The sequence below is a fragment of the Rhizobium sp. NLR22b genome (assembly GCF_019685295.1).
Lineage (GTDB): Bacteria > Pseudomonadota > Alphaproteobacteria > Rhizobiales > Rhizobiaceae > Rhizobium.
The window spans coordinates 113496-171166 of record NZ_JABDWM010000016.1; the positions used below are offsets into that span (position 1 = coordinate 113496).

The 57671-nt window shown below is 60.7% G+C and carries 51 protein-coding genes (2 of these 51 cut by a window edge); 37 read left to right on the top strand and 14 right to left on the bottom strand.

The features are described from left to right. Positions 1 to 679: the 5' portion of a LacI family DNA-binding transcriptional regulator gene (locus tag HJC00_RS24175; RefSeq protein WP_168297274.1), read on the bottom strand. Its footprint begins 341 nt before the window's first position; 679 of the gene's 1020 nt are visible here — the first part of the coding sequence; its start codon is at positions 677 to 679; the stop codon falls past the left edge of the window. A gap of 178 nt (positions 680 to 857) precedes the next feature. Here HJC00_RS24175 and HJC00_RS24180 point away from each other — a divergent pair, with 178 nt between their 5' ends. The 8 genes from HJC00_RS24180 to HJC00_RS24215 all read left to right on the top strand — a co-directional run bounded on the left by HJC00_RS24180 (position 858) and on the right by HJC00_RS24215 (position 12990). Further along, positions 858 to 2783, top strand: a complete 1926-nt coding sequence (locus HJC00_RS24180) for an ABC transporter substrate-binding protein (protein WP_168297273.1) — start codon at positions 858 to 860, stop codon at positions 2781 to 2783. A 182-nt stretch (positions 2784 to 2965) separates the two neighbouring features. After that, positions 2966 to 5074: a family 10 glycosylhydrolase gene (locus HJC00_RS24185; RefSeq protein WP_168297360.1), complete on the top strand. Its 2109-nt coding sequence runs from the start codon at positions 2966 to 2968 to the stop codon at positions 5072 to 5074. 104 nt (positions 5075 to 5178) lie between these two features. Beyond that, positions 5179 to 6165 carry an ABC transporter permease gene (locus HJC00_RS24190; protein ID WP_210630037.1) on the top strand — a complete coding sequence of 329 codons (987 nt, stop codon included), beginning with the start codon at positions 5179 to 5181 and terminating at the stop codon, positions 6163 to 6165. Between the two features lie 11 nt (positions 6166 to 6176). After that, positions 6177 to 7367, top strand: a complete 1191-nt coding sequence (locus HJC00_RS24195; protein ID WP_210630035.1) for an ABC transporter permease — start codon at positions 6177 to 6179, stop codon at positions 7365 to 7367. Between the two features lie 10 nt (positions 7368 to 7377). Then, positions 7378 to 9105: an ABC transporter ATP-binding protein gene (locus HJC00_RS24200; RefSeq protein WP_210630034.1), complete on the top strand. Its 1728-nt coding sequence runs from the start codon at positions 7378 to 7380 to the stop codon at positions 9103 to 9105. A gap of 10 nt (positions 9106 to 9115) precedes the next feature. After that, positions 9116 to 9910, top strand: coding sequence for a 2-oxo-tetronate isomerase (gene otnI / locus HJC00_RS24205; RefSeq protein ID WP_168297269.1), 795 nt, complete (start codon positions 9116 to 9118; stop codon positions 9908 to 9910). Next, the gene (locus HJC00_RS24210) at positions 9907 to 10782 is read left to right on the top strand and encodes a 2-hydroxy-3-oxopropionate reductase (RefSeq protein WP_168297268.1); all 876 of its coding nucleotides are present in this window, start codon (positions 9907 to 9909) and stop codon (positions 10780 to 10782) included. Before otnI ends, HJC00_RS24210 begins: the two co-directional genes overlap by 4 nt. A 105-nt stretch (positions 10783 to 10887) precedes the next feature. Then, positions 10888 to 12990 carry a beta-galactosidase gene (locus HJC00_RS24215; RefSeq protein ID WP_210630032.1) on the top strand — a complete coding sequence of 701 codons (2103 nt, stop codon included), beginning with the start codon at positions 10888 to 10890 and terminating at the stop codon, positions 12988 to 12990. A gap of 116 nt (positions 12991 to 13106) precedes the next feature. On the opposite strand, the gene HJC00_RS24220 is transcribed toward HJC00_RS24215, so the two are convergent. Beyond that, positions 13107 to 13649, bottom strand: coding sequence for a hypothetical protein (locus HJC00_RS24220; protein ID WP_210630031.1), 543 nt, complete (start codon positions 13647 to 13649; stop codon positions 13107 to 13109). Between the two features lie 129 nt (positions 13650 to 13778). Between HJC00_RS24220 and HJC00_RS24225 the strand changes: the two genes are divergently transcribed. Then, entirely contained in the window at positions 13779 to 14252 is a 474-nt protein-coding gene (locus HJC00_RS24225; protein WP_210630030.1) for a cupin domain-containing protein, read from the top strand. A 6-nt stretch (positions 14253 to 14258) separates the two neighbouring features. Here HJC00_RS24225 and HJC00_RS24230 read toward each other — a convergent pair whose 3' ends face one another. The 5 genes from HJC00_RS24230 to HJC00_RS24250 all read right to left on the bottom strand — a co-directional run bounded on the left by HJC00_RS24230 (position 14259) and on the right by HJC00_RS24250 (position 20238). Then, on the bottom strand, positions 14259 to 15368 hold the full coding sequence (locus tag HJC00_RS24230; RefSeq protein WP_221156068.1) for a sn-glycerol-3-phosphate import ATP-binding protein UgpC: 1110 nt from the start codon (positions 15366 to 15368) through the stop codon (positions 14259 to 14261). Positions 15369 to 15380: 12 nt separating this feature from the next. Continuing rightward, positions 15381 to 16295: an ABC transporter permease subunit gene (locus HJC00_RS24235; protein ID WP_221156069.1), complete on the bottom strand. Its 915-nt coding sequence runs from the start codon at positions 16293 to 16295 to the stop codon at positions 15381 to 15383. A 10-nt stretch (positions 16296 to 16305) separates the two neighbouring features. Then, complete coding sequence (locus HJC00_RS24240) at positions 16306 to 17190, bottom strand: carbohydrate ABC transporter permease (protein ID WP_210630027.1); 885 nt, start codon at positions 17188 to 17190, stop codon at positions 16306 to 16308. 124 nt (positions 17191 to 17314) lie between these two features. After that, a complete protein-coding gene (locus HJC00_RS24245) occupies positions 17315 to 18670 on the bottom strand; it encodes an extracellular solute-binding protein (RefSeq protein ID WP_210630026.1) in 1356 nt (451 codons plus the stop codon). Between the two features lie 362 nt (positions 18671 to 19032). Continuing rightward, a complete protein-coding gene (locus HJC00_RS24250) occupies positions 19033 to 20238 on the bottom strand; it encodes an ROK family transcriptional regulator (protein WP_210630025.1) in 1206 nt (401 codons plus the stop codon). 229 nt (positions 20239 to 20467) lie between these two features. Here HJC00_RS24250 and HJC00_RS24255 point away from each other — a divergent pair, with 229 nt between their 5' ends. The 6 genes from HJC00_RS24255 (at position 20468) to HJC00_RS24280 (ending at position 26532) form a co-directional block, all read left to right on the top strand. Continuing rightward, positions 20468 to 21706, top strand: a complete 1239-nt coding sequence (locus HJC00_RS24255; RefSeq protein ID WP_210630024.1) for an extracellular solute-binding protein — start codon at positions 20468 to 20470, stop codon at positions 21704 to 21706. A gap of 71 nt (positions 21707 to 21777) precedes the next feature. Next, complete coding sequence (locus tag HJC00_RS24260; protein WP_221156070.1) at positions 21778 to 22662, top strand: carbohydrate ABC transporter permease; 885 nt, start codon at positions 21778 to 21780, stop codon at positions 22660 to 22662. Beyond that, positions 22662 to 23507, top strand: a complete 846-nt coding sequence (locus HJC00_RS24265; protein ID WP_210630023.1) for a carbohydrate ABC transporter permease — start codon at positions 22662 to 22664, stop codon at positions 23505 to 23507. Before HJC00_RS24260 ends, HJC00_RS24265 begins: the two co-directional genes overlap by 1 nt. Then, positions 23504 to 24526, top strand: coding sequence for an SIS domain-containing protein (locus HJC00_RS24270; RefSeq protein WP_221156071.1), 1023 nt, complete (start codon positions 23504 to 23506; stop codon positions 24524 to 24526). Before HJC00_RS24265 ends, HJC00_RS24270 begins: the two co-directional genes overlap by 4 nt. Continuing rightward, a complete protein-coding gene (locus HJC00_RS24275; RefSeq protein ID WP_221156072.1) occupies positions 24527 to 25456 on the top strand; it encodes a PfkB family carbohydrate kinase in 930 nt (309 codons plus the stop codon). It abuts the gene before it with no gap. Then, the gene (locus HJC00_RS24280; RefSeq protein WP_210630020.1) at positions 25453 to 26532 is read left to right on the top strand and encodes an ABC transporter ATP-binding protein; all 1080 of its coding nucleotides are present in this window, start codon (positions 25453 to 25455) and stop codon (positions 26530 to 26532) included. The genes HJC00_RS24275 and HJC00_RS24280 overlap by 4 nt, the downstream gene beginning before the upstream one ends. Positions 26533 to 26553: 21 nt before the next feature. Here the strand turns inward: HJC00_RS24280 and HJC00_RS24285 are convergent, their stop codons facing one another. The 5 genes from HJC00_RS24285 to HJC00_RS24305 form a co-directional block, all read right to left on the bottom strand. Then, positions 26554 to 27381, bottom strand: a complete 828-nt coding sequence (locus HJC00_RS24285) for a glycoside hydrolase family 16 protein (protein WP_221156073.1) — start codon at positions 27379 to 27381, stop codon at positions 26554 to 26556. A 50-nt stretch (positions 27382 to 27431) separates the two neighbouring features. Next, a complete protein-coding gene (locus HJC00_RS24290) occupies positions 27432 to 28913 on the bottom strand; it encodes an oligosaccharide flippase family protein (protein ID WP_221156074.1) in 1482 nt (493 codons plus the stop codon). Positions 28914 to 28988: 75 nt separating this feature from the next. Continuing rightward, entirely contained in the window at positions 28989 to 30233 is a 1245-nt protein-coding gene (locus HJC00_RS24295; protein WP_210630017.1) for a glycosyltransferase family 4 protein, read from the bottom strand. Continuing rightward, entirely contained in the window at positions 30230 to 31579 is a 1350-nt protein-coding gene (locus HJC00_RS24300) for a glycosyltransferase family 4 protein (protein ID WP_221164719.1), read from the bottom strand. The genes HJC00_RS24295 and HJC00_RS24300 overlap by 4 nt, the downstream gene beginning before the upstream one ends. Continuing rightward, positions 31576 to 32313: a Crp/Fnr family transcriptional regulator gene (locus HJC00_RS24305; RefSeq protein WP_210630015.1), complete on the bottom strand. Its 738-nt coding sequence runs from the start codon at positions 32311 to 32313 to the stop codon at positions 31576 to 31578. Before HJC00_RS24305 ends, HJC00_RS24300 begins: the two co-directional genes overlap by 4 nt. Before the next feature lie 469 nt (positions 32314 to 32782). Between HJC00_RS24305 and HJC00_RS24310 the strand changes: the two genes are divergently transcribed. The 5 genes from HJC00_RS24310 (at position 32783) to HJC00_RS24330 (ending at position 39347) form a co-directional block, all read left to right on the top strand. Further along, positions 32783 to 33484 (top strand): sugar transferase, encoded by a 702-nt coding sequence (locus HJC00_RS24310; protein WP_210630014.1) that lies wholly within the window; start codon positions 32783 to 32785, stop codon positions 33482 to 33484. Positions 33485 to 33601: 117 nt separating this feature from the next. After that, positions 33602 to 35362 (top strand): polysaccharide biosynthesis tyrosine autokinase, encoded by a 1761-nt coding sequence (locus HJC00_RS24315; protein WP_221144582.1) that lies wholly within the window; start codon positions 33602 to 33604, stop codon positions 35360 to 35362. Next, entirely contained in the window at positions 35359 to 36378 is a 1020-nt protein-coding gene (locus HJC00_RS24320) for a glycosyltransferase family 2 protein (RefSeq protein ID WP_221144579.1), read from the top strand. The genes HJC00_RS24315 and HJC00_RS24320 overlap by 4 nt, the downstream gene beginning before the upstream one ends. A 4-nt stretch (positions 36379 to 36382) precedes the next feature. Continuing rightward, positions 36383 to 37759, top strand: coding sequence for a polysaccharide biosynthesis/export family protein (locus HJC00_RS24325; protein ID WP_210630011.1), 1377 nt, complete (start codon positions 36383 to 36385; stop codon positions 37757 to 37759). Positions 37760 to 37880: 121 nt separating this feature from the next. Next, positions 37881 to 39347 carry a hypothetical protein gene (locus tag HJC00_RS24330; RefSeq protein WP_221164720.1) on the top strand — a complete coding sequence of 489 codons (1467 nt, stop codon included), beginning with the start codon at positions 37881 to 37883 and terminating at the stop codon, positions 39345 to 39347. 134 nt (positions 39348 to 39481) lie between these two features. Here the strand turns inward: HJC00_RS24330 and HJC00_RS24335 are convergent, their stop codons facing one another. Next, positions 39482 to 39781, bottom strand: coding sequence for a hypothetical protein (locus HJC00_RS24335; RefSeq protein ID WP_221164721.1), 300 nt, complete (start codon positions 39779 to 39781; stop codon positions 39482 to 39484). 308 nt (positions 39782 to 40089) lie between these two features. On the opposite strand from HJC00_RS24335, the gene HJC00_RS24340 reads away from it, so the two are divergent. Further along, entirely contained in the window at positions 40090 to 41001 is a 912-nt protein-coding gene (locus tag HJC00_RS24340; RefSeq protein ID WP_221144575.1) for a glycosyltransferase, read from the top strand. A 106-nt stretch (positions 41002 to 41107) separates the two neighbouring features. Continuing rightward, positions 41108 to 42130, top strand: coding sequence for a glycosyltransferase family 2 protein (locus HJC00_RS24345; protein ID WP_221164722.1), 1023 nt, complete (start codon positions 41108 to 41110; stop codon positions 42128 to 42130). A gap of 179 nt (positions 42131 to 42309) precedes the next feature. Here the strand turns inward: HJC00_RS24345 and HJC00_RS24350 are convergent, their stop codons facing one another. Beyond that, on the bottom strand, positions 42310 to 43419 hold the full coding sequence (locus tag HJC00_RS24350; protein ID WP_221164724.1) for an acyltransferase: 1110 nt from the start codon (positions 43417 to 43419) through the stop codon (positions 42310 to 42312). A gap of 217 nt (positions 43420 to 43636) precedes the next feature. Here HJC00_RS24350 and HJC00_RS24355 point away from each other — a divergent pair, with 217 nt between their 5' ends. The 15 genes from HJC00_RS24355 to nuoE form a co-directional block, all read left to right on the top strand. Further along, positions 43637 to 45955 carry a membrane-bound PQQ-dependent dehydrogenase, glucose/quinate/shikimate family gene (locus tag HJC00_RS24355; protein WP_221164723.1) on the top strand — a complete coding sequence of 773 codons (2319 nt, stop codon included), beginning with the start codon at positions 43637 to 43639 and terminating at the stop codon, positions 45953 to 45955. A 22-nt stretch (positions 45956 to 45977) separates the two neighbouring features. Further along, complete coding sequence (locus HJC00_RS24360; RefSeq protein ID WP_259669948.1) at positions 45978 to 46064, top strand: multicopper oxidase domain-containing protein; 87 nt, start codon at positions 45978 to 45980, stop codon at positions 46062 to 46064. Between the two features lie 277 nt (positions 46065 to 46341). Further along, the gene (locus HJC00_RS24365) at positions 46342 to 46836 is read left to right on the top strand and encodes a DUF305 domain-containing protein (protein WP_210630005.1); all 495 of its coding nucleotides are present in this window, start codon (positions 46342 to 46344) and stop codon (positions 46834 to 46836) included. A gap of 425 nt (positions 46837 to 47261) precedes the next feature. Next, positions 47262 to 47762: an NADH-quinone oxidoreductase subunit J gene (locus HJC00_RS24370; RefSeq protein ID WP_210630004.1), complete on the top strand. Its 501-nt coding sequence runs from the start codon at positions 47262 to 47264 to the stop codon at positions 47760 to 47762. Beyond that, positions 47762 to 48064 carry an NADH-quinone oxidoreductase subunit NuoK gene (nuoK, locus tag HJC00_RS24375; protein ID WP_221144734.1) on the top strand — a complete coding sequence of 101 codons (303 nt, stop codon included), beginning with the start codon at positions 47762 to 47764 and terminating at the stop codon, positions 48062 to 48064. Before HJC00_RS24370 ends, nuoK begins: the two co-directional genes overlap by 1 nt. Before the next feature lie 5 nt (positions 48065 to 48069). Then, positions 48070 to 49533 (top strand): monovalent cation/H+ antiporter subunit D family protein, encoded by a 1464-nt coding sequence (locus tag HJC00_RS24380; protein WP_210630002.1) that lies wholly within the window; start codon positions 48070 to 48072, stop codon positions 49531 to 49533. Further along, positions 49530 to 49784, top strand: a complete 255-nt coding sequence (locus HJC00_RS24385) for a hypothetical protein (RefSeq protein WP_210630001.1) — start codon at positions 49530 to 49532, stop codon at positions 49782 to 49784. The genes HJC00_RS24380 and HJC00_RS24385 overlap by 4 nt, the downstream gene beginning before the upstream one ends. Beyond that, the gene (locus tag HJC00_RS24390; RefSeq protein ID WP_221144568.1) at positions 49777 to 51552 is read left to right on the top strand and encodes a Na(+)/H(+) antiporter subunit D; all 1776 of its coding nucleotides are present in this window, start codon (positions 49777 to 49779) and stop codon (positions 51550 to 51552) included. The genes HJC00_RS24385 and HJC00_RS24390 overlap by 8 nt, the downstream gene beginning before the upstream one ends. 8 nt (positions 51553 to 51560) lie before the next feature. Continuing rightward, complete coding sequence (locus HJC00_RS24395) at positions 51561 to 53036, top strand: NADH-quinone oxidoreductase subunit M (protein WP_210629999.1); 1476 nt, start codon at positions 51561 to 51563, stop codon at positions 53034 to 53036. Then, positions 53033 to 54472, top strand: coding sequence for an NADH-quinone oxidoreductase subunit N (locus HJC00_RS24400; protein ID WP_221144566.1), 1440 nt, complete (start codon positions 53033 to 53035; stop codon positions 54470 to 54472). Before HJC00_RS24395 ends, HJC00_RS24400 begins: the two co-directional genes overlap by 4 nt. A 129-nt stretch (positions 54473 to 54601) precedes the next feature. Beyond that, complete coding sequence (locus HJC00_RS24405) at positions 54602 to 54967, top strand: NADH-quinone oxidoreductase subunit A (RefSeq protein ID WP_210629997.1); 366 nt, start codon at positions 54602 to 54604, stop codon at positions 54965 to 54967. Beyond that, positions 54955 to 55458: an NADH-quinone oxidoreductase subunit B family protein gene (locus HJC00_RS24410; protein WP_003582024.1), complete on the top strand. Its 504-nt coding sequence runs from the start codon at positions 54955 to 54957 to the stop codon at positions 55456 to 55458. Before HJC00_RS24405 ends, HJC00_RS24410 begins: the two co-directional genes overlap by 13 nt. After that, positions 55455 to 55991, top strand: coding sequence for an NADH-quinone oxidoreductase subunit C (locus HJC00_RS24415; protein WP_210629996.1), 537 nt, complete (start codon positions 55455 to 55457; stop codon positions 55989 to 55991). Before HJC00_RS24410 ends, HJC00_RS24415 begins: the two co-directional genes overlap by 4 nt. Before the next feature lie 29 nt (positions 55992 to 56020). Further along, positions 56021 to 57235: an NADH dehydrogenase (quinone) subunit D gene (gene nuoD, locus HJC00_RS24420; RefSeq protein ID WP_221144564.1), complete on the top strand. Its 1215-nt coding sequence runs from the start codon at positions 56021 to 56023 to the stop codon at positions 57233 to 57235. A 16-nt stretch (positions 57236 to 57251) separates the two neighbouring features. Continuing rightward, a protein-coding gene (gene nuoE, locus HJC00_RS24425; RefSeq protein ID WP_221144562.1) for an NADH-quinone oxidoreductase subunit NuoE crosses the window boundary here: on the top strand, positions 57252 to 57671 show its 5' portion. It continues 90 nt past the right edge of the window; the window shows 420 of its 510 coding nt (coding positions 1–420); it begins with the start codon at positions 57252 to 57254; its stop codon lies off the right edge, out of view.

Genomic DNA, 57671 nt, shown 5'->3' on the forward strand with positions numbered 1-57671 from the left:
TGTCCACGAGCGCCCGGAACGCCGTGCCGAAGCCATTCTCTTCGTCGAATTGCATAACATGGAGCGCAACATCAGGATAACGTTCGGCGATTTCGCGAGCGCCGTAATGGCGCTCCTGACGTCCCCGCAGGCCCGGCATGCCATAGACGTACACGATGGACCGGTGGCCGAGTCCGACTAGATACTCCACCACCGCCTGCCCTGCCTCATGGTCGGTGCCGCCGACATGGTCGACCTGCTCGAGCGCATCGACCCAGCCGAAACGCACGATCGGAACGCCGGTGGCGCTCGCCGCTGCCACGGCCTCACGGGCATGCGGACCAACGAGCATCAGGCCATCACAGCTGCGCGCCAACTCTTCCAACTGGCCGACATCATGGGTCCAGCGCACGCGCAGCGTCATGCCAAGCCGATGAGCCTCTCGCTGCACACCGTTCTGCACCTGCATATAGAGCTCGCTGTTGACGGCATCGAGATCGTGAAAGACCACCGCAACCTCGCCGGCAGCACCATGCCCGGCGGGCTTGGTGTAGCCTAGGCGCTGCGCCGTGTCGCGGATCAGCGCGCGCGTTTCCTCGCTGACACCGCTCTTGCCGGCGAGCGACCGCGAGACCGCAAATTTCGACAGCCCGACCTCTCGCGCGATCGTCTGCAAAGTAACCCGGCCCCTGCTTCCCACGTGGCACCTCGCCCTTCGATTGATAGGCGCTGGTTATACCAACTGCGCCTGTATGCCAAATTTTCTCACTAACGTGAACATAACGCTTTACCTAACAATATCCAAATGTAATCTTTCCCTCATCCCGGCCCCACAGCAAAAATAATGATAATGGCACGGGTTTTTGGAGGAGATCCCTATGATCAAGCTGAAACGACGTGCGTTTCTGGCCGGGACGTCGGCCGCCCTGATAATGCCGGCCCTGCCGGTTTTCGCCGCTGACTTCAAGGAAGCGGATGTCCTGAAAGCGAAAGTGTCGAGCGGCGCCCTGCCGGGTCTCCAGGAGAGGCTTCCCGAAAATCCGCTCGTCGTCAAACCGGTTGAAAGCATCGGCAAATACGGCGGCGACTGGAACATGGCGCTAGTCGGCGGCGGGTCGCTGTCGATGCTGTTCCGCTACCAGGCCTATGAGCCGCTGCTACGCTATACGCGCGATTGGTCTGGCGTGACGCTGAATGTCGCCGAGTCCTTTGAGGGCGATGCCGACTCCAAGGTCTATACGATCCGCCTGCGCAAGGGCATGAAATGGTCGGATGGCCATCCCTACACCACCGCCGACATCAAGTTCTGGTACGATACTGTTTTCACCGACAAGCGCGTCGCCTTTGTCGGTCAGGATCATTGGAAATCCGGCGGTAAGCCGGCCAAGCTGGAGATCGTGGACGAGCAGACCTTCAAGGTCATCTTCGACAAGCCGAACGGCCTGTTCCCGCTGCAGGTCGCCTGGGCAAACAACGATCAGACGACGCGCACGCCGAAGCATTATCTCGAGCAATTCCACATCGATTACAATCCGAAGGCCGATGAACTCGCCAAGCAACGCGGCTTCGAAAGTTGGATCGCGTCGTTCCAGGCGGCCGCCGGCTTCCAGGACGACAACGCCTTCTTCCTCAACTCCTCGAAGAAGCCCTGCGTGCATGCCTGGGTGTTCACGATCGCGCCAGGCGAAAACACCGAACGGGCTGTTGCCGAGCGCAATCCATACTATTGGAAGGTTGATAGCGAGGGCAACCAGCTGCCCTATATGGACCGCATCGTTTACCAGATGGTCGCCGACCCGCAGGTTCTGCTGCTGAAGGCCATGCAGGGCGAGGTCGACCTGATGGACCAGTACATTGCCACGCCGAACAACAAATCGGTTCTCTACGATGCGCGTGAGCAGGGCGGCTATGATTTCTACACGCTGACTTCGACCGAAGCCAATGTCATGAATTTCATCTTCAACCTGAACCACAATGACGAGACCAAGCGGAAGCTCTTCCGGAACAAGGATTTCCGTGCCGCACTCTCGACCGCACTCGACCGGCAGTCGCTGATCGATGCGGTGCTCGTCGGCCAGGGGGCGCCTGCCCAGCCGTCGATCAAGAAGGAAGATCCGCTTTACAACGAGCAACTCGCCACGCAGTTCACGGCCTATGACGTCGACAAGGCGAATGCCATGCTCGATCAGATCGTGCCGAAGCGCGACGACCAGAACTTCCGCCTCGACGAAAAGGGCCGCCGCCTGACGATCATCTTCGAGATCGACCAGGCGCGCGCCGTCTTCCTCGATCTCTTCCAGCTGGTGATCCCGATGTTCCAGGCGGTCGGCATCGATGCGCAGATGCGCACGATGGACCGTTCGCTCTGGGAGACGCGCGTCCGCCAGGGCCGTGATTTCGATGCGACCGCCCATCAGTTCGGCGCAAATGGCGGCGTCGCCGCCATGCTCGACCCGCGCTACTACGTGCCGACCGATGCCAACGCCATGTACGCCCCGGCCTGGCAACTCTGGTATCGCGACCGCACCAATGCCAATGCCGAGGAACCGCCGGAAAGCACGAAGAACCAGCTTGCGCTCTACGACAAGCTGAAGACGACTTCCGACCCATCGGGCCAGCGCGAGGTCATGAAGCAGATCCTTCAAGGCGCCGCCGACAATTTCTATGTCTTCGGCATCTCGCTGCCGCCCGACGGCTACGGCATCGTCAAAAACAACATGAAGAACATCACGAAAACCATGCCGAACTCCTTCGGCTGGCCGACGCCCGCTCCGACCATGCCGGAGCAGTTCTACAAGGTCTAGAGCAGTTCCAGGAAAATGCGAAGCGGTTTTCCTGGAACTGCGTTAAGACAAAAACTCAGAGCGATTGCACGACTGGTAAGATTGAACCGCTCTGATGACCTTTTTCCATGATGCCTTCTCAGGCGCCGGCCCCTCCGGTTGGCGCTGAGGCGCTCTCTTTTGCCAATGATTGGATGAAGACGATGCTCGACGCCAGGAGACAGAACACCCACACGCTGAGGACGCCGGACTGGTTTAAGACCGCGACCCGCTGGACCCAGCTGACCTTCGTGGAAGACGACCCGGAGAAATACGACCCGGCCTTCTGGATCGATGTCTTCAAACGCACGAAATCGAACGCGGTCTGCCTCAGTGCCGGCGGCTATATCGCCTATTATCCGAGCGAAGTGCCTTACCACTATGTCAGCAAATATCTCGGCGACAAGGATATCTTCGGCGCGCTCGTCGATGCCGCCCGCAAGCTCGACATGCACGTCATGGCCCGCGTCGACCCGCATGCGGTCCATGACGATGCCGCCAAAGCCAATCCGGAATGGGTGATGATCAATGCCGACGGCACGCCGCGCCGCCACTGGGCCTATCCCGATGTCTGGGTCACCAATGCTTATGGCGACTACAACACCGTCTTCATGCCTGAGGTGGTCAAGGAGATCGTCCGCAAATACGATATCGACGCGGTCTTCGCCAATCGCTGGCAGGGCCACGGCGTCGATTACAGCGAAGACAGCGCCCGCCGCTTCAAGGACATGTTCGGCTATGCCCTTCCTGCAAGACCCGATGCCGAGGATCCCGCCTGGCAGGCCTGGGTGCAGTGGCGCCGCCGCGTGCTCACCGACATGATCGCGCAGTGGGACGATGCCGTCAAAGCGATCCGCCCGCATGCGAGCTTCATTCCGAACATGGGTGGCGCTTCGCTGATGGAATTCGATCTCTCGGTCATCGCCAAACACTGCCCCTTCCTCGTCGTCGACCATCAGGGCCGCAAGGGCCTTGAGCTCGGCTGGTCGGCAGGCCGCAATGGCAAGCGCATCCGAGCCACCTTCCCCGACCGCCCGGTCGTGCTGATCACCTCGATCGGCCCCGAGGAGGAATATCGCTGGAAGGATGCCGTCACCTCGGGCGAGGAGATGCAGCTCTGGATCAATGACGGCACCGCCCACGGCCTCTACGCCTGGTTCACCAAGTTCAACGGCGTCGTGCCTGACAAACGCTGGGTCGAGCCGGTGGCCGACGCATTCGCCCTGCAGGCAGCCATCGAGCCGGTGCTGGAAAGCATGAAGCCGACCGCCGAAATCGCCGTCATCGATCCCTCGACGACGCTGCGCCACTGGGCGCCGGAAGAACGGCATTCCGCCGAGAAGCACGACCTCGGTTTCTACCATGCCCTCGTCGAGGCCCGCCTGCCCTTCGAGCTGCTTTCGGACCAGGTGCTGACCGACGAGAGCCTCGATCGGTTCAAGCTCATCATCCTTGCCAACGCTTCCTGCCTTTCGGATGCGCAGAACGCGGCGATCCGCGCCTATGTCGATCGCGGTGGCAGCATGATTGCCTCTTACGAGACGTCGCTGCGCGACGAATTCGGCAAGAAGCGCCCCGACTTCGGCCTCGCCGACGTGCTGGGTGCCAGCTACGTCTCCGGCCCGCGCGGCATCGTCAAGAACACCTATGTCGCACTTTCCGGCGATCACCCGATCAACCGGGGCTTCGACGGCGCCGAGCGCATCATGGGCGGCACTCGCCTGATCCACGCCGTACCGTCGGCCGATGCGAAGGCGCCCTTCCTCTACGTTCCCGACTTTCCCGATCTGCCGATGGAAGAGGTCTATCCGCGAGAAGAACCAAAAGGTGCTGCCGTCATCGCCCGCGAGACTGGCAAGGGTGGCCGCACAGTCTATATTCCCTGGAATATCGGTGAGATCTTCTGGGAGGTCTATGCCGTCGATCATGCGCGGCTCCTCGCCAACGCCGTCCATTGGGCACTCGGCAAGACACCACGCGTCACCATCGAGGGCAAGGGCGTCATCGATCTGGCGCTACGCGAAAACGGTGAGGGCATGGCAGTCAGCCTCTTCAACCTCACCAACCCGATGATGATGAAAGGCCCGATCCGCGACAATTACCCTCTGGCAGCGCAGACCATTTCGGTGGAGATTCCGGAGGGCCGATCGGTGGCGAAGGCATGGCTCGTCGTTGCCGACCGCGCCGCAAGCTTCAGCCTTGCGAACGGCCGTGCGCAGGTGGAGGTGCCCGGTATCGACCGGCTGGAAGTCCTGCATCTCACCTGGAAATGAAGTGACAGGCGACGGAGGAGCGCTTTCGGCCTGAAGGGCCGACGGCGCGTGAAGATCCGGGGGAGGCGCGTCACAGCGTTCCCGACGGGAGGAGAAACGTTTCGATGCTTGGCTATATCTTCAAGCGCGTACTCTACATGATCCCGACCTTGTTCGGCATGTCGCTGATCTCATTCCTGATCATCCAGCTGCCGCCAGGTGATTACCTGACCTCGATGATCGCCACCATGAGCGACAGCGGCCAAACCGTCGATCCCGCTCAGATCGAGCGGCTGAAGGAAATCTACGGCTTCGATGACCCCTTCTATGTCCAATACCTCAAATGGATCTGGGGCATCGTCAGCCGCGGCGACTTCGGCTACTCCTTCGAGTGGGGTCAGCCAGTCTCCGGGCTGATCTGGGCGCGTATGGGCTCGACGCTGGTTATCTCGCTCTTGAGCCTGCTCTTCGTCTGGATCGTGGCTTTGCCGATCGGCGTCTATTCCGCCGTCCGCCGCCACTCCGTCGGCGACCATGTCTTCACCTTTCTCGGCTTCATCGGCCTTGCGGTGCCGAACTTCATCCTGGCGCTGACGTTGATGTACATCGCCTATAAATTTCTTGGCCAGAGCGTCGGCGGGCTGGTCTCGCCGGCATATGCCGAAGCGCCCTGGAGCTTTGCCAAGGTCGGCGATTTCCTCGCCCATCTCTGGATCCCGATCATCATCATTGGCGCGTCTGGAACGGCAGCGATGATCCGGATCCTGCGCGCCAACCTGACCGACGAACTGCACAAGCCCTATGTCGTTACGGCCCGCGCCAAGGGACTGCCGGAATACAAGGTGATCCTCAAGTATCCGGTCAGAATCGCGCTCAATCCCTTCGTCTCGGCGATCGGCTGGGTGCTGCCGCATCTCGTTTCGGGCGTGACGATCACTGCCATCGTGCTGAACCTGCCGACCGCTGGTCCCCTGCTTTTCCGCGCGCTGATCTCGCAGGACATGTACCTCGCCGGCAGCTTCATTCTGCTTTTGAGCGCGCTGACCCTTGTCGGCATGCTGCTGTCGGATCTGCTGCTGGCCCTGCTCGATCCACGCATCCGGTTCAATTGAGGGCGAACGCGATGAGCACGCACGAGACCTTCGGAAATCATGCTGGTCCGCTTCACACTGTTGCCGATGGCCCCTCGATCAGCCCATTGAAACAGGGCAAGACCGTCTCGACCGCAGCGATCGGTCCCTGGCGGCTGGTCGCTGGCAAGCTGATCCGCCAGAAGGTGGCGATGGTGGCCGGCGTCATTATCCTCTGCCTCTATCTGGTCGGTCTGTTCGCCGAATTCCTGGCGCCCGCTTTGCCGATGACCTCGCGGCCGCAATACACCTATGCCCCGCCGCAGGGCTTCAGCTTCTTCGTCGAAAAGCCGGACGGCAGCTCTGAGTTCAATATCCATGTGAAGGGCTACAAGGTCGAGATCGACAAGGTGGCGCTACGCCGCACCTTCGTCGTCGACGACACCAAGGTCGTCCCGATCGGCTTCTTCGTCAAAGGCGCGGCCTACGATCTCTGGGGCGTGATCCCGATGAACCGGCACCTGATCGGCCCGCTCAACCAAAACGACCCGATGTACCTGCTCGGCGCCGACCGGCTCGGCCGCGATGTCTTCTCTCGGCTCGTCTACGGCACCCGCGTATCCATGTCGATCGGCCTCGTCGGCGTCGCCATGTCGCTGATCCTCGGCGTCGTGCTCGGCTCGATCTCCGGTTTCTACGGCGGCTGGGTCGATACGCTGATCCAGCGCGTCATCGAGGTCGTCAGTGCAATGCCGACCATCCCGCTGTGGCTCGGCCTGGCGGCGGCGATCCCGCTGACATGGTCGCCGGTCAATGTCTATTTCGTCATAACGATCATCGTCTCGCTGCTCGGCTGGACCAGCCTGGCGCGTGAAGTGCGCGGCCGGTTCCTGGCGCTGCGCAGTGAGGATTTCGTCGTTGCCGCCAGGCTCGACGGATCCAGCGAGACCAGGCTGATCTTTCGGCATATCCTGCCGTCACTGACAAGCCATATCCTTGCGGTCGTCACACTGGCCGTACCGACCATGATCGTCGCCGAGACCTCTCTTTCCTTCCTCGGCATCGGCCTTAAGCCGCCGGTCGTCAGTTGGGGCGTGCTGCTGCAGGACGCCCAGAACATCCGCACCGTCGCCACCGCGCCGTGGCTCTTGATCTGGCCGTCGCTCGCAGTCGTCATCGCCGTCCTGTCCTTCAATTTCTTCGGCGACGGCCTGCGCGATGCCGCCGACCCCTACGACAATTGAGGAGGAAACCATGGCCGACCTTTCAAAAGACGTCGTTCTCTCCGTCGAAAACCTCTCGATCGATTTCAGGCTGCGCACCCACATCCTGCACGCCGTCGAAAATGTCAGTTTCGAGCTGAAACGCGGGCAAACGCTGTGCCTCGTCGGTGAAAGCGGCTCCGGCAAGAGCGTCACCGCCCGTTCGCTGCTGCAGATCGTCGACAGCCCCGGCAGTATTGTTTCCGGCCGCATCCTGCTCAGGGACGGCGACGGGGCCACCGGAAGTAACGGCATCACCGATATTGCCGTCTTGAAGCCGTCCGATCGGGCGATGCGGGCCATCCGCGGTCGCCGCATCGGCCTGATCTTCCAGGAGCCGATGAGTTCGCTGTCGCCGGTTCACACCATCGGTTCGCAGATCATTGAGGCGGTGCGCCTGCACAGTGATCTCGATCATCGCGCCGCCCGCGAAAGGACCGTCGAACTGCTGCGACAGGTCGAGATCCCGAACCCGGACAAGATGGCTGACCGCTACACCTTCGAATTCTCCGGCGGCATGCGCCAACGCGCCATGATCGCCATGGCGCTTGCCGGCAATCCCGACATTCTCATCGCCGACGAGCCGACGACAGCCCTCGACGTCACCACCCAGGCCGAAATCCTCGATCTGATCAAGCGCCTGCAGGTCGAACGCGGCATGGCCATGCTGCTCATCACCCATGACATGGGGATCGTCGCCGAAGTGGCCGACGATGTCGCCGTCATGCGCTTCGGCCGCATCGTCGAGCGCGGACCCGTCGATGCAATCTACCATGCCGCCGAACATCCCTATACCCGCCAACTGCTTGCCTCGACAGTCAAGCTCACGCATCATGTCGATGGCAAGCTGCCCGCCATAGCACTGTCGCCGGCGGCACCGCAGCCGATCCTGTCCGTCCGCCACCTCAGCAAGATCTATGGTTGGCACGGCAAGGCCAACACGTTGCGCGCCGTCGACGACGCCAGCTTCGATCTCTATCCCGGCGAAAACCTCGGTATTGTCGGCGAAAGCGGCTCCGGCAAGACGACACTCGGCCGGCTCATCCTGCGCACCGTCGAGCCGACCTCGGGCAGCATCAGCTATTGCGGCAAGGACGGCGGCGAGATCGACGTCACCAAACTCACCAAGCGCGAACTCCGCACATTCCATCGCGAAGTCCGCTTGGTTTTTCAGGATCCCTTCGCCTCGCTCAATCCGCGCATGACTGTCAAGGAGGTGATCGGCGATCCGCTTGTTGTCAACGGGCTGGCAAGGGGCAAGGCGCTGGCGGACCGTGTCGCCGAACTGATGCGCCTTGTCGGCCTCGACCCGATGGGGATGGAGCGTTATCCACATGCCTTCTCCGGCGGCCAGCGCCAGCGCATCGGCATCGCTCGCGCGCTTGCGCTCGACCCACGCATCATCATCGCCGATGAGGCGACGTCCGCTCTCGATGTCTCGATCCGCAGCCAGATTCTCGACCTGCTGCTCGATATCCGTCAACGGCTGAACCTAAGCTTCATCTTCATTTCGCACGACATTTCGGTGGTGCGTTATTTCTGCGATCGTGTCGCCGTCATGCATCGCGGCAAGATCGTCGAACTCGGCGAGGCCGAACAGATCTGCACCGCTCCTGAGGGGGCCTATACGAAGAGCCTCATCTCCGCCGTTCCCAATCCCGACCCTCGCGACAAGCGCATGCTGCACCGGCATCGTTTCGTCGCGTCTGCCGATATCTAAGGACGATCCCGTGCAGAAATTTTCCGCCAACCTTTCCTTCCTCTACCAAGACCTGCCCTTTCTCGACCGCTTCGCCGCTGCTGCAAAGGACGGCTTCGGTGCCCTCGAATATCTGGGCCCCTATGCCGAACCCAGGGAGAAGGTTGCCGAGGCGCTGAAGGCAAGCGGCCTGAAACAGGCGCTCTTCAACGTGCCGTCCGGCGACTGGGCCGGCGGCGAGCGCGGCATCGCCTGCCTGCCGGAGCGTGCAGAGGAGTTCCGCGATGGACTCGAGCAGGCGCTCGACTATGCCGCAGCGCTCGATTGCCGGCAGGTGAATGTCATCTCCGGCCTGGTGCCAAAAGGTGCGGACCTTCAAACGCTGGAAACGGTGCTGGTCGGCAATCTGAAATATGCTGCGAAACGTTGTGCCGACGCCGGCGTCACCCTGCTGATCGAGCCGATCAACCTGCGGGATATTCCGGGTTTCTTTCTGTCGACCACCACCCATGCGGAGCGCATCCTCGACAGGGTCGGTTCCGACAACCTCTATATCCAGTATGATTTCTACCACATGCAGGTCATGCAGGGCGATCTGATCCCCACCTTCACCCGACTTAAGGAGAAAATCGCCCATGTGCAGATCGCCGACCATCCTGGGCGCAACGAGCCCGGCACCGGCGAGATCAACTACAATTTCATCCTCTCCGAACTCGACCGCCTCGGCTACGACGGCTGGGTCGGCTGCGAGTACAAGCCGAAATCCGGCACCAAGGATGGCCTCGGCTGGATGAGATCCTATCTGAAGTCAGCGAGGGCAGCATGAGCATCGGATTTATCGGACTGGGCGTCATGGGCCGCCCGATGGCGGAGCATCTGATCGATGCCGGCCACACGCTGCATCTGAACCGGGTGAAAGAGACCTCGCAGCATCTTGTCGACAAGGGCGCCATAGCCGCCGCGAGCGCCAGGGTGGTGGCGCATGCTTCGGACATCGTCATCCTGATGCTGCCGGATACATCAGATGTCGAGGCGGTCCTCTTCGGCGAACACGGCGTTGCCTCCGGCCTTTCTCAGAGCAAGCTCGTTATCGACATGAGCTCGATCTCCCCGGTCGCCACCAAAACTTTCGCCAAACGCATCGAGGCCCTCGGCTGCGATTATCTCGATGCTCCCGTTTCCGGCGGAGAGGTGGGTGCCAAGGCTGCCTCTTTGACGATTATGGTCGGTGGCAAGGAGCAAGCATTCGAACGTGCCCGGTCGATTTTCGAAAAGTTGGGCAAGAACATCACCCATGTCGGAGGTAACGGCGACGGGCAGACGGCCAAGGTCGCCAACCAGATCATCGTCGGCCTGACGATAGAGGCAGTTGCCGAAGCGCTGCTCTTTGCCAGGAAGGCCGGCGCCGACCCGGCCAAGGTGCGCTCGGCGCTGATGGGTGGCTTTGCCGCTTCCCGCATCCTCGAAATGCATGGGGAGCGCATGATCAATCAGACCTTCGAGCCCGGCTTCCGTATCCGCCTGCACCGCAAGGACATGACGCTTGCCGTCGATGCCGCCCGCGCACTCGATCTGTCGCTGCCGAACACTGCCGCCACGCAACAACTGATGAACGCCGCGGTCGCCAATGGCGACGGCGAACGCGATCATTCCGCCCTCATCCGCACCCTGGAACTCCTCGCCGGAGGACCGCGCTAGATCAACGCTTTTTAGTATAGCCGGCCATCTTCGACTGCCTACTGCCGGAGCCTTCTTTCCGGACGGCGAAGCCATGTCCGGACATCGATAGAGAAGGACAGGACAATGCTGAACAAAGATATCCAACTGCCCTACGGCGCCGTCTACTTCCGCAAATCCAATCCGCCCCGTGAAGATTGGGAGCGCGACTACGCCACGGCCGGGCAAGACGGCCTCAACATCTTCCGCCACTGGTTCATGTGGAGCGCAATCGAAACCGCCCCCGGCGTCTACGACTGGGAAGAATATGACCGTCAGATGGACCTTGCGGCGGCACACGGCATCAAGACCGTTATCGCCGAGTTGATTCATGCCGTGCCCGACTGGGCGGTGCGCAAATACGCTCATGCATTGCAGGTCAATGCCGACGGCACCAAACTCGGTTCCTATATGGGTGTGTCGTCGGCGACCGGCGGCTTCTCCAACAATGGTGGCGGCGCCGGCGCCCTGACGCTGAACTGCCCGGAAGTGAGGGAAGCAGCGGGCAGATTCCTGACCGCGCTCGCCACCCGCTACAAGGATCATCCGGCGATCTATGGTTACGACGTCTGGAACGAGTGCAACTATTCCGCGGACGTCGATTACAGCCCCTATGCAAAGGCTGTTTTTCGCAAATGGCTCGAAAAGAAATACGGCAGCCTGAAGGTCCTGGCCAAGGCCTGGTACCGCTACAGCTATGCCGAATGGGATGACATCGAGCCGCCGGCGCACATGGCACCCTATCCTGAATGTATCGACTGGCTGCAGTTCAAACGCGACAACTTCTACGATCAGATGCAATGGCGCATCGACACGATCCGCGCCGTCGACCAGAAGAACACCGTCCTTGCCCACGGCATATCCGGCGCAATTCCCAACATGGCTGCCAACGGCTGCGACGACTGGCTTGCAGCCTCCAAGGTCGAGGTCTACGGCTTTACCTGGATCCAGGCGCGCAAGGGGTCGGAAGCCTGGAAGAACTGGTACGGCGTCGACATCAACCGCGCCGCCGCGCGCGGCAAACCCTTTTGGCACGCCGAGCGCCAGGGCGGCCCGCTCTGGCTGCAGCCGCAGGTGATCGGCCGTGACAAGGAGGATGGCCGCGTCGCCGAGCCCGAGGATATTCGCCTCTGGAGCATGACCTCACTTGCCGGCGGCGCCCGCGGCGTGATCAATCTGCGCTGGCGCCCGCTGCTCGACGGTCCGCTCTTCGGCGCTTTCGGCTCCTACGGCATGGACGGCTCGCGCACGCCGCGCTCCGACATGGCAAGCGCCATGGCGAGATGGGCCAATGACAAGGCGCAGGCTCCCCTCTGGGAGGCAAAGCCCGTGCGCGGAGAGGTCGGCATCCTCGTCGTGCGCGAAACGCAGGAGTTCGATTACCTCCTGAACCACGACCGCACGGAAAAGCCCTATCCCGAAGCGATGTGGGGCGCTTATCGCGCCTTCCTCGAAACCGGTACGCAACCGGATTGGGTGCATATCGACGACCTCGCGGACTATGATTTCCTCTATTTCCCTTATCCGATCATGTTCACTTCAGAGCAGGCGAAACGCCTGAAAGCTTGGGTCGAAAACGGCGGCACACTGATTGCCGAGGCATGCCCCGGCTATTTCGGCGATCGCGGCCATGTCGGCACCGTGCAACCGAACATGGGCCTCGACGAGGTCTTCGGCGCACGCGAGGAGGAGGTCGAATTCATGCCCGATATCGGAGACCGCACCCATTTCGATCTCGACGGCGCGGCGGTCCACGGTGGCGGCTTCCTACAGTCTTATCGGCTGACCGGCGGAACGGGACGTGGCCACTTCACCGACGGTCGTCTTGCCGTCGTGGAAAATGCTTATGGCAAGGGTCGCACGCTGCTGATCGGCACCAATCCTTCCGTTGCCTATTACCGCACACAGGGGAAGGCGAACGGCGCTTTCTTCGCTGAGCTATTGAGATGGAGTGGGAAGAAGCGCCACGTGACGCTGTCGAATGCCGCACTCTTCGCCCGTATCCACGAGGGTGAAAAAGGCAGCTTCCTCTGGCTCGTCAATCCGACGAGAACCACGCAGAAGACGGAGTTGACGCTCGCCCGAGGGACCCTTGCGCAAGGCCGGGCCGTCTGGCCCGTCGGCCATATCGGCCACGGTGGCATCGATGTGCCGGCACGCGATGTGCTGATCCTTCCGCTCGATGGTTAGAACCGGACCATTTTAGGCACGCTCGGCCTACAAACCTCAATCCTGTTCTAAATTAATAGTCAGAGCGTGATGTCGTCGGAAACCGCTTACCCTTTTCGGCATCATTCTCTGAGATTTCAGGATGCGGATGAACTGGCTCCCTCGGCAAAGGCTTCAAGCTCGGGGTCCAAGTCGACCTCGACGATATTGTTGAAGACGGCGGTGGCCAGCATGATGCCGGCAAAGGCGACGAGATCGACGAGCACCTTGGTCTCGTAGCGCAATTTCAGCTTCGCCCAAAGTTCGGTCGGAACGGCATTGGAATCGGTGACAATCGCCTTGCCGAAATCGTCGAGGAGTGCCTCTTCGTCGGAAAACTCCAGCGCGTCGGGGTTGAAGCCCTTGTTGATCAGTGCCCTGCGGAAGAAGGTGACGGCAATCTTCGATCTGGCTGCCTTCGAGATCGCATGCGAGAAAATCCAGATCGCCCGGTCGCTGATCGCAGGATCGAGTTCGGCGCGCAGCGTGAACCACTCGGCATAGATGCGATGAGCCGCTGGCGAATGCAGCAGCGTCCGCTTCATGTTGGTCATGCGCCCGCGCAGCCTGACTTCCTCGTCATGCGCCGCACGAACCTCTGGTGAAGCGGTGTCGTAGTCGATCTGCGGGAGGTGGCTCATCGGGTCCGTTCTTTCCTTGTGCACAGAAGCTACAGAGTGCAGAAGATATCTGCGGCGGTACCGCGGCGATCCACTTGGCCGCCGCCGGGCTCCCGCCTAGACTGGCGAAATCGAAAGTGGAGGCAAGGCGTGAGCGACGACCACGAGCATCATCATGTCAACTGGCGCGAACACGGCGTCAAGGTCATTCCCGGCAATTCGCTCGACCCGAACACCGCGCAGACGCCGGGCATGAACCGTGCGACCGCAATCAACCATGCGCGCGCCGGCGCCGAGAAGATCTGGGCGGGCACGGTGACAATCCATGCCAATGCCAAGACCGGCGCCCACCATCACGGCGATCTCGAAAGCATCATTTACGTCGTCAAGGGCAAGGCCCGCATGCGCTGGGGCGAGCATCTCGAATACACCGCCGAGGCCGGCCCGGGCGACTTTATCTATGTCCCGCCCTATGTGCCGCACCAGGAGATCAACGCCAGCCGCGACGAGACGCTGGAATGCGTGCTCGTCCGCTCAGGCCAGGAACCGGTCGTCGTCAATCTGGATATCGAACCGGTCGAGAGACCGGAAGACGTTCGCTGGATTGATCCCATTCACCGCTGACGCCGGTCAGGCGTGAACGGCGCCGGCGCTGTTCATGGCAGGGTTCTCGATAATCCGGCCGGTATCGGCGGCATAGAGATGGATCGCATTGTGGTCGATCGCGATGCCGATCGGATCACCCGATTTCACCGTCACGGCCTCGGTCAGCGCCACAGCAAAGGGCAGCCCGTCGAAATCGGCATGAACGACGCGGCTTGCGCCGAGCTCTTCGATGAAATCGGCCGTTGCCACCAATGCGCCGGGCGCATCCGGGGCTACCAACCGGGCCGCCTCGGCGCGCATGCCGAGCACGACGCGCTTGCCTTTCAGCAGCGCGGCCCGTTCGCGTGGCAGCGCGATTCTGCGGCTCTGTTCGTAGACGAAGACGCTATCATCGTTGATCGTGCCTTCGAGCAGGTTCATCGCCGGCGTGCCGACAAAACCGGCGACGAAGCGCGACACCGGATGATGATAGACCTCTTCCGGCGTGCCGACCTGCTCCACCCTGCCGCCGTTCATCACCACCAGCCGGTCAGCCAGCGTCATCGCCTCGGTCTGGTCGTGCGTGACGAAGATCGAGGTGGCACCGAGGCGCCGGTGCAGGCGGCGGATTTCGGCACGCATGGCGATGCGCAGCTTGGCGTCGAGGTTCGACAAGGGTTCGTCGAAGAGGAACACCTTCGGCTCGCGGATCATCGCACGGCCCATGGCGACGCGCTGGCGCTGGCCGCCGGAAAGGGCGGCAGGGCGGCGGTCGAGGAAGGGTTCGAGGCTGAGCGCCTTGGCGACCTCGGCAATGCGACGGCTGCGCTCCGCCTTCGCAACACCGGCCACCTTCAAGGCGTAGCCGATGTTCTCGGCGACCGTCATGTGCGGATAGAGCGCATAGTTCTGGAACACCATGGCGCAGCCGCGCTCGCGCGGCTCCAGCTGGTTGACGACGCGGCCGTCGATGGCGATTTCGCCGCCGCTGATTTCCTCAAGCCCGGCGATCATGCGCAAGAGCGTGGACTTGCCGCAGCCGGAGGGGCCGAGAATGACGATGAATTCGCCGGACTGGATCTCCAGATCGACGCCATGAACGACGGGATGCTTGCCGTAGCTCTTCTTCACATCACGGATTGAGATCGGTGCCACAGGACTGTTCCTTCACTTCTCGGTGGAGATGAGGCCACGCACGAACCAGCGCTGCATCAGGATGACGAGCACCAGCGGCGGCGACATGATGATAAGTGTGCCTGCCATGGCGACGTTCCAGTCGGGCAGGCCGAATTCGGACGGGATGAGGGTCTTGAGCTGCGTCACCGCAATGCCGAAATTCGGATCGGTGGTGACAAGCAGCGGCCAGAGATACTGGTTCCAGGCCCAGACGAACATGATGGTGAACAGCGCTATCATGTTCGACCGCGACAGCGGCAGCAGTATGTCGACGAAAAAGCGGACGGCACCGGCGCCGTCCATCTTCGTGGCCTCGGCGAGCTCGTCGGGGACGGTCAGATAGAACTGGCGATAGAGGAAGGTGCCGGTCGCGGTGGCCACCAGCGGCGCCACCAGTCCCGTATAGGAATTCAGCAGGCCCCATTCGAGCTTGATCTGGATGCCAGACACCCAGGCGACGAGCCCGGTAATTCCCGTGATGTCGAGGATCGCCTGGAACGGCGCCAATGCATTCGCCGCAATCGAATAGGTCGGCACGATGCGGACTTCGAGCGGCAGCATCAGCGTGATGAAGATGATCCAGAAAATCAGATACCGGCCACGGAAACGGAAATAGACGATCGAAAAGGCAGCCAGCGCGGAAAGGATGACCTTGCCGGCGGCGACCGACGTGGCGAAGATGATGCTGTGAAGCAGCTTGTTGCCGAGATCGGCGCGCACCCAGGCTTCGTGCGCGTTTTCCCAGAAATGCGAGCTCGGCATCAGCGGCAACGGCACATGATTGACCGTCTCCAGATCGAGTGTCGATGCGATGATGACGATGGCGAAAGGCAGAAGCGCGATCACCATGCCGAGCGCCAGAACCGTGTAGCAGACGAAGTTGAATATCGGCGTGCGTTCGATCATGTCAGCGACCTCACTTGTAGTGCACGCGCCGCTCGATGAAGCGGAACTGGAAAATGGTGAGAAGGACGACGAGCGCCATGAGGATGATCGACTGGGCGGCGGCCCCCGAATAATCGAGCCCCCTGAAGCCGTCGAAATAGATCTTGTAGACCATCAGTTCCGTCGCCCGCGCCGGACCGCCCTGAGTCATGACGTCGACGATACCGAAGGAATCCTGGAAGCTTTCGGTGATGTTGATGACGAGCAGGAAAAACAGGGTCGGCGTGAGCAGCGGCAGCTGGAGATCCCACATGCGGCGCAGCGGCCCGGAGCCATCCATGGCCGCGGCCTCGATCAGCGAACGCGGAATGCCCTGAAGCGCCGAAAGGAAGAAGATGAAATTATAGCCGATATATTTCCACGAAAAGGCGACGATGACGGCGATCATCGCGTCTTTGCCGTCGAGCGCCGGGTTCCAGAGACCGGGCCACACTTGGTTGATAACAGACAGGAGGCCTGCCTCCGGCGCCAGAATGAAGCGGAAGGCGAGCCCGAGAGCGGGAGCAGCGATCGCATAAGGCCAGATGAAGACCGACCGATAGATTTTGTGGCCGCGCAGTTCACGATCCGTCAAAAGCGCCAGGATGAGCGCAAACCCCATTGCAATGATCGTCGAGCTAAAGGCGAAAACCATGCTGCGGCTGATCGATTCCCAGTAGATCGGGTCGCTGAGCAATTGCTTGAAATTGTCGAAACCGACCCAGGCATTGCCGCCGCCCCATGGCTGCTCGAGCGTGAACGCCCAATAAAGCGCCTGCGCGCTCGGCCAATAGAAGAAGACGAAGATCAGCAGCAGCATCGGAAACGCGAAGAGCAGTCCGATCGTCGTCGAGGAGAAGGTGACGCGCTTTTCCATGGGGTGGTCGTTTTCGGCCTGGTTTGGTTTAGGCGCGGGCGGCGACTTCGCCTCCGCAGCCGGTATGAATGTATAAGGACGCCCCCAGTCCGCAAGTGGACCGGGGGCGGCTCATATCGGTTGATCAGGGAAGCTGAACGTTCTTGTAGGTCTGCTGGAAGCGGCGCAGCAGTTGATTCCCGCGATCGGCAGCGCCGTCGAGCGAAGCCTGGATATCGGCGTTGTTGACGAAGATTGCCTGCAGACCGTTGGCGATCTCGGTGCGGACCTGCAGCAGGCCGCCGAGGCGGATGCCATGCGGAACCGTATCGTCAGCAGGCGATGCGGTCAGGCTCTGAATGGCGAGCTCGCGGCCGGCATAAGGAGCCTTGTCGTAGAAACCCTGCTTCTTCAGATATTCAAAGCCGGAGTTACGAACCGGAATATAACCGGTGACGGTCGACCAGGTCAGCGCTTCTTCCGGCTTGGCGATGAAGTTGAAGAAGGCAGCGGCAGCCTTGTATTCGGCATCGGTATGCCCCTTCAAGACCCAGAGCGAAGCGCCGCCGACGAAGGAACTGTGACGGGTTGCATTGCCGTAGGTCGGGAGCATTGCCACGCCCCAGTTCATGCCCTGCTTGGCGGTACGGCCGATATTGCCATGGTCACCGACGGAGGTCAGGATGACTTGGCAGTCGCCGGCAGCAAAGGCTTCGACGAAGGTCTGGCCGACGGCCTTGTTCTTGATGACAGCGAGCTTGTTGTCGTACCAGGACTTGAGGTCCTTGACGTAGCTGACGAGAAGCGGGTTCTTGTTGAACACCAGCTCGGCGTCGAGACCTTCGAAGCCGTTCTTCTTCGTCGCGATCGCTTCGCCGTTGACGGCTTCAAATTGCTCGATGTACTGCCAGACTTCGTTGTTGGAGATGTCAAAACCGAGAGGGCAGGCATAACCTGCGTCCTTCAGAGCTTTGAAGTCTTCACCGGCTTCCTGCCAGGTGGTCGGAGCATGGTCCTTGCCGATCTTGGCGAAGGCGTCCTTGTTCCAGTAGAGCAGAGCAGTCGATGAGTTGAAGGGGAAGGAATACATCTCGCCCTTCGACGTCGCATAATAGTTGGCGATCCCGGAGAAGTAGTCTTTCCAGTCGACCGTGTAGCCCATGTCGGTCATCAGCTGGTTTGCCGGGTAGAAGGCGCCGGAAAGCATGATGTCGAGCGTGCCGGCGTCGGAAACCTGGGCGATTGTCGGCTGCTTGCCGGCGCGGAAAGCGGCAATCGTGTTCTGCAGGGAAGCGTCGTAGCTGCCCTGGCTGGTGCAGACGACTTCATAATCGGTCTGCGACTGGTTGAAGCGATCGCACTGTTCCTGGACACGCTTTGCGATATCACCGGAATTGCCGAACCAGAAATCAATCTTGGTCTTTTCGGCGGCGGCAGCGGGCCCAGCAAGAACCGCTGTGGCGAGAAGGGCGCGAACGGCGCCGAGAAGCTTGGCTTGCATGAGAACCTCCAACGTAGAAAGGGGCGCGCTTTAAGCGCACGCCCATTTAGCTGGTTCAAATTGCCGCCGCCAATGAATATTACATGACATGAAATGTTAAAAATCTAGTCGTCACAAAAGTGACATGCAATCGTTATTCACAGCTCCAAGAGAAATATTTCGAGAATATTTGGAAAGACATTAAATATATTTCAAGCTTTCCGCATCTGCTTTCGAAGAGTTGTAATTTTTCAACGCCTTCAATATCTATCTGTATTGCGAAAGAGCACCCCTATTCCAGCAGCCTTTGATAACGAAACTTGCGAAAAACATGGGCATTTTTGCCGTTGCACTGCTGTGCAACGCCCGGTTTTGGCCCAAAATCACAGGGAATCCTTCAAGATTGCAGCAAACTGCGGATCGAATGCACGGCTGATGGGTCCGGCTGCCGCCCCGAGCGCCACCGACCAGGGATCTGCCATGCCGGGCTGCAGCCGTGGCAGCATCCGGCCGCGCCTCTCGGCGATCGAAGGCAGCAGCGGGCCGATCGCCGCGATCAGCCTGTTCACCAGCGCTTCCGGTGCGCTGCCGCAGAGGATCACCGTCTGCGGATCGAAGACCGTTTCGATGAGATGGATGCTCCAGCGCAGGTCCGCCGCCGCCGCCTCGATCCAGCCTTCGATGCTTGGATCCCCGCTGGAGGCGAGTTCATTGATGCGCCCATGGAGATCGGGATCGGCGGGATCGGCCGAGAGATGCTGGTAGAGCGAGGCGAGCGAGGCACGGTGTTCGAGCGGTGTCGTTTTACCGTCGGCAAAGAGCAGCGCCATGCCGATCTCGCCGGCATTGCCGTTGGCGCCGCGATAGAGCTCGCCGTTTAGGATCAAACCGGCGCCGATGCCGTAGCCGACGAACAGGCAGACGGCATGGTCGATGCCGTGGGCGGCTCCCACCATGCGCTCGGCGGTCGCAGCCGCTGCCGCATCGTTCTGAAGACCGACATCGAGGCCAGTGCCGTCGCTCAGCGTTTCAAGGAGCGGAAACTTCTGCCAAGCCTCCATCATCCAGGGATCGTCGCCGCTGCCTTCCATGCCGAACGGGCCAGGCATTGCGGCGCCGAGCCCGACCAGCCGTTTTTCCGACTGCTGGACGATACCGGCAAGCCTGGAACGCACGCCGGCGACGAGATCGAGAATGACCTTCGTTCCCGTCGACGGACCTCCGGGCGGCAGCCCGGCTTCTGCGCGTACGAGAACGCTGCCGACGAGGTCGACGGCGACCGCCCGCGTCACGTGCCGGTCGATCTGGAGGCCGATCGCGAAAGCACCTTCGGGCACCAGGCCATAAGGCGTCGAGGGCTGGCCCCTGCCCTTGCGCACAGCCTCCTGCGAACTGACGAGGCCATCGCGCGCGAGTTCCTCGATGATATTCGACACCGTCTGCTTGGTCAGCCGCGTCGCCCGCGCCAGATCGGCGCGCGAGAGCGCACCGTTGATCCTCAAGGCATCGATCATCACGCGCCGGTTATGAGCGCTGGTGCCTTCGTGATTGGTGCCGCTCTTGGCTCGGATCGGCCTGATGTCGTTCATGTGTCAATTGCCTCTTGACTCCAGTAGAATGTTGGCGAAGTAATAAGTCAAGACATTTGACTTAATAAGGGACCGGAGAGTTCCAGGGAACGCAGGAGGCCGCGAAGGGCCTCCACCGACGCTCCGAGATGATGACCAGGCGCGCTTTTTTTCACGCGTGCCCTCTCGAAAACCGATGGCGGCGAAACCGCCCTCGGCCATGCGTAAATTTCAAAAACTGGAGGCTGCAATGCTGAAATCTCTCAACAAGACGCTTCTGGGTGCGGCCTTGATCGGCGCATCCTTTGCTCCGCATGCTTTCGCCGAAACGACGCTGAACGCGCTCTTCATGGCGCAGGCCGCTTACAGTGAGGCCGACGTGCGCGCCATGACCGATGCCTTCGGCAAGGCGAACCCCGATATCAAGGTCAATCTCGAATTCGTCCCCTATGAGGGCCTGCACGATAAGACGGTGCTGGCCCAAGGTTCCGGCGGCGGATACGACGTCGTCCTCTTCGACGTCATCTGGCCTGCCGAATACGCCACCAACAAGGTGCTGGTCGACGTCTCATCCCGTATCACCGACGAGATGAAGAAAGGCGTGCTGCCGGGCGCCTGGACCACCGTGCAGTATGACGGCAAATATTACGGTATGCCGTGGATTCTCGACACCAAATACCTCTTCTACAACAAGGAAATCCTGGAGAAGGCGGGCATCAAGGCGCCACCGAAGACTTGGGACGAACTGGCCGAGCAGGCAAAGACCATCAAGGGCAAGGGTCTGCTCGCCACGCCGATCGCCTGGAGCTGGTCGCAGGCCGAGGCCGCCATCTGCGACTACACCACGCTCGTCAGCGCCTATGGCGGCGATTTTCTGAAGGACGGCAAGCCAGCCTTCCAGAGCGGCGGCGGTCTCGATGCGCTGAAATACATGGTCGCGAGCTATACATCGGGCCTGACCAACCCGAACTCCAAGGAATTTCTGGAAGAAGACGTCCGTAAGGTCTTCCAGAACGGCGACGCCGCCTTCGCGCTGAACTGGACCTACATGTACAACATGGCCAACGATCCGAAGGACAGCAAGGTCGCGGGCAAGGTCGGCGTCGTGCCGGCTCCGGGCGTGGCCGGCAAGAGCGAGGCTTCGGCCGTCAACGGCTCGATGGGCCTCGGCATCACCTCCGCCAGCAAACACCCCGACGAAGCCTGGAAATACATTACCTTCATGACCTCGCAGGCGACGCAAAACGCCTATGCCAAGCTCAGCCTGCCGATCTGGGCCTCTTCCTATGAGGACCCTGCAGTCACCAAGGGCCAGGAAGAGCTGATTTCCGCCGCCAAGGTCGGCCTCGCAGCCATGTATCCGCGCCCGACGACGCCGAAATATCAGGAGCTGTCGACCGCGCTGCAGCAGGCGATCCAGGAATCCCTGCTCGGCCAGTCCTCTCCCGAGGATGCGCTGAAATCGGCGGCCGAAAACAGCGGCCTCTGAGCCCGGCATGACCCGGGCGGCGCCCGCCGTCGCCCGGTCTCCAGAACCTGTGAATGAAAAGGGTTGCCTCGATGTCGGGCACTTGGCTGACAACCCGCGCGTGGCTTTTGATGCTGCCGCTTCTCGTGGTAATGATCTCGGTGATCGGCTGGCCTCTGGTCGATACCGTCAGCCTCTCCTTCACCGATGCCAAACTGGTCGGCACCGAGGGCAGCTTCGTCGGCATCGACAATTACGCCAAGATGCTCTCCGGCTCGAATTTCCAGCGCACACTCATCACCACAGCCTGGTTCGCGATTGTCTCGGTCGCAGCCGAAATGGTGATTGGCGTCCTTGCGGCCCTGCTGCTGAACCAGCAGTTTCGCGGCCGCACCGCGCTGCGCGCCCTGATGATCCTGCCCTGGGCGCTGCCGACCGTCGTCAACGCCACGCTCTGGCGGCTGATTTACAATCCTGAATATGGCGCGCTGAACGCCGCGCTGACCCAGCTCGGCCTGCTCGACGCCTACCGCTCCTGGCTCGGCGAACCCGGCACGGCGCTCGCTGCCCTCATCGCCGCCGACTGCTGGAAGAACTTCCCCCTGGTGGCGCTGATCGCGCTCGCCGCACTCCAGGCCGTGCCGCGCGACATCACCGCCGCCTCGCTCGTCGACGGCGCCGGCCCCTTCGCCCGCTTCCGCTTCGTCATCCTGCCCTATCTCGCCGGCCCGCTGATGGTGGCGCTGGTGCTGCGCACGATCGAAGCCTTCAAGGTGTTCGATATCATCTGGGTCATGACCCGCGGCGGACCGGCCAACAGCACCCGCACGCTGTCGATCCTGGTCTATCAGGAAGCTTTCTCCTTCCAGCGCGCGGGCTCGGGCGCTTCGCTCGCCCTGATCGTCACGCTGCTGGTGACGCTGCTCGCTGCCGGCTACGCGGCCCTGGTGCGCAAGACCGCCGGGAGTGCCAGCTGATGGAACGCCAAAGCCCGCTCTTCTCAGTCTTCATTCATCTCTCAGCGCTGCTGCTTGCCGCCGTCATCCTGGCGCCGATCCTATGGCTGTTCATCATGAGCATCTCGCCGGCCGCCGACCTTGCGGCAAAGCCGCTGCGCTGGTGGCCGCAAGCCGTCGATTTCTCGCGATACCAAGTGCTGCTGTCGACGCTCGAAAACAGCGCCGGCGCCGCCTTCACCTCGTCGCTGCGCAACAGCGTCGAGGTGGCCGGCATGGCGACGATCGCCGCCATCGCGCTCGCCATTCCGGCCGGCTGGGCCGTGTCACGTACGCCTTCCGTCGGCTGGTCGCTGTCGATGGTAATCGCCACCTACATGCTGCCGCCGGTAGCGCTCGCAGTTCCCCTCTATATGGGCCTCTCCCATCTCGGCATGCTGAACAACGTCTTCGGCCTCGCCCTCGTCTATCTCACCATTCTCGCGCCCTTCACCACCTGGCTGATGAAGTCGGGCTTCGATTCCATTCCGCGCGAGATCGAATCCGCCGCGATGATCGACGGTGCCGGCCTGTTCCAGACGCTCCGGATCATCACCTTGCCGCTCGCCGCCCCCGTGGTCGCGACCTCGAGCCTTTTTGCATTCCTGCTTGCCTGGGATGAATTCTTCTATGCGCTGCTCTTCACCTCGGACCAGCGCGCCAAGACGCTGACCGTCGCCATTGCCGATCTCGCCGGCGGCCGCGTTTCCGATTACGGGCTGATCGCGACGGCAGGCGTGCTCGCCGCCCTGCCCCCGGTGCTGATCGGTCTCGTCATGCAACGCGCCCTGATTTCGGGGCTCACCAGCGGCGGCGTCAAGGGATGAAGATGACAACAAAAAGAAACCGGCCCGCCGGGCTTGCGGCGATCGACCGCGAAATGGCCCACCAGCACGCCGATGCGATCGCCTCCTATGAAACGGCCGGGCCGATGGCAGCAAAGGCCGCCGCCTCGCTTGAGAAAACCGGCCGGCTGCTCCTGATCGGCATGGGCGGCTCACATGCCGTCAATCGCGCCGTCGAGCCGCTCTATCGTGGTCTTGGCATCGATGCCGTTGCCCTGCCACTGTCCGAGCAGCTCGGCCAACCGCTTCCGATCGCCGGCAGAACGATCTTCGTCACCTCGCAATCGGGCGAAAGCGCTGAGATTGTGCGTTGGTTCAGCGAGACCGGAGGCACGTTGGAAACTTTCGGCCTGACGCTGGAAGCCGGCTCGTTCCTGGCAAGAACCGCCCCGTCGCTCCTTGGCAGCGGCGGCACCGAGCTTGCCTTCGCAGCCACCCGCAGTCTGACGGTGACTTTTGCTCTGCATCTGGCAATCCTTTCCGCGCTCGGCGAAGATCCCGCAGCCGCGCTTGCTGTCCTTGAAGCGCCTGAAGACCACGAGATCGCCGCCGCCCTCGCCGCACTCGAAAACGTCGCGACCATCGTCACCTCGGGCCGCCGCCTGCAAGGTGTTGCCGAAGCATTGGCGCTCGGATTGACCGAGCTGTCGCGCCGTCCGTGCTTTTCTTTGGAGGGCGGTCAGCTCCGCCACGGTCCGATGGAGATGCTCGGGCCGGAGATCGGCGTTGTGCTGTTCCGCGGTCAGGATGAAACCGCCGGCCTGGTTACAGCAATGGCACAGTCCGCCGTCGAGACCGGCGCCCCCGTCATCCTGTTCGATGCCTCCACAGAAGCTGCGGTCACCGGAGCAGTGACGATCCGCTTTGCTCCAGCAACAGGTCTTGCCGCGATCTTGGCCATGCTGCCGACGGCCCAGCGACTGATGATCGGCTTTGCCGAAACCCGCGTTGAGAATGCCGGAACACCGATCCGTTCAACCAAGATTACCCGGAGCGAATGAATGCGGCCGCTTGCAGTCATCGGCAACGTCAATGTCGACCTGATCCTCGGGCCGGCTGCCCCTTGGCCGAAAGCCGGGACGGAGATCATCGTCGACCATGACGAGCTCAGGGTCGGCGGCTCCGCCGGCAACAGTGCGCTCGCCTGGCAGGCGCTCGGCATCGAATTCGAGATCGCCGCCAATATCGGTAGTGATCAGTTCGGCCGCTGGCTGGCCGAAGCCTTCGGCCACCGTTCCGAGAAGTGGCCGGTGCGCCCTGAACAAACGACCCTCTCCGTCGGCATCACCCATCCTGGCGGCGAGCGCACCTTCTTCACGACGCGGGGCCACCTGCCGCGCTTCACCCTGGCCGATGTCTTCGCCGTCATCGACGGCGCAAGGCTTCGCGGCGGCTACGCACTTCTCTGCGGCGGCTTCCTGACCGACGATCTGACGCGCCAATATGACGCCTTCTTCGACTGGGCCGAGAGCCATGACATCGCCGTCGCCCTCGACACCGGCTGGCCGCTCGACGGCTGGACCGAGCAGAATTGCGCTGCGACACGCGTTTGGCTGTCCCGCAGCCGCATCGCGCTGCTCAATGAGGTCGAGACGACGACGCTTGCCGGCATCGCCGATCCGATCGAAGCCGCACGGCACATTAGCTCGCATATGCCGCAAGGTGCGATCGTCGTCGTCAAACGCGGCCCCGATGGCGCAATCGCGATCGGGTCTGACGGCCAACTGGTTTCGGTGACTGCGCCTATTGTGACGGTGGTCGATACCATCGGCGCCGGCGATGTCTTCAACGCCGCCTTTCTCGCAGCACTGGCAAAGGACGAGCCTTTGATATCTTGCCTGAGGGCGGGAACCGAGGTCGCCTCGCGCGCCGTCTCCACCCTTCCCCGCAGCTATGGCGACACGAACTCTCGTCAGGAGCCACAGTCATGAGCGCCCTCGATATCGAAAATATCTGCAAGACCTATGGCGACGTCGAGACGCTGAAAGGCATCGATATTTCCCTGGAAAGCGGCGAATTCCTCGTGCTGCTCGGTTCCTCCGGCTGCGGCAAGTCAACGCTCTTGAACATCATCGCCGGCCTGGCCGAGGCGACGAGCGGTGATGTCAGGATCGGCGGCCGCTCGGTGCTCCGCGTGCATCCGAAGGACCGCGACATCGCCATGGTCTTTCAGTCCTATGCGCTCTATCCCAATCTGACGGTGCATAGGAACATCGGCTTCGGCCTGGAAATGCGTAAAGTTCCGGCGCCGGAGCGCGACAGGGCCGTGCGCGATGCGGCATCGCTCCTGCAGATCGAAAATCTGCTCGATCGCAAGCCGAGCCAGCTCTCCGGCGGCCAGCGGCAACGCGTCGCGATCGGCCGTGCCCTGGTGCGCAAGCCGGAGGTGTTCCTCTTCGACGAGCCGCTCTCCAATCTCGACGCCAAGCTGCGCATGGAAATGCGCACCGAGATCAAGCGCCTTCACCAGATGCTGAAGACGACAGTGGTCTATGTCACCCATGACCAGATCGAGGCGATGACGCTAGCGAGCCGCATTGCCGTCATGCGCGACGGCCGCATCGAACAACTCGGCACGCCTGAAGAGATCTACAACAGTCCGGCGACGCTCTATGTCGCCACCTTCGTCGGCGCGCCGCCGATGAACCTGCTCAAGACAACCGTCCGGGATGGTCGACTGGTGCTCTCTGGTTCCGGTACCAGCCTGCCTTTGCCCGTCCGCTTCGGTAAGGCGGCGGCCGATGGCCGCGACCTGATCCTCGGCATCCGCCCCGAGTCCCTTCGCACGGCTGGATCCGGGGCTTCGCTCGAGGCAACTGTGGAGGTTGCGGAGTTAACCGGCCCGGAGCTCGTCGTCACCGCCCTGGCGGAGAACCAACGGCTGATGGCCTGCCTGCCGCCGCGCACGCTGGTCCCCGGCGACGAAAAACTCACCCTCTTCGTCGACGAGGAGGCGATGCATCTCTTCGATGCACAAACCGGTCTCAGTTGCCTCCGCGAGCAATAGAGGGGTCAAACGGTCGTTCGCTCAATTCGCCGCGTCGGCCGGCTTGCGCTTGTAGACGTGGATATAGTCGACGAGCAGGATGGAAGGGTTCGGCGTTTCATCGATCGGCCAACCCGAGCCGAGCGCCAGGTTCACCAGCGGGTAGAACGGCATGTGGAACTCCTTCGGCGTATCGAAGCTCCAGAGGTATTGGCGATCGAGATAAAAGGTCGTCTTGTCGGCCTGGATATCGACGCCGTAGGTATGATACTCGCTGTTCAAAATTCCGTCCTGGACGGTCTTCCAATAGCCGCCATTGGAATTCTCACCGCCATGGGCCTGGCGCCAGATATGAAAACCCATGCTGAACTCGTAGGGCGCGCGTCCATAATATTCCAGCACGTCGATCTCGGCGGTGTATTTTGACCGGTCGAGCCCGATGAGCCAGAAGGCCGGCCACACACCCTTGCCCGGCGGCAGCTTCATCCGCGCTTCGAAATAGCCGAATTGCTGCGAGAAGCCTTCGCCTTTCGGGTTGACCGCCGAGAGCAGGCCCGACCGCCAAGTTCCATCCTCCCCCTTGCGCGCTTCGATCTTCAGGATTCCCTGATCGTTCGCAAACGGGAAATCGGGCGCCGGATCCGTGAAGCGGGCGTCGCCGAAGTCGCCGTTCCAGGGCGTGTGAGCGATCCAGCGGGAGCTTCTCTCTCCCCACGCCGAGACATCGAGGCCGTCGAAATTCTCCTCGAAGGTCAGCTGATAGGCGTCCATGTTGATCGGCTCCTGGGCGACACTAGGCCGGCTCGGCAACGCCCCCAGTCCGAGAACAACGAGCAACCCAAAACTCTTAGAAGATATGCCGTAACGCATTGCGCTCCTCCGAAACCACTAAAACAATCGTTGGGCTGCACGGGTCTTTTTCATGAAATGACAACTCTGCTCCGTCGCAGCACGAGCCTGTGAACGACGATGGTCTCGATGCCGTCGGGCCTTCCCAGAACCTGCCAGAGCAATAGCGCGAAGACCCAGAAGATTGTCGCCGCCGCCGCGCCGCAAAGCGCCAGGCTGACGATCAGGCTGAAGCCGGTTGGCATGGCGGCGAGATTCGGCTCCATCCAGAGCAGGAAAGCGATCATCGGCAGGCTCGCGGCCAGAGGCCTGCAAAAGGAATTCAGCTGCGCAGCAAAACTCGCCCCGATCAACCGCCGAGTGATGATGAGCGTCACGGCATAAGCGACGAGAACCGCCACAACACGCGCGCCAAGCGCACCCGCCACCTGAAAATAAACGATACCCAGGATGGTGACCGGGACTCTGACTGCGAACTCGGCAAACATCCGCAAGGCGAGGGAACGGGTCTTGTCCATGACCATCGCCAATGCCGGCACTATGTTCGTCGGAAGACCGAGCAGGCTCAGCAGGCACAGCCATTGCAGAATTGGTGCGGCGGATGCCCATTTCTCGCCGACGAGGATACGCACCGTCGGCTCGGCCAGAAAGGCAAGTGCAATGAGAATGGGCGCCGCGACGAAGGTGATTGCACCCGTTGCCTTCAAATAGGCGGCAACCAGGTTGCGACGGTCCTCGACAGTGGAGAACGCCGCCATCAGCGGACGCAGCAACGGGCCGACAAAGGTCTGATAGGGAATGCCGGCGATATTGTCGGCGACGCTGAAGGCGCCAAATGTCGACAGCCCGGCAAAACGCGGCAAAAGCAGTCGGTCGAGCTGCCAATTAATCGCGCTCAGCACCTGCGACACGGTATTCCAGCTGATCATGTCCTGGAAACGCTTCCACTCCGACAGGCTGAACTTCGGCCGCATCGGCGCAAAGACATAGGAGGTGATCATCGCCGCCGTCGGGCCGGCGACCGCCCCGGCCGCGAGCCCCCAATAGCTGCCCGTCGCCACCGCCACCCCTGCCCCGAACAGCAGCGTCGATCCCTTGGTGATGAGGTCGAGCGCGAATTCGCGTTTGAAATCGAAACGCTGCATGAAAAGGACCATGCGCGGACTGATCATGCTGCGCATGGCCGGCGCGATCGAAAGCACCGCGACAAGCGCAAAAAGTCGGGAATCGTCGTAGATCACGGCCATCGGCCAGGAAATGATCATCATCAGCAGGGTGATGGCCAACCCTCTCAGCAGGCTCAACGTGAAAGCCGTCGCAAACATCTCGTCGGAAGGGGACGGCTGACGCATCAGGGCCTGCGTCAACGGCAGATCCAGGATCGCCTCGATGATGACCAGAACCGATGTCGCAATGGCGACCAATCCGAAATCCGCGGGACTCAACAACCTTGCAAGGACGAGAAGACTGACGAAATCCAGCAGTCGCGCGAGGAATTTTCCGCTGATCGTCCAGATGCTCGCCGTCGCCGTCCTCTGAGATAGGCTTGACATGATCTGTCTATTCCTCGTCGGCAGATTGAGACGGTTTCGATCGCGGCAGCAAGATAGGCAGCTCCAGTCTTGTCCTCAGACCGGTCGTCTATTGAAGACGTCGACCGATCGGTCGGCATGGGTGGAGAGCTGTTGCTCGATGAGCCCGGCCATCCGATCGCGGAAAACCGCCGAGGAAAACTTCAGCGAATGCGCGCGGATGGCTTGCGGATCGATATCGTCCTCCACCTCTTCGAACGCCGCGATGGTTTCCAGCAGGGCTTCAGTGGTTTGCTGAGCGAAGCGAAAACCGACCTGCGGCGAAGATACCGTTTCCCTTGCGCCGCCGGCGTCGAAAGCAAGCACCGGCCGGCCCGATGCCATGGCTTCTACCGGCAGGATGCCGAAATCCTCCGTGCCTGGAAACAACAGGGCACGGCATCGCGAGAGGTGATCACGCAGAACATTGAACGGCTGGTGGCCGAGGAATTGGACAGTCGGGCCGGCGATCGATTTCAGATGAGGCAACTGTTCTCCCTCTCCGATCACGATGAGCTTACGCCCGGTCTCGGTACAGGCGCGAACGGCGATATCCGGCCGCTTATAGGCCGTCAGCTGGCCGGCATAGAGATAGAATTCGCCCTTCCCCTTCCCGACCGAAAAATCATCGGTGGCAACCGGGGGGTGGATGACGATGGAATCCCGATCGTAGAAGCGGCGAATGCGGTTTGCGACATAGTCGGAATTGGCGACGAACACGTCGACGCGAGAAGACGTCGTCACGTCCCAGGCACGCAGCATCGGCGCGGTGACCGACATCAAGGCCCGTCCCATCCACGGCAGGCCATGGCGGTAGACGTGGAACTGATCCCAGATGTAGCGCATCGGCGAATGGCAGTAACAGACATGGAGAGCGTCGGCGCGTGTAATGATGCCCTTGGCGGGCCCGGATTCGCTCGACAGTACGAGATCGTAGTCTTGCAGATCGAATTGCTCGAGCGCGAAGGGCATCAGCGGCAGCATTTTGGTGTAGTGCCGCTGCGCCCCGGGTATCTTCTGCAGAAAGGACGTGTGGATGTTCCGCGTCTTGAGAAAATCGCTGATGCGATCCCGGTTGCAGACGAGGGTGAAAATATCAGCCTGCGGAAACATGCGGCACAATTCTTCGACAACCTTTTCGCCGCCGCGCATTGAGACGAGCCAGTAATGCACGATGGCGACGCGCAGTTGCCTGGTTTCCTTGACGCTTCCCGCCTCGGCCACGCGTCTTTTCGCCATCACGGGCGCGTCGCCGAGAAATGCCCTTGCGTCGGAAAGAGAGGTTGTTGCTTTAAAGGTCAACGGAATACTCCTTGTGTCGCCACACCATCTGTCAGTTCGCGAACCGCATTCGTCGAAAGCAGGCTGCAATATTCGGCAAGGAGAGCGTCGCGCCATTCCTCATGCGTCGAGGCGAGATCTGGCGACATCAGGAAGGCCCGTTCGCTCATGGCGCGGATTTCGTGCCTCGGCATTTGGCTAAATCGCGTCAATGTGTCGGCAAAGGCAGCTTCATCAGCCGTGTCGCAGGCAAACGCGATACCGGCTCGTTCCATTTCCTCGGCGAGAAAGGCGCTGCGCGACATGATGACCGGCAGACCGCTCCTGGCCGCTTCGATCGCCACGAGGCCGAAAGGCTCGGGATAACGCGATGGCATCAACAGGGCGCGCGCCTTGCGGATGGTGGTGCCGATCTCCGCATGCGATTGCCAGCCGACGGCCCTGACGTGATCGCCGGAAGCGGCGACCAACGGCATCAGCGGGCCGTCCCCGATCACGCAGAGCCTGGCGCCGGCTCTGCGTGTGGCGGCCACGGCATCCTCCACGCCCTTTTCCGCGTCGAGCCGCCCGATGAAGACAAATTCGTCGTTCGCCTCCGCCTCGACACGCTCTATCGACAAGGGGGCGACGGGATTGCGGATCGTCGTCAACCGCTCGGGCCGATAGCCGGCGCCGACGAGAAACCCAGCCATCTTCTCATGCAGCAAGATGATCCGGCCGAAATCGGCCTCAGCCCTCAGCAGCCGGAGGATATTCGAGCCGCGGGCGAGCCGCCACAATTTGTGCGAATAACTTCTCTTGTCGCAAGCCGTCGCAATGCAGCCGGCACCGTGCGGACGCCGAAGGCAGATCTCTTGCGCCTGGTAATCGAAAAAGGCGCCATTGGGACAGGCAGTGAAGAAGTCATGCGCGTGAATCACGCATCGTCCTGCGACCGGAGCCAGTGCCCTGAAAAGCGCGGGGGACAGGATCTGATGCCAGCCATGGACGTGATAGACGGTATTCGCCGTATCCTTCGCGGCAATCCAGTTCGCGACCATGCGGGCAGCCGCACCATTGTGAATGCCGGTCACGAAAGCCTTCGCACGCTCGGCGCTAAGCAGGTCGCGGCTGTTCAATCCGACCATGGCGACCCCGAGAGCAGCAAGTTCCGCATTGGCGGCGTCATCCCCACAAATATAAGTCACGGGAATATCCAGGCCGCGAAAAAGCTTGGCCGAGAGCACCGCCAGCCCCGTCGCGCCGCCCCTGGCCACCGAGTAGTCGTCGATGACGACCACGCGATCAATCCTCGTCGTGCCGCGGCCGGCAAAGCGGCTGACATTTGCGGCGGATCGGAGGGCCCCAGGAAACGACGGGCTCATCACTTCGCCGAAAACGCGCCATTCGCACAGGCCTCGAGCGCCTTGCGGTTAAGTATTCGGATCTTGCCCTGCCCTCCGTCGACAATCTTGCATTCCCGCAGGCGCCGCAGGCATTGATTGACCTTCTCGCGGGACGCCGGCAGCGTTGCGGCCAGATCGTTTTGCGAGATGATCACTTCGTTGCCACTGTTTGCGGCATCTTTTCCGTAAACAGCCGAGAGCCGCAGCAACGTGCTCGCCAGTCTTGCCTGAAGGGTCGACGCCGCGTTGGCGATGATCCTATCTTCAAGCTCCGAGACACGCGCCAAGGCCCTTGAGAAGACTTTTTCGCGGAAGCACGAATCGCTAGCATACATGTCGCGCAGCAGCCGGCCTTCGAAGAAATGCAGCTCGCAATTGGAACTGGCTCGGTATTCGAGGTTCAGTGTCTGCCGGCGCAAGACTTCAAGCTCGCCGATCAGACCTGTTTTCGGAATGATTTCGACGATGAATTCCCTGCCGTCGGGCAGCATCGTACTTGCACTGACCAACCCCGAATGCACGCGCGCGAACATATCGACAAGGACCCCGGCCCCGGCAATGATCTCGCCACGACGGAAACGCCGTACGCTCGAGCGGCAGGAGAGGAATTCGTCATCGATGACGATGCGACTGTTGAGGTGAATTCCGCCGCTGGCCGAGATCGCGCCTTTGCTGATGCCGATCCTGCGATCTGATGCATGTGTGATCCCGTCCATGCAATTCACTCCTGATACTAGAATGGTCTCTCACTAATGCTGCACTGCATCAATTATATTGGATTATTACGTTAGTCAAATAACATCCGCGCAAATCTAACGTAAAATTTAAGTCTACTTCAGAAAAAATCATAATAGCCACCGGTATAAAATCAAACTTTCTAAAATACACGAGTACCATTGGCCACATCGAACAAAACTGCATATAAAAAGGACTTATTGAATTAAAAACAAGCAGATATTGAAATTCCGATATAAAAATAATGATTGAATTCACACAGAACGACCGACAAAAGCAGATTATAGAACAAATTAAAAGAATTGATGACACGGATCTGTACTCTGAAATCTGTCTGAGATTTCCTAGCATGAAGAATTAATTAAGGATCATGACCTTGGTAACAGACAATCTGGGTGCGGCGCAGCAAGCTTTCAACGGTTGTTGACGGGCAATGTTTTGGAGACCGCGATGGCATGGGAAGCACATAGTTTTGAGGCTTGGTCACGCGTCGAACGGGCCGCGAAGGGTGACGATTCCCCCGATTCCCGGCCTCGTGCAGCGAGCAGGTCGTCGAAGCGTGCGATAGATATTCTTGTCGCGATCACCGCTCTGATCCTGCTCTCTCCGCTTCTGCTGATCGTCGCGATGATCGTGAAACTCTCCGACCGCGGCCCTGTCTTCTATTCCCATACGCGCATTGGCTTCGGCGGAGCGCCGTTCGGATGCCTCAAATTTCGCACGATGAAGCCCGATGCGAGCGCTCAGCTCGCGGAATTGCTGCAAAACAACCCGGCCGCCCGCAGCGAATGGGAAGCGACGCGCAAGTTGAAGAACGATCCGAGGATCACCGCCGTCGGCGATATTCTCAGGCGCTCGAGCATCGACGAGCTTCCCCAGCTGATCAATATCGTGCGTGGCGAAATGAGCCTCGTCGGACCCCGCCCGGTCACAGCCGAGGAACTGCCGCGCTACGGCGAACACATGTGGGCCTATATGGCAGTCCGTCCGGGACTGACCGGTCAATGGCAAACCAGCGGGCGCAACGACGTCAGTTACGAGTACAGGGTTTCTCTCGATGTCCACTATCTCAACAACTGGTCGCTCGCTCGAGACTTCTTGATCATCGCCAAGACCATTCCTGCGCTGTTTTCGCAGCGCGGATCGTACTGAGCCTTCAAAGGGGAGACAGCTAACCGTGCCGGGATCGGAAAATGCGCCGCTCCCACGTCCCCTCCAAGCTACCATCACCTGGTTATTCCTTGATTTCCCATTCCGGATTAGGACGACATGACCTCCAGCACGATCTTCAGCGGTGTCTCTCCCATATCCCTGGCAGCAGCAGCCACAGGCGGCGGGAATTCACCGCTGACCATACGGGATATGCTCTTCTTTTTGAGAATGCGCTGGCACTGGATCGTCGTGACCACCATCGCTTTCCTGGCGATCGCCGGAAGCTACATGCTGACCGCCGAACCGACTTTCGTTGCCAGCACGCAGCTTGTGATCTTCCCCCAGGTGAGCGGCTCTGAAGCACAGAGGGCTTTCGCCGAAGATGCCTTCATCGAAGGACAGCTGGAGATCGCCAGATCGAGCGATGTCGTCGGCGGAACCGTGGCGGCGCTTGATCTCGTTCATGATCCGGAGTTTGTCGATCAGACGCCTTCGCTGCAGGACAGAGCGAAGAATTGGCTGATGGGGTTTTCTTCACAACCGGACACGCCATCGCAGGATACGGCGGGCAAGGGAGCGAGCGAAGCGCGGCCGCAGGCGGAGGAGGAGCGGCTCCACGACTGGGCAACCGCCAAACTGCTGAACATGATGGACATCCGCCGGATCGGAAGCTCGACGATCATCGAGATATCGGCTGCGGCATCGACCCCTCAGAAGGCCGTCGATATCGCCGACACGCTCGCCGGACAATATATCCAGAAGAATATCGCGATGAAGGCCAACGCCGCCCGCCAATACAGCGACTGGCTGGCGAAATTCATAGCCGAGCAACAGCGAGGGCTGGCGGAAGCCGCCAGCGCCTTGGCCAGTTTCACGAGCAATCCGCGCGACCAGTTCAAGCTTGCGGAGTTGCAGAGCGCAACGGACGCGCGCCGCTCTCTCTATGAAAACACCTTGAACCAGCTAACCGAAGCAAAGCAGCGCATTACCTATCCGATGTCCGATGCCACGATCGTCTCGCGAGCCACACTGCCTCTTTCGAAGGCGAGACCGCGCAGCACGCTCATCGCCGCCTTTGCGGCGGCCATCGGCCTTGGCGCCGGTTTCGCACTCGCGATGATAAGACATGCCAGCGACCGCCGGCTCGTCCGCCCGCATCAGATCGCCGAAACCTGTGGCCTGCCCTTCGTCACTGTGCTGGCGACATCAAAGAGGACACGCAACGGCCAGCCGGCATCTTTTCTCGCCACCGGCACGGGCAGCAGTTCACCCGCCTATTCGGTTATTCCAGGCATGACGGAATTGAGCGCAACAGTCGTCGGGCTTCGGCGCAAGCGCCGGATCGTCATCGGAGTGGTCGCCGTCGATCCCGGCAACGGCGCATCGACCATCGCAAGCGAACTTGCCGTGCTGTCGTCGGTATCTGGAGCGAAGACGCTTCTGATTGATGCGGCCGCGCAGAAATCATCGCTCAGCAGGGCGATCGCGCCTCATAGTGCCAGCGGCCTCGTCGACGTCCTCGACAACGGCGACCTCATCCAGACGGCGGCCCTGCCGCTCACCCCGACGCTGAAGTTCCTGCCGCTCGGCAAGGTGGATGCGGTAACACCGGCCATTCGCCTGAGTTCCCGCCGCACGCAATTGAGCTTTGCCGAGCTGAAAAAAGAGTTCGACACCATATTCGTCGACATTTCCGCATTCTCCGCGTCACCGGATGCCAACGCCATCGCGCCGGAGCTGGACGGCGTTCTCGTGGTCGCCTCGCACGGACGCACATCGATCGACGACGCCATGCGCGTCATCGAGACGATGCGGAACGTCGGCGCGGAGATCCTCGGCGCGATTATCAATCACGCTCCGAGGAGCATGCAGCCATGATCGCGCATTCGGCAAAAACGACCAGGCAGGACAGCTTGAGTTCGGCGCCTGTTTCTTGCGACACCGAAGCGACGGCGCGGCGCGCGAGCCGGCCATTGCGGATCGCCGTCGGAATTGCTTCGGCGGGCCGCCCTTCGATCCTGCTGGAAACGGTCGATTATCTCGCCGGCCTGCCCGACCAGCCGCCGCGATTGATCGTCTGCGTACCAGGGATCGACGATGCCGCCGGGCTCGCCGACCGTCTCGACGTGGAAGTCATTATCGGCAGCCGTGGCCTCACCTCCCAGCGCAACAGCATTATCCGGGCGGCCGCGGCCGATACCGATGTTCTGATCTTCCTGGACGACGATTTCATTCCGGCCCCAACCTTCCTGGCACGGATGACAGCCGTCTTTGCAGCCAATCCTGCCATCGCGATTGCCACCGGTGAGGTCCTGGCCGACGGCGTCCTCATTGGGGGGCTCGACATGTCGAAGGCGCTGCAGGTTCTTCACACTGCCGGCGAAGTGTCCGAGCGGGTGACGGATGTCTATAATGCATATGGGTGCAATATGGCAGTTCGCCTCGCCCCCGTCCTCAAACACGCACTGACGTTTGACGAGCAACTGCCGCTCTATGGCTGGCTTGAGGATGTCGATTTCAGCAGGTCCATCGCCCGCTACGGCAGATCCGTGCGCGTTGAAGGCGCCCGTGGAGTACATCTCGGCGTCAGATCCGGGCGACAGCCTGGCCGCAGACTCGGATATTCGCAGGTTGCCAATCCTGTCTACCTGATCCGCAAGGGCACGATCTCGAAAGGCCGGGCGATAGCGCAGATCGGCCGCAACATTCTGGCCAACGCGTCGGGCATAGTGTTCAACGACCGCTTGATCGACCGATGGGGACGTTTGAGCGGCAATTTGCTGGCGCTCACCGATCTCCTTGCCGGCCGCGCCGCACCGTCCCGCATTCTCGAATTCGGCAATCCGCCGTCCCGCGCAATGCCCTCGCCGTCGATCGAAACGAAACGGAGATAGATCAATGCAGCGCACATTCTTGCCCGATCGCGTCATCTCCGCGGCCCTCGCCCTGCTGGTTTTCTGCTGCCTCGCCGGCTGGAGCGTCGCCCACGCGCAAACATTCACCCTCGTGCCGGAAGACAAGGTAAGACTGCGCGTCGTTGAATGGCGTTCAGCGGACTCCCGCTATGCCAGCTGGGAAGCTCTCGATGGTGTCTACACCATCGACGATACCGGCGACTTGTCGATCCCGATCGCTGGCCATGTACAGGCGGCCGGAAGAACAACCGAAGAACTCGCCGCTGCCATCGCCAGCGCGCTCGCGGAAAAGGCGGCACTTCCTGGCAAGCCATACATCGCCCTGGAGGTTGCCGAGCATGCGCCGATTTTTGTGACCGGCACCGTTCAAACCCCGGGACGCTATCCTTTTGAACCGCGGATGACGGTCATGAAGGCCATCAGCATCGCTGGCGGCTTTCTGCGGGAACGCGAAGACAATACTTTCGAGCGCGACCGGATTCAGGCAGCCGGGGCCTATCGAACCGCCGTCCTCAACCGGCGCGACCTCCTGATGCGGCAGGCGCGGCTGCGGGCGGAAATCGCCGGTGAGCAGAGTTTCGAGGTTCCCGCCGAACTCGTCGGAACGCCCGATATGGACAAGCTGAAGGCACAGGAATTGAACCTGATGCGGCTGCGCCGCGTCGATATCGATAGCCAGATCGAAGCGGCGAATGACCTCACCCGCCTCTATGGCCAGCAGGTCGAGTCACTCGAGGCCAAGATCAGCTCGCAAAAGCGGCAGATTGACCTTGCCCAGAAGGAACTGGACAACGTCAACAGCCTGGTAAGCAAGGGATTGGTCAGCAATTCCCGCCAGGTGTCTGTCGACCGCTGGGTTGCGGATGCACAGGGTACCCTGATCGATCTCGAAGTTGCCCTGACCACGGCTCGCCAAGGCCTCAGTGAGGCCGACCGTTCCAAGATCAATATCGTCAACAGGCAGAATAGCGAAAACCAGGAGCTGCTCAACCAGGTCAATCTGGCGATCGGCAGGGCGGCAATCGATATCCAGGTAGCCCAGCTTCTGGGCGAACAGGCCGGCTACGACGCTCAGCTTGCTCAGATGAACGCGGACGCGCCGGGACTTGGCAGAACGCAGAAGAACTACAGGATTGTGCGCCGCAATAACGACGGAACCTCCAGCAACATCGTGGCCGACGAGCAAACCGCATTGCTGCCGCATGATCTCATCGAGGTCGGTTTGGACACCAACCTTCAGGCGTCAACGTCGCCGCTGCAGCCCTCACCCCGGACGCAGAGCTCGACACTCTCGTCATCTGATGTGGCCAGGGATAATCCAACGGGCCGCAGCTGGATATCCCAGACGGGATCGAATTAGGAGGCGATGATGATCAGCGACGACAGCTGGCGGCCTTCGCCTCGTCCATCATATCGGCTTGTCGATGCCGCATTCGGCCAAAGCGCTATTTCAGCTGTTTGCCCGGTTCAGGATTAGAAGCATGTCGATAGAGCCGCTCGGTTTCATCGTTCTCCTGCTTGGCCTGATCACCACAGTCAAAGGAGCGCGCTTTGCCGTGACAACCCTCTGCCTGTTGACGCTGCTGGGAGCCGCGGCGGCTCTGCAATTGCCTGCGCTCGGCGGCAGCAGTATTCAGCCAAGCCATCTTCTGCTCCTGTTTATCGTCGCCGCCACCTTGTTGCGTCCGGTCCAGACGCAAGCGGCGCTGGTTAGCATCGCCTATCCGGGTCCCGGCTTCTGGTTTGCCGCCTACGTCCTGTTTTCCGTCGTGTCGTCGTTTTTCCTGCCGCGCATTTTTGCAGGCGCGACCCTCGTCTACTCCTCTGCGAGAGATGCGACGGGCATGATGTCGACTGTCGCCGCGCCCCTGTCGCCAGGCTCATCCAATCTTAGTCAATCTGTCTATCTGCTTGGCGACCTCGCCTGCTTTGCCGTGGTCGCGGGGCTTGCGAGGCTCGGATATGCGAGTTTCATCGCACAGCAGTTGATCGTCGCGTCCATCGCATGTTTTGCTCTGGCTTTGCTTGATATCGGAACGTTCCTGACCGGCCAGTCCTATCTGCTCGATGTCATCAGAAACGCGAATTATACCATGCATACGGCCGAGACGATCAGCGGCTTCAAACGCATCGTCGGCGCCTTTCCCGAAGCAAGCATTTATGGGACGGTCGCACTGGCCTATTTTTCGTTCACGCTTCTGCTCTGGCTGGAGCGTGTTCGAAGCTGTATGGCCGGTATGGCAACGCTTCTCATCGGCCCGACGATCCTGCTCTGCACATCGACAACCGCTTATATCGCCGGGCTTTTCGTTGTCTGCATGCTCGTGCTGTTCTGCTGCAAACGTATGATCGCAGGATCGGCCAAGACCTCGCACGTGACTTTCCTGGCGATAACTCTCTTCCTGATCCCTTGCGCCATCGTCGCTCTCAGCCTTGTCCCCGATGCGTGGAATTCCATCACCAGCCTCGTCAACACCACCGTGTCGGACAAACTCCAATCGCAATCCGGCGAAGAGCGCACCGCCTGGAACACGCTGGCATTGATCGCATTCGTCGATACGGCCACTTTCGGCGCCGGCCTCGGAACGGTTCGGGCTTCAAGTTTCCTCGCCGCATTGCTTTCCAACGTCGGATTGACCGGCACGCTTCTCTTCGTCGCCTTCCTGCACAGCCTTGTCAGAGCCTCCGGCCGGCACGTCTCCGGCAATCGGGAGACGCATGCCATCGGAAATGCCGCCATTGTGGCATCGATCTCACAGATCGCCTCTGCTGCGATTTCAGGAAGCGGCACCGATCTCGGTCTGCTGTTCAGCACCACGGCGGGTTTGGCTGCCGGTTGTCTGGCCACCCCCTGTGTCTCGCAGCATCGGGTGGCCCGATCTGGCGCAAATCAACTTGCCCCGGAGGCATCGGCATCTCTCAGGAGAGCGCCGGTGTTTGCAACATGATGACCTCAGTCGTGAGTTTCGTTCGAGGCCAAGGGCGGGACGCCGTTGCGGCCATGCGCCTGCCCGGGTGGCTTCGCAGCCAATCGCCCGCGCCGCATCCGTGGAAAGGACGGGCGACCGATCCTGTTTCGCCGTCAGCCCTGCTGGCGCTCGCTGGTGGCTGCGACGTTATCGGCGGCGGAATTGTTCTGTCGCGATCTGGCGCTACGGCGCGCAAAACCGGACAGGAACACGCCCGCCAGATACCCGATCTCCATGAGCATCAGGAAAGCGATACCGGAAACGATCGCCCCGATCAGCGAAGACCCGTCGGCGAAAGCCCCACTGCCGAAGCCGATTGCCACAAGTATTCCGAAAATCGCGAAGGCCCAGGCGCGGATCGAAGCGCCGGCAGCTATCGAAATCACGGCCGCCACCAAGGTGGTGATCAGCATGACGATCCTCCCTCCCTCTGCATTTCGATAAGGCTTCCGGAATCCATCGTCCTGCCGCGGATCAAAATGTCGAAAGGGGGCCCTGTGACAGGCACGGCATTCTTCATGATGAGCGTCTCAACAATGGAACACACAAAAACCGCCAGCGGCCGGATGCTGTTTCAACAAACGAGCGGTCCAGCGATCCGAAATATATACCGGACCAGCCTGTCATACGACAGGTCTGCCGGATCGATCAACAACTGTTCCCTCTATCCTGAAGGGAGCAGTCACTCACTCGCATTGAAGAGTACCGGAAGGGTGAAGACATGAACAATCAATGCGTCGTCTACGTCACGGATGTCGAATATTCATTTCCAACTATCCTTTCCGCGCTTCAGGCTCGCAAATTCGCAAGCCCCGCAAGCGACGTTTGCGTGCTCATGTCTGAACGTCTCGACAATTTCAATGAGTTGAGAGCCCTCCTCACCGCGAGCGGAGTCGAATTGGTCGATGCGACCGACGCGCTGCAAGATTCGCTCGGCAAGCTCGACCCTTCGCATTTTAGGGGGCGCATCAGCGTCAGCACGATGGCCAAACTTGTCCTTTGCGAGATCCTGCCTGCCCATTACAGCCAGATCATCTATCTCGATGGCGATACCCAGATCGTCAGCGATCTCGGCAAACTCGAAAACGCCACCGTGCCTGAGGGCCGGTTTTTCGCCGCCCGCGATTACACGGCAATCCAGGACTTCCTCAACACTGGAAAGGACAACCACTACTTCAATGCAGGGGTCCTGAAGTTCCATCGCAACGGCTGGATCGGGCAGGAAGCGCTTGAGCTTTTCGCCAGCAACCCCGAGGCTTGCGAGGGCAAACATGATCAGGGCGCATTGAACTACGTTCGCGGTTCATCGCTCATCCTCGTGTCCAACCGCTGGAACTTTCCCAAGCAGTTTCTGCATCTGGTGAACATGTCGTCGCTGGCGATCGTCCACTACATGGCGCATCCGAAGCCATGGCATGGAACCTTCTTTCCATGGACTGATCGGGAAAGCCAAGTCTATGTCGATCTGCGGAAAGCCCATCCGATCTACAACGCGCTCTATCGCGGAATAAGCTTCGATCGGAAGATGCTCTATAAATACCGGTCGATGCGGGCACGCATCGAACACGCGATCGAGAGGAACGGCCCCCACCCACGGGTCCAGAGCCTGCTGGTTGGCGATTACGCCGTATGATGACCGCATATTGTTCCCACCAGCCGAAATTGCTCTGCGCTCCGTCTGTCGGGCTTCTCGAAGCAAGCCTAATGAATCCGGGAACGGATAATGTTCAGGATGGAATATGAGTTATCGGGTTTCCGTGGCCAGTATCTCGCATTACGCAAAAGCTCGCCTGCGCCGGTCGCTCAAGGCTCAGCAGGTTCGTTACGACCGGTTGCGCAGCGGCCTCAGGCAGGCGCGTCACGTGGTCATCTGCGTCATCCGTGACGAAGGCCATCGGCTGGAATTTTTCCTGCAATATTATCGTGATCTCGGCTTCGAGCATTTCATCTGCATCGACAACGGCTCGACGGACGGAACGGCCGAATTGCTGTCCGGCTTCGACGATGTCACGCTCCTTTCGGCGCATGGCTCCTACAAGGCGGCAAGGTTCGGAAACGACTGGATCAACGAGGTCATCAACCGGCACTGCCGGGAGAAATGGGTCCTTTATGTCGATGCAGACGAGTTCCTGGTCTATCCGCATTGCGACACCCGCCCGATCGATCAGCTGACCGCCTACATGGAAGCCACTGGCGGCCATTCCCTCCGCTCGGTCATGATCGACATGTACAGCCCGCGTCCGGTTCTCGAAAACATATGTGAACCCGGCCGCAACCCGCTCGAAGTCTGCAACCTTTTCGACCGATCCGGCTATGTCGCACATTTCGACGAACGCAACTGGACAATATGGATCAAAGGCGGCGTTCGCGGACGCATCTATTTTCACGATCGGCTGTGGGACGGGCCGGCGCTCAACAAGATCCCTCTCGTCTATGTGACAGGTGAACGGCTGTTTCTCAAATCATCGCACCAGGTCTGGCCGCTTTCCCTGAATCTGGGCGAGATGCGCGGCGCACTTTGCGTATCCGGCGCCCTTCTCCACTTCAAGTTCCTATCGACCTTCGTGCATAAGGTTTCCGATGCCGCGCATCGTTCTCAGCATACTGATGAATACACCGTTTACTCCTCCGGCAAGGACATGACTGACTTCGTCCATGACGATACGGGCACTTACACGAACTGGAAGGACTTGTCCGATCACGGGCTCATTCAGGGTGAAGGCTGGAAAGATTGGAAGAATATCTCCAGTAGCGAAATCTGAACGGTTCCAGCGCTGACATGCAGCGCACTCGGTGCAGCAACATCCGAAAAGTCATGTTGCGGTCGGCATAAGCCTTTCATCTGGAATAGTCGCCGCGCATCAACAAGGCTCGCGGCGACCGCAAACCCCGATGATCTCTCTGCTGGTCACGCACACTCCCGGATGGGCGGTCGAGAAGCCTATTTCAAAACCGCGCCGGCCAATTCCCGTCTTGTGCCGCGCTGCAGGTAGAGGTTCTCGAGCCAAGTCACCTGTTTCCTCAATTCCAACGCCGGCCTTTCGATGAATCGCCATGAGAAGGCGGCAAAACAAGTGACAATGATGCTGCAGACGATCCCATTCAGCCACCAGTTATGCGCCCAGGGTCCGAGCGCGACGAAGGCCTGCTGGATGGGATAGCCATAGAGGAATACGCCGTAGGAATAGTCGGCCCCCTGAAGCACTCCGAGCTTGCGGGGCGAGGTCAGGCCGAGAAAGACCGTTACATATCCAATAGCCGGAATGGCAACGAAGTCCCCAAAGGAGCTGAACCAATAAGCCCACAATATGACGGCCACAGCAGCGATAAAGATGCGGACATCCCACAGAATCTTGTCCCTATAGAGATAGATGGTCACGCCCACGAGGAAGGCGCCGATCAGCAGATTCCCCGACGCGGTCGTAGGCATGGATGCCCAGTTGCTTTCATGCTTCCAATATCTCGCAAGCCCAAAACCCACGATCAACGCCGTCGTTGCGATGAGCGCGAGCACGCGCCGCCTGACCACGCCGAGCAGGAAAAGCGCGGCAATCGCGACGTAGCATTCAAGCTCGAAGGGCACGGTCCAGAGCTGCCCATTCACCATCGCGGCGTCAGGATTGCTCAGGAACACACCCGGAAGATTGAAGTGAATGTGCCCGGTGGCATTCAGCAGATATGTAAAAAACTGGGGGTCGGTAAAGTAGTTACTGAGGTCATACTCGGTATAGATCGCTCCAAGTATAAAAGCAGCCAGAAACACTTCCACTGCGAGGGCGGGGTAAATCCGGATAAATCGATTGCCAAGAAAAGAGATCAACGTCTTCGACCGCCCGAGACTGCCGGCGACCAGGAACCCGCTCAAGGCAAAGAACATGGGCAGCACCGACTTGATAAAAGGACGCAGGGACGTTTCCCACAAAAACAGATCATCGCCATAGGTGACGCGAGCCGTATGTATCCAAAGCACAGAAAAGGCCAACAGCAATCGCATGTAGTCAAATCCTGTCGGCCGCCCCTTCGCCAGATCAAGCTTTTCGCCGAGAACCATCAGTGACCCTTTCAGAAGTTTTGACGCAATCGCAAGCATCATTGCCGGCTCGGGGACACGTGTCAGTGACCAGAGCTACATCAGGAAAAATTTGAGGGACTGCCCGCTTCGGGACGAATAGCTGACCATCGGTCCAATGGCCCTGTGCTGCCCGAGGCGCCGTTCGATGGTCGGAGACGAATGTGGGCGATCGCGCAGCGAATTGGATGAGGAGACGATGAAACTTCTGGCCGCTCTGTTTTGTATCGTTCTCGCCTTCATCGGACTGGGTTTGATGGGAGGCGGCGCCTTGCTGCTCAGCCTCGGCGGCTCGCCCTATTACGCAATCACAGGGCTTGCCTACCTCATCGCGGCCGTTCTGCTATGGCGCCGCAAGCCATTGGGCGCACTCATCATCCTGCTTGTCGCCGTTTTCACCCTTCCCTGGGCATTGTGGGAGTCTGGCACCAATTTCTGGGGGCTCTTCGCACGCTTGATGTCCCCTATTGCGCTGGCGGGATTTGCGTTTCTTTTTGCACCAGCGCGTTTGCCGACCGCCAATCCGAAGCTCTTCCACGGCAGCGCCCTGCTTGCCGCCATTCTGTTTGTTGCAGGTTTTGGCCTTGCTTTCATGCCGCATGAGGTGATCCGTCCCTCCGTCGATATTCCTGTCTACAAGGCTGTCAGAGGCGACAATTCCCCCTCCGACTGGACATCCTACGGTCGCAGCACGGCGGGTGATCGCTATTCCCCATTCGATCAGATCAATCGCGGCAACGTTGCCAGGCTGGATCTTGCCTGGACATATCGCACCGGAAGAGGCGACGGCGTCGACCAGAACACGCCTTTGCAGATCGGCGATACCGTCTACACTTGCACGCCGACGGATGTGATCGCCGCCCTTGATGCCGATACCGGAAAACCCCGCTGGACCTTCGATCCGAAGGCGTCGGCGCCTTATTGGCAGCGTTGCCGCGGCCTCGGCTATTACAAGATGCCGGAGGAGAGCCGATCGCCCGATGGCCTCTGCAACGAGCGCCTGATACAGACGACCATCGATGCCCGCCTCCTCGAGATCGACAGCAAGACCGGCGCGCCATGCACGGGCTTCGGCGACAACGGCACCGTGCAGCTCTCTCAGGGCATGGGTGAAATCAAGACCGGCTACTATTTCCAGACATCGGCTCCGCTGATTGCCCGCAACCTGATTGTCATCGGAGGCTGGGTCACCGACAATCAGGAGGTCGGCGAGCCGTCAGGCGTGATCCGCGCATTCAACGTGGTGACCGGTGAGCTCGAATGGGCCTGGGATCTCGGCAATCCTGCGATCACCAAGCTTCCGCCAGCAGGCGAGACCTACACCCGCGCCACGCCCAATATGTGGACGACAGCCGCCTTCGACGACAAACTCGGCCTCATCTATGCCCCGCTCGGCAATACCACGCCGGATTATTACGGCGCCAGTCGTCCGGCTTTCGCCGATCAGTACAACGCGACATTGGTGGCGCTCGATGTGACGACCGGCAGGGAGAGATGGAAATTCCAGACCGTGCATCACGATATCTGGGACTATGATCTGCCGGCCCAACCGCTGTTGATCGACCTGCCCGATGGCAATGGCGCCACCGTGCCGGCCATCTTGCAGACCACCAAACGTGGGCAGCTTTTCCTGCTCAATCGCCAGACCGGCCTTCCCCTCGCCGAAGTTCAGGAAAAGCCGGTGCCGCAAACGGGCGGCGCGCCGGAGGAGAAACTGTCACCGACACAGCCTTATTCCGTCGGCATGCCGACGATCGGTGCGGAACGTGTCACGGAGCAGCGGGCCTGGGGCCTGACGATGTTCGATCAGCTGGCCTGCCGCATCGCCTTTCGCAAGATGCGCTACGACGGCGATTTCACCCCGATCGGCACGCATCCCGCACTTCAGCAGCCGGGAAATCTGGGCGGTCTCAACTGGGGAAGCGTCTCGGTCGACCTGGCCAACAACCGCGTCTTCATGAACGACATTCGCGTTCCCAGCATCTTCGCCCTCGTTCCGCGGGCCGATTACGTCGATTTCGCCCTCGTCACGACCGCGCACGGCCCCTCCGCCCCACAGCGCGGCACACCTTATGGTATGACGACCGAGAAATGGACGTCGAGACTGCGCATTCCCTGTACGCAACCACCATGGGGCACGCTGACGGCCGTGGATCTGAACACACGCCAAATCGCATGGCAGGTGCCGGCCGGGACTGCTGAACAGCTCGGACCGTTCAAGATCAAGATGAATTTACCCATGTCGATGGGCCTGCCGACCTATGCTGGCACATCTACGACCGCCGGCGGCGTCGTCTTCTTTGCCGGCTTCCAGGACTACTACATCCGCGCCTATGACGCCGAGAACGGCAACGAACTCTGGAAATTTCCTCTGCCGGTCGGCTCGAGTGCGACGCCGATGACCTACGTCTCACCGAAGACAGGCAAGCAATATGTTCTGGTCTCGATTGGCGGAGCAGCAAATTCGACTGATGTCGGCGACTATGTACTCGCCTTCTCCCTGAAAGACGGGAACTAGCGAGGCAATCACACGAAGCCACCTGGCACCGCTCGATACCGTCAATCCCGGCCGTTGGCCGCTGCACTGCCACCACCTGGACCACATGGCGACGGGGATGATGACGTAGATCGCTTATGACGGCGCGATCTGATCAGCAAGCTCGGGCTCCCGCATCCGGCAAGCTCTGGTAACCCGGGAACCAACCCGCCCATGCAAGGTTAAGGCGATATGCCTCCGAGTTGTTGCCTCGGAAATATCTGGAGCGGTTCAGCTTTTCACGGAAGCGCAGAACCGCTCTAACCTTTTGGATTGACGCGATTCCGGAGGGAAAACGGCTTCGCACTTTTCCTGGAATTGCTTTAACCGCCTTCCGACTCGGTCCGGAGGCCGGAAGGAAGTTAGCGATGCGCGACCACCATAATTCCCGACATGAGGAGATGAGCAGGCATCCCTATTCCATGTTCGCTGTCAACATGATCCTCAGCCTCATCGTCATGTACTTCGTGATGTTCTCGATGATCGACGGCTGGAGCGATTTCCGGAACAATCTCAACATGCTCTACATGGCGCTGACGATGGTGGCCCCGATGGGCATCATCATGCTCGCCACCATGGGCGGCATGTACCGGAACAGGAAGCTGAACGCCGCAATCCATGTCGGCCTTGTGATCCTGTTCGTCGCGGCATTTGCAGGCACTCGCACACAGGCTCTCATAGGCGACCGCCAATTCATCGCCTCCATGGTGCCTCATCATTCAGGTGCAATCCTCATGTGCCGGGAAGCCGCCCTCAACGATCCTGAACTGGTCGCGCTCTGCGCCAATATCTCGCGCGGCCAGCGTGCGGAGATCGAGCAGATGAACGCGATCCGCACGCGCCTGGATCAGGGTGCGCGGTAAGCGCCCACGGATGTCAAGAAGGCAATCGAGACAGCCGCTCCAGCCTCGTCGACCACCATTCAACCGGGAGACGAAGATGGCCTGCAAGAGGAATTTCTCGCCCGTCCATGCTCTACCTTCTCGGCCCCGAGCTTATACCAATGCGCCTATTGGCGGCTTGGCGAATGTTGATTTGGGAAGCAGGATTTGTTGTTTTCTGTCCCGCGTCGTCGGCTTCGCCTGCTTGCAGGCCCCATCGAAAGCGCGCGCTTGGCAAGCGACCTTCGCCACATCCGGACGGACTCGATCTTGCTCCCCCGATGACAATAATCTTGTGAAAAATCCGATACTAGGGCACAATTTGCGAAGGCATCTGAAGTTGCGGCGCAGTCTCGAACCCGGCCGTCTCGCGCCGAGTGGCAGTTCGCGTCGGAGGGTCGGCGTCGATGGATCAGGGGTTCTTTCTTCTGTTCGCTGCGGTATCCGTGATCACGGCCCTGACGGTGGTCCTGGCGCGCAATCCGGTTCACAGCGCATTGGCGCTGATGGCGTGTTTTCTGCAGATCTCGGCAATCTTCGTCTTGCTCGAGGCGCCGTTGCTCGCGGTCATCCAGATCTTCGTCTATATCGGCGCGATCATGGTCCTGTTCCTGTTCGTGATCATGATGATCGATGTGCGCGAAGCGGTGTTGCAGCGGTTCTTGCCGGGCGGCAACCTGCCGGCTCTGATACTGCTCGTCCTGCTCGGGGTCGAGATGCTCGTGCTGGTGCTCTGGAGCGACCGCTTTTCGGTCGTGGAGCCCGTCGCGATGGGCGGCGGCGATGAGGTCAGGCAGCTTGGCACAGCACTTTTCGCCGACTATCTGCTGCCGTTTGAAACCGCCTCCGTAATCCTGCTGGCGGCCTTGGTCGGCGCCATCATGCTGGCGCGGAAGGAGCAGGGATGATGGTTCCGCTCTGGTGGTATGTTGTGCTCGGAGTGGTCCTGTTCGTGATCGGAGCGGCGGGCGTGCTGCTCAGGCGCAATATTCTCGTCGTACTGATGTCGCTGGAGCTGCTGCTCAACTCGGTCAACATCAATTTCATCGCTTTCGGGCGTTACCACGCTGATTTCCGCGGGCAGATCTTCGCGATCTTCGTCATCGCAATCACCGCGGCGGAAGTTGCCGTCGCCCTCGGTATCCTGGTTGCGCTCGTGAGGAACAAATCCACCCTCAAGATCGACGACGTGACGGTGATGAAAGGATAGCGGCTTTGGACCCGGTTGTATCGATCCGGCCGTTGCTTGCCATCGCCGTCGCCGGTCTGGCCGCCCTTGCAGTTCTCCTTTTGAATAACCGCGAGAGACTTCGCAATCTGGTCTCGCCATTGGCCGCGATCGCCATGTTCGCGATTGTCTTGTCGATGGCGCCCACGGTGCTGGCGGGCGGGACGGTCGAATTGCGCCTGTTCGAGATTCTGCCGGGGATCGACTTTGCTTTCCGGGTCGATGCGCTCGGAATGGTGTTTGCCACCGTCTCGTCGCTGCTATGGATCGTGGCGGCGATCTATTCCATTGGCTACATGCGGCATTTGAACGAGCATGCGCAGACCCGGTTCTTCGCCTGCTTCGCCAGCAGTCTTGCGGCCGCCGCCGGGGGCGCCTTCGCCGCCAATCTGTTTACGCTGGTGATCTTCTACGAGGTGCTCAGCCTCGTCACCTATCCGCTCGTCTACCACCACGAGGACGAGGAGGGATGGAGGGGTGGCCGCAAGTACCTCGTTTATCTGATGGGCGCCTCGAAAAGCGCGCTGCTCGCCGCACTGGCGCTGACTTACCATATTGCGGGGTCGCTCGACTTTGTCGCGGGGGGACTGCTGGCGGGGAGCGATGCCTCGGCGGCGCTGCTGACGGTCGTCTATTTCTGCTATCTTTTCGGCTTCGCCAAGGCCGCCGTGATGCCGATGCACGCCTGGCTGCCCGCCGCGATGGTCGCGCCGACACCGGTCAGCGCGCTTTTGCATGCAGTGGCAGTGGTCAAGATGGGCGTGTTCTGCGTTCTGCGGGTGGTGTTCCATGTTTTCGGCACCGGACTAGTGGGTGGGCTGGGTCTCGGCATCGCCACGGCCTATCTGGCTTCGTTCACGATCCTGATGGCGTCGGTTTACGCCCTGACGCGGGACGACCTGAAGGCCAGGCTCGCCTATTCGACGGTCAGCCAGCTCTCCTACATCGTCCTGGGCGCGGTTCTGTTGTCGCCGGTCGCGATGGTCGGCGGGATCATCCACATCGCGGCGCACGCATTCTCCAAGATCACGCTCTTTTTCTGCGCCGGGTCGATCTATTGCGCGTCGGGCAAGCGCAACATCAGCGACATGGCCGGTATCGGCCGCAGGCTGCCCTGGACGATGGGGGCATTTTTCGTCGCCTCGCTCAGCATGATCGGGATACCGCCGACCGCGGGCTTCGTCAGCAAGTGGTATCTGGCGAAGGGGGCCGTGGCGGCGGGAGAGACCGCGTTCCTGGTCGTGCTCCTGGTGAGCTCAATCCTGAACGCCGCCTATTTCCTGCCGGTCAGCTATGCCGCCTTCTTCCAGGCGGAGACGCAGGAGAGCCGCACGACGGTCCGTGAAATTCCACTGGTGACGATTCCGCTGGTCGCAACGGCGATCCTGTCGGTGCTGATGGGCATTTTCCCGAGCTATTTTCTTACCCTGGCAGACGGAGTGATCCGATGATCAAGCGTGTCGTCGACTTCTTTGGTGCCGAGCAATATGCGAGGCGGCGGCGCCGACTGTTCTACCTCGTGCTCGTCCTGATCGTCGTCGCCGACTTTCTGGTCTTCCGCGAGCACGCCGAATATCTGTGGGACAGTCTGCCGGGCTGGTCCGCCGTCTACGGATTCGTCTCCTGTGTCCTGCTTATCTTCGTTTCCAAGTTTCTCGGCCATCGGGTCGGGCTGATGCGGCGCGAGGACTATTATGACTGACTTCATCCATCCGGCTCTGCTCTTTATTCTTGGCGCCCTGCCGATCCCTTTCCTCGGCGGGTGGGTCCGCAAGGCCTATCTGCTTCTGATCCCTGCGCTGGCGATCCTTGCCGTGCTTGCGATGGAGCCGGGCAGCTATGGCGAAGCGCGGTTCATCGGGCAGGAGATCCTGATCGCGAAAGTGGACAAGCTCAGCATCGTCTTTGCCACCGTTTTCACCATCATGGCGCTGATCGGCATGGTCTACGCGCTGCACCTGACGGATGCCGGCCAGCACGTGGCGGCATTCGTCTATGTCGGCAGCGCACTTGGCGTGGTGTTTGCCGGTGACTACCTGACCCTCTACCTGTTCTGGGAGGGCATGGCATTCGCCTCCGCCTATCTGGTCTTCGCGCAGCGTGGTGGGCCGGCGATCCGGGCCGGGTTCCGTTACCTCATGGTCCATATCACCGGCGGCGTCGTCCTGCTCGGCGGCATCATTTCCCACGGGCTCGCCACCGGTTCACTGCTTTTCGGCCCGATCGCGGGGGCCCTCACCAACGGAGGAATGGGGGTCGGCGACTACCTGATCCTCGCCGGCTTCATCCTCAACGCGGCCGTGCCGCCGCTCAATGCCTGGCTGACCGATGCCTATCCGGAGGCGACCGTCACCGGGGCGGTGTTCATGAGCGCGTTTACCACCAAGACCGCCGTCTATGTGATGGCGCGGGCGTTTCCGGGGACCGAGCTTCTTGTCTGGCTCGGCACCATCATGGCGCTCTACGGCGTCATCTACGCCGTGCTGGAGAACGATTGCCGGCGGCTTCTCGCCTATCACATCGTCAGCCAGGTGGGCTACATGATCGCGGGTATCGGCATCGGGACCGAGATGGCGGTGAACGGAGCCACCAGCCACGCCTTCGCGCATATCCTCTACAAGGCGCTGCTGTTCATGGGTGCCGGCGCCGTCATCTACGTTACCGGCCGACGCAAGCTCACCGAGCTTGGCGGGCTTTACAAAACCATGCCGCTGACCGTGGCGCTTTACATGGTCGGCGCCTTCGCGATCTCGGCCTTCCCGTTCTTCTCGGGGTTCGTCACCAAATCGATGGTGATAGCGGCTGCAGGAGCGGATCACCGCGCACTGGTGGTGCTGGCGCTGACCATGGCATCGTCCGGGACGTTCCTGCACACTGGCCTCAAGCTTCCCTATTACATGTTCTTCGGGACGGACCGGAAACTGGAGGCGCGGGAGCCGCCGCGCAACATGCTGATTGCCATGGGCATGGCGGCGGTGCTCTGCATTGCGATCGGGGTGTTCCCCCAGCCGCTTTATGCGCTTCTGCCCTATCCGGTTGATTTCGAACCCTATACGGGTTTGCATGTGATGGAGAGCCTCGGGCTGCTGATGTTCACCGCCCTGGGGTTCGTGCTGTTCCTCTGGGCGCTCGATCCCGAGAACACGATCAGCCTCGACACTGACTGGTTTTACCGCAAGGGTGCGCGGGCCTTCATGTGGCTCGCCGAAAGACCGCTGGCGCGCTATGAGCAGGCGGTGAGCAATGTCTCCGAGACCGCGGCGCTGCCCTTGCTGCGCGGCGCGGCGCGGGCAGGACTCCGGCTCGATCTTGCCGGCGTGGATGCCGTCGTGAATGGCATTGCGCATTCGATCCTGAACGGCGGCGGGCGGCTCAGGCGGCTCCAGACGGGTGTCGTGACCCATTACGTGCTAGCGATGATCGTCGGTCTTATCGCAGCCACCGCCGTCTTCGTCGTGGCGTGGCGATAGGGGGTGCCATGGGCTTCCCGCTGCTCAGCCTCATCATATTCACACCCGTTGTCGGGGCCGCGATTCTGATGTTCCTGCGCGGTGCCGATGCGGTGCGGTGGACTGCGCTCTCTTTCACCGTCCTCGACCTTGCGCTCTGCATCGCCATGCTGGTCAGCTTCGACACCACGACCCATGCCATGCAGTTCACCGAGACGCACCCGTGGGTACCCGCGCTCGGGATCAATTATGCCCTTGGCATCGACGGAATCAGCGCGCTCTTCGTGTTCCTGACCGCACTGTTGGGGTCGATCTGCGTGCTCGCCTCCTGGGTCGCGATCGACAGCAAGGTGAAGGAATTCATGATCTGCCTGCTCTTCATGCAAGCGCTGATGCTCGGCGTCTTCTGTGCGCTCGATCTGTTCCTTTTCTACGTCTTTTGGGAGGCGATGCTGATCCCGATGTACCTCATCATCGGCGTGTGGGGCGGCGAGGGTCGGGTCTATGCGGCGATCAAGTTTTTCCTCTACACGCTGGCGGGCAGCCTCCTGTTCCTGATCGGTGTCATCGTGCTCTATTTCTACGGTGGCAGGACCTTCGATATCCTCGCCTTGACAGAGCAGGACTTGCCGTTCCGGATCCAGTCCTGGCTGTTCTTCGCCTTCCTGATCGCTTTTGCGGTCAAGGTGCCGATGGTGCCGCTCCATACCTGGCTGCCGGACGCCCATGTGCAGGCGCCGACGGCGGGCAGCATTATCCTCGCCGGCGTGCTCCTGAAGATGGGCGCCTACGGATTCCTGCGGTTCTCGCTGCCGATGCTGCCGGAGGCATCGATGTATTATTCGACGCTGATGCTCGCGCTTTCGGTGCTTGCGATCGTCTATGGCGGGTTGCTCGCGCTGGCGCAGGACGATCTGAAGAAGCTGGTGGCCTATTCCAGCATCAGCCACATGGGCTTCGTAACACTGGGGATTTTTGCGCTGAACCTCCGCGGGCTCGAGGGCGGCATCCTGCAGATGTTCAATCATGGCGTGACGACAGGCGCCCTCTTCCTGTTCGTCGGGCTGATTTACGAGCGGACCCATACCCGCAGCATCGCCGACTATGGCGGGTTGATGAAGGTGGCGCCGGTCTACACCACGTTTCTGGCACTGTTTACCCTGTCGTCGATGGCGTTGCCGGGAACGAATTCGTTCGTGGGCGAATTGCTGGTGCTGTCAGGGGGATTTGCGGCCAACCTGGTCTTTGGCTCGGCCGCCGTTCTGGGCGCATTGCTGGGGGCTGCCTATCTGCTCGGCATGTATGGGAAGGTCGCGCTGGGCCCGGCCAGCGCAAGCGCCCGGTTAACGATACGCGACGTGAACGCCCGTGAGATGGCTGCGATCCTGCCGCTGGCCGTCTTCGTGCTCTGGGTCGGGCTCTATCCGAAACCCTTTCTCAACGTCATCGATGCCTCGGTGAAGCATCTGGTGACACATGTGCACAGTAGGGGGAGCGGCCAATGACCGCCGCCGCGCTTTTCCAGTCGGCCCTAGCGAGCCTGCCCGAGATCGTGGTGATCACCGGCGCCTGCATCCTGCTGATCCTGGGACAGTTTGTGCGAAGGGGACAGGAAGATTTCCTTGTCTGGGCGTCGGTCGCGATCATATTGATTGCCGCCTTGGCGACGCTCATGCTGGCGAGCGAGGTACGGCCGGCCTACACGGGCATGTTCGTCGCCGACCGCTTCGCGGTCTTCTTCAAGTTCGTATTCTACCTAGCCACCGTTCTGACATTCCTCCTTTCGCGAAGATATGCCGATATCGAAGGGATCGGGAGCAGCGAATACTATGTCCTGCTGCTCTTTGCGCTTTCGGGCATGATGATCATGGCCTCGGCGACCGATCTCCTGTCGATCTATGCAGGCCTCGAACTGATGGTGATTTGCACCTATGTGCTGACCGGCTTCCTGCGGCGTGAGCGGCGGTCGAACGAAGCAGCGCTGAAATATGTCATCCTCGGCGCGGTCTCGACCGGGATTTTCCTTTACGGCGTTTCGCTGGTCTACGGGCTCACCGGCACAACGCAACTGGACGGGATGGCTGCAGCCGTGACTGGCGATCCGCTCGATCCAGGATTGTTGCTGGCGGTGGTCTTCATCGTCGCCGGGCTGGTCTTCAAGGTCGGCGCGGTTCCCTTCCACATGTGGCTGCCGGACGTCTATGAAGGCGCGCCGACAACGATCACCGCCTTCATGTCGGTAGGCCCCAAGGCGGCGGGGTTCGCGGTGATTCTGCGGGTGTTCCTCAACCCTCTGGTCGCAGCCTCGGACGTCTGGATCATCGTTGCCGTCATCGCGGTGGTGACGATGGCGCTTGGCAGCTTCGTGGCGCTGGTGCAGGATAATTTCAAGCGTCTCCTGGCCTATTCCAGTATCGCCCATGCCGGCTTCGCCATTTTCGGCGTAGCCGCTGGCGGCGCCGATGGGATCGCCAGCGTGATGCTCTATCTGCTGATCTACGCCTTCATGAATCTCGGCATTTTCGGCGCCGTCATCATGATGCGGAACGGCGATTTCTCGGGCGAGGTCATCGAAGACTATGCGGGTTTCGCCAAGTCACATCCGGGGCTGGCGCTTCTGATGCTGCTCTATCTCTTCTCATTGGCCGGCATTCCGCCGACCGCCGGGTTCTTCGCCAAGTTTTACGTGCTGGTCGCCCTCGTCGAGCATGGTTTCGTCATGCTGGCGGTCATCGCAGTGCTGTTCAGCGCGGTCGCCGCCTATTTCTACATCCGCATCGTCATGGTGATCTATATGCACGAGCCGAAGAGGGCGTTCGCCCCGGCGCTGACGCCTCTGGTGGGCGCGACACTCGCCGTCACCGCTGCCGGCACCATCGGCATCGGCCTATTTCCGTCGTGGTTTCTGAAGCTTGCCCAAGACTCGGTCTTTGGCGGGTGAGCGATTGGATTTGCAATGATCACACCGACGGAATAGACTTGAAAGAGAAGGAAGGATTGCCCAAGTCGCTCCGCGGCGTGACCTATTTACCCCGTCGGGATGAGGTCGGTGGGCAACCGGTGCAGTGATATGACTGCAATGGAATTCTTGCCGGTTCTTTTCATGATCGCCGGAGTCGTTCTGGTGGCGGGGGTGACGTTGTTGGTTTCCTCGCTGCTGCGCCCATCCAATCCCTATCCCGCCAAGAACATGCCTTATGAATGCGGCATGGACGCAGCGGGCGAGGCGGCGGCGGGCCGCTTCAGGGTGCCGTTCTTTATCCTCGCGATCCTGCTGGTCGTTTTCGATGTCGAAGCGATGTTCCTCTTTCCCTGGGCCGTCGTCCTGAAAGAGATCGGGCTGGTCGGCTATATCGAGATGATCGTCTTCATATTGCTGCTTCTCGTGGGCTTCGCCTACGCCTGGCTGAAAGGAGCGCTGGAATGGGAGGCGTAAACAACGCGATCCGCGACAGCGTGCTGTTCACCACGGCCGACAGCATCATCAGTTGGAGCCGGAGATCGGCGCTGTGGCCGGAGACCTTCGGCATTGCCTGCTGCGCCATCGAGATGATCTCGGCCGGTTGTGCCCGCTACGATCTCGACCGGTTCGGCGTGGTGTTCCGCCCTTCGCCGAGACAATCCGACGTCATGATCATCGCCGGCACCGTGACCCGGAAATTCGCGCCCGTCGTGCGGCGACTCTATGACCAGATGCCGGAACCGCGCTGGGTGATCGCCATGGGCACCTGCGCTATTTCGGGCGGGGTCTACAACACCTATGCCGTGGTGCAGGGATCGGAAACCTTCGTGCCCGTCGATGTGCATGTGCCTGGCTGTCCGCCCCGGCCCGAGGCGCTGATGCACGGCTTCCTTCTGCTTCAAGAAAAGATCAAGAGGTCCCGGGCGCTCGCCGGCACACCTCTGGATCGGGTTATAGCGTCATGAATGCGGAGCCGTCCCTCAATCGCGCTCCGATCCTGGAGCGCTTCGGAGAAACAATCGAGGACCTCGGCACTGCGCACGGTATCGAAGCCTTTGCCGTTGCGCCCGAGAGGATCGTTGAGTTCTGCCGGCTCCTGAAAGAGCATCCGGCGCTGCAGTTCAATTTCCTCTCGGACATTTGCGGCGTCGATCATTATCCCGAAATGCCGCGGTTCGAGGCGGTCTACCATCTTTACTCGCTGCCCAACAGGTGGCGGGTCCGCATCAAGTGCCGACTTGGCGATCCTCCTGAAGTGCCTTCGGTCACGGGCGTCTGGCGTACCGCCAACTGGCATGAGCGTGAGGCCTGGGACATGTATGGTATCCGGTTCGAGGGACATCCCGATCTGCGCCGGATCTACATGTGGGAAGGCTTCGAGGGCTTTCCGCAACGCAAGGATTTCCCCCTCAGGGGCTATAAGGACAAGTTGAACCCCTTCGGTGCCGAGGGTCCGCCGCCAACACAGCCCGACCTTGCCACCAGGGACATTCCGTAAGGGAGGCCGTTCTACGCCGGAACGTTGAGATGACTGAAGTCACCGAGCTCAGCAGGCCTGAGGGTGAAGCGCTCAATACCAGAGAAGTGCTTCTCAACCTCGGTCCGCAGCACCCCAGCACCCATGGGGTTCTTCGGCTCGTCCTCGAACTGGACGGCGAGTTCGTCGAGCGCGTCGATCCGCATATCGGCTATCTCCATCGTGGCACTGAAAAACTGGCGGAGAGCTTCACCTATACCCAGATTTTCCCGCTGACGGATCGGCTCGACTATCTCTGTCCGCCCTCGAACAACCTCGCCTTCGCGCTGGCGGTCGAGAAACTCCTCGGCATAGAAGCCCCAATCCGAGCGCAATATATCCGCGTGATGATGGCCGAGCTGGCACGGATCTCCGGTCACCTCCTGATCACCGGCGCGCTGCCGATGGATCTCGGCGCCATGACCGCGCTGCTTTACGTCATGCGCGAGCGTGAAATGATCATGGACCTCCTGGAAATGATCACCGGTGCGCGCATGCACACGTCCTTCTGCCGGGTTGGCGGGGTGCGCGAGGATCTGCCTGATGGGTTCTTCCCCAGGATCCGGGAGTTTTGCGACATCTTTCCGAACCGTATCCGCGACTATGAGCGACTGCTCGAAGATAACCGGGTGTTTCTCAATCGCACGAAGGGGATCGGCGTGATCTCCGCAGAGGATGCTGTCGATCTCGGCCTCAGCGGCCCGAACCTGCGTGCTTCCGGTGTCGACTGGGACATCCGGCGCGACGAGCCCTACGAGATCTACCACCGGCTCGATTTCAACGTCATCACCCGTGACGAGGGCGATTGCTATGCACGCTGGCGATGCCGCGTCGATGAGATGCGCGAGAGCATAGGGATCATCGAACAATGCATCAACCAGATGCCTGAGGGGCCTTTCCAGATCGACATGCCGACAATCGCCTTCCCGCTGGACAAGGATCGGGTGCACTGCTCGATGGAGGCGCTGATCCAGCATTTCGACCTGTCGGCTTACGGCTTCAAGGTGCCGAGGGGCGAGGTCTATTCGGCAATCGAGGCGCCAAAGGGCGAGCTTGGCTTCTACATCATCAGCGACGGGTCTCCAAAACCGTTCCGCATGAAGGTGCGGGCCCCCTCGTTCGTCAATCTTCAGGCCCTCTTCGGGGTCGCGAACGCCCGCTATCTGGCGGACATGATCGCCGTGCTCGGCAGCCTCGATCCCGTGATGGCGGAGGTGGACAAGTAGCAAGGATTTGAATGCGATGACCATGCGCGAAAAGATCGAAGAGGCGGCGGCGCGGTATCCCGACCAGCGCTCTGCGATCATGCCCGCGCTCCTGATCGCGCAGGAAGTACATGGCCATCTGCCTGGGCCAGTGTTGGAAGAGGTCGCCGACATTCTCGGAGTCGAGCGGATCTGGGTCTACGAGTTGGCGACCTTCTACACCCTCTTCCATACCGAACCGGTGGGGATGTTCCACCTGCAGCTCTGTAACAATGTTTCCTGCATGCTGTGCGGATCGCAGGACCTGCTAGACCATCTGGAAACAGTGCTGGGGATCAGGAAAGGCGGCACCACCCCGGACGGGCTGTTCACGCTCTCGACTGTCGAATGCCTCGGCGCCTGCGAGATGGCTCCGGTGATGCAAGTCGGCGACGATTACCACGCCCACCTTGATGTG

Coding starts and splice junctions, on each gene's coding strand:
- HJC00_RS24340 (WP_221144575.1), top strand. CDS start 40,090: ATGAACAATCAATGCGTCGTCTACGTCACGGATGTCGAATATTCATTT.
- HJC00_RS24395 (WP_210629999.1), top strand. CDS start 51,561: ATGGGCTTCCCGCTGCTCAGCCTCATCATATTCACACCCGTTGTCGGG.
- nuoK (WP_221144734.1), top strand. CDS start 47,762: ATGGTTCCGCTCTGGTGGTATGTTGTGCTCGGAGTGGTCCTGTTCGTG.
- HJC00_RS24415 (WP_210629996.1), top strand. CDS start 55,455: ATGAATGCGGAGCCGTCCCTCAATCGCGCTCCGATCCTGGAGCGCTTC.
- HJC00_RS24250 (WP_210630025.1), bottom strand. CDS start 20,238: ATGAACGACATCAGGCCGATCCGAGCCAAGAGCGGCACCAATCACGAA.
- HJC00_RS24275 (WP_221156072.1), top strand. CDS start 24,527: ATGCGGCCGCTTGCAGTCATCGGCAACGTCAATGTCGACCTGATCCTC.
- HJC00_RS24385 (WP_210630001.1), top strand. CDS start 49,530: ATGATCAAGCGTGTCGTCGACTTCTTTGGTGCCGAGCAATATGCGAGG.
- HJC00_RS24270 (WP_221156071.1), top strand. CDS start 23,504: ATGAAGATGACAACAAAAAGAAACCGGCCCGCCGGGCTTGCGGCGATC.
- HJC00_RS24355 (WP_221164723.1), top strand. CDS start 43,637: ATGAAACTTCTGGCCGCTCTGTTTTGTATCGTTCTCGCCTTCATCGGA.
- HJC00_RS24390 (WP_221144568.1), top strand. CDS start 49,777: ATGACTGACTTCATCCATCCGGCTCTGCTCTTTATTCTTGGCGCCCTG.
- HJC00_RS24290 (WP_221156074.1), bottom strand. CDS start 28,913: ATGTCAAGCCTATCTCAGAGGACGGCGACGGCGAGCATCTGGACGATC.
- HJC00_RS24315 (WP_221144582.1), top strand. CDS start 33,602: ATGACCTCCAGCACGATCTTCAGCGGTGTCTCTCCCATATCCCTGGCA.
- HJC00_RS24190 (WP_210630037.1), top strand. CDS start 5,179: ATGCTTGGCTATATCTTCAAGCGCGTACTCTACATGATCCCGACCTTG.
- HJC00_RS24405 (WP_210629997.1), top strand. CDS start 54,602: ATGACTGCAATGGAATTCTTGCCGGTTCTTTTCATGATCGCCGGAGTC.
- HJC00_RS24285 (WP_221156073.1), bottom strand. CDS start 27,381: ATGCGTTACGGCATATCTTCTAAGAGTTTTGGGTTGCTCGTTGTTCTC.
- HJC00_RS24335 (WP_221164721.1), bottom strand. CDS start 39,781: ATGCTGATCACCACCTTGGTGGCGGCCGTGATTTCGATAGCTGCCGGC.
- HJC00_RS24185 (WP_168297360.1), top strand. CDS start 2,966: ATGCTCGACGCCAGGAGACAGAACACCCACACGCTGAGGACGCCGGAC.
- HJC00_RS24370 (WP_210630004.1), top strand. CDS start 47,262: ATGGATCAGGGGTTCTTTCTTCTGTTCGCTGCGGTATCCGTGATCACG.
- HJC00_RS24345 (WP_221164722.1), top strand. CDS start 41,108: ATGAGTTATCGGGTTTCCGTGGCCAGTATCTCGCATTACGCAAAAGCT.
- HJC00_RS24200 (WP_210630034.1), top strand. CDS start 7,378: ATGGCCGACCTTTCAAAAGACGTCGTTCTCTCCGTCGAAAACCTCTCG.
- HJC00_RS24350 (WP_221164724.1), bottom strand. CDS start 43,419: ATGGTTCTCGGCGAAAAGCTTGATCTGGCGAAGGGGCGGCCGACAGGA.
- HJC00_RS24215 (WP_210630032.1), top strand. CDS start 10,888: ATGCTGAACAAAGATATCCAACTGCCCTACGGCGCCGTCTACTTCCGC.
- HJC00_RS24320 (WP_221144579.1), top strand. CDS start 35,359: ATGATCGCGCATTCGGCAAAAACGACCAGGCAGGACAGCTTGAGTTCG.
- HJC00_RS24310 (WP_210630014.1), top strand. CDS start 32,783: ATGGCATGGGAAGCACATAGTTTTGAGGCTTGGTCACGCGTCGAACGG.
- HJC00_RS24365 (WP_210630005.1), top strand. CDS start 46,342: ATGCGCGACCACCATAATTCCCGACATGAGGAGATGAGCAGGCATCCC.
- HJC00_RS24245 (WP_210630026.1), bottom strand. CDS start 18,670: ATGCAAGCCAAGCTTCTCGGCGCCGTTCGCGCCCTTCTCGCCACAGCG.
- HJC00_RS24240 (WP_210630027.1), bottom strand. CDS start 17,190: ATGGAAAAGCGCGTCACCTTCTCCTCGACGACGATCGGACTGCTCTTC.
- HJC00_RS24180 (WP_168297273.1), top strand. CDS start 858: ATGATCAAGCTGAAACGACGTGCGTTTCTGGCCGGGACGTCGGCCGCC.
- HJC00_RS24220 (WP_210630031.1), bottom strand. CDS start 13,649: ATGAGCCACCTCCCGCAGATCGACTACGACACCGCTTCACCAGAGGTT.
- HJC00_RS24235 (WP_221156069.1), bottom strand. CDS start 16,295: ATGATCGAACGCACGCCGATATTCAACTTCGTCTGCTACACGGTTCTG.
- HJC00_RS24330 (WP_221164720.1), top strand. CDS start 37,881: ATGTCGATAGAGCCGCTCGGTTTCATCGTTCTCCTGCTTGGCCTGATC.
- HJC00_RS24280 (WP_210630020.1), top strand. CDS start 25,453: ATGAGCGCCCTCGATATCGAAAATATCTGCAAGACCTATGGCGACGTC.
- HJC00_RS24305 (WP_210630015.1), bottom strand. CDS start 32,313: ATGGACGGGATCACACATGCATCAGATCGCAGGATCGGCATCAGCAAA.
- HJC00_RS24195 (WP_210630035.1), top strand. CDS start 6,177: ATGAGCACGCACGAGACCTTCGGAAATCATGCTGGTCCGCTTCACACT.
- HJC00_RS24265 (WP_210630023.1), top strand. CDS start 22,662: ATGGAACGCCAAAGCCCGCTCTTCTCAGTCTTCATTCATCTCTCAGCG.
- HJC00_RS24410 (WP_003582024.1), top strand. CDS start 54,955: ATGGGAGGCGTAAACAACGCGATCCGCGACAGCGTGCTGTTCACCACG.
- HJC00_RS24260 (WP_221156070.1), top strand. CDS start 21,778: ATGTCGGGCACTTGGCTGACAACCCGCGCGTGGCTTTTGATGCTGCCG.
- HJC00_RS24325 (WP_210630011.1), top strand. CDS start 36,383: ATGCAGCGCACATTCTTGCCCGATCGCGTCATCTCCGCGGCCCTCGCC.
- HJC00_RS24255 (WP_210630024.1), top strand. CDS start 20,468: ATGCTGAAATCTCTCAACAAGACGCTTCTGGGTGCGGCCTTGATCGGC.
- HJC00_RS24210 (WP_168297268.1), top strand. CDS start 9,907: ATGAGCATCGGATTTATCGGACTGGGCGTCATGGGCCGCCCGATGGCG.
- nuoD (WP_221144564.1), top strand. CDS start 56,021: ATGACTGAAGTCACCGAGCTCAGCAGGCCTGAGGGTGAAGCGCTCAAT.
- HJC00_RS24400 (WP_221144566.1), top strand. CDS start 53,033: ATGACCGCCGCCGCGCTTTTCCAGTCGGCCCTAGCGAGCCTGCCCGAG.